Source organism: uncultured Thiohalocapsa sp., from assembly GCF_913062725.1.
Lineage (GTDB): Bacteria > Pseudomonadota > Gammaproteobacteria > Chromatiales > Chromatiaceae > Thiohalocapsa.
Genome location: NZ_CAJXWY010000028.1, coordinates 1 through 49,602 on the forward strand (window position 1 = coordinate 1; position 49,602 = coordinate 49,602).

38 protein-coding genes are annotated in these 49,602 nt (G+C 66.1%); 17 read left to right on the forward strand and 21 right to left on the reverse strand.

Annotated features, from left to right (window positions below):
- The 3 genes from QZ588_RS09365 to rsmA all read right to left on the reverse strand — a co-directional run.
- Window positions 1-200, reverse strand: a 200-nt coding sequence (locus QZ588_RS09365; RefSeq protein ID WP_295542049.1) for an FkbM family methyltransferase, incomplete at its 3' end; no start/stop codon positions are given.
- 453 nt (window positions 201-653) lie between these two features.
- Complete coding sequence (gene lon / locus QZ588_RS09370; protein WP_295542051.1) at window positions 654-3,077, reverse strand: endopeptidase La; 2,424 nt, start codon at window positions 3,075-3,077, stop codon at window positions 654-656.
- A gap of 129 nt (window positions 3,078-3,206) precedes the next feature.
- Window positions 3,207-4,082 (reverse strand): 16S rRNA (adenine(1518)-N(6)/adenine(1519)-N(6))-dimethyltransferase RsmA, encoded by an 876-nt coding sequence (rsmA, locus tag QZ588_RS09375; RefSeq protein WP_295542053.1) that lies wholly within the window; start codon window positions 4,080-4,082, stop codon window positions 3,207-3,209.
- Between the two features lie 352 nt (window positions 4,083-4,434).
- Between rsmA and QZ588_RS09380 the strand changes: the two genes are divergently transcribed.
- A complete protein-coding gene (locus QZ588_RS09380) occupies window positions 4,435-5,769 on the forward strand; it encodes an AarF/ABC1/UbiB kinase family protein (RefSeq protein ID WP_295542055.1) in 1,335 nt (444 codons plus the stop codon).
- A 290-nt stretch (window positions 5,770-6,059) separates the two neighbouring features.
- Here the strand turns inward: QZ588_RS09380 and QZ588_RS09385 are convergent, their stop codons facing one another.
- Entirely contained in the window at window positions 6,060-6,536 is a 477-nt protein-coding gene (locus QZ588_RS09385; RefSeq protein ID WP_295542057.1) for an EVE domain-containing protein, read from the reverse strand.
- A 244-nt stretch (window positions 6,537-6,780) separates the two neighbouring features.
- On the opposite strand from QZ588_RS09385, the gene QZ588_RS09390 reads away from it, so the two are divergent.
- Both QZ588_RS09390 and QZ588_RS09395 read left to right on the forward strand, forming a co-directional pair.
- On the forward strand, window positions 6,781-7,398 hold the full coding sequence (locus QZ588_RS09390) for a hypothetical protein (RefSeq protein ID WP_295542059.1): 618 nt from the start codon (window positions 6,781-6,783) through the stop codon (window positions 7,396-7,398).
- 120 nt (window positions 7,399-7,518) lie between these two features.
- Window positions 7,519-7,875 (forward strand): hypothetical protein, encoded by a 357-nt coding sequence (locus QZ588_RS09395; protein ID WP_295542061.1) that lies wholly within the window; start codon window positions 7,519-7,521, stop codon window positions 7,873-7,875.
- Window positions 7,876-7,909: 34 nt separating this feature from the next.
- Here QZ588_RS09395 and QZ588_RS09400 read toward each other — a convergent pair whose 3' ends face one another.
- The 5 genes from QZ588_RS09400 to QZ588_RS09420 form a co-directional block, all read right to left on the reverse strand.
- Window positions 7,910-10,354, reverse strand: coding sequence for a DUF4407 domain-containing protein (locus QZ588_RS09400; RefSeq protein ID WP_295542063.1), 2,445 nt, complete (start codon window positions 10,352-10,354; stop codon window positions 7,910-7,912).
- Between the two features lie 4 nt (window positions 10,355-10,358).
- The gene (locus tag QZ588_RS09405) at window positions 10,359-10,649 is read right to left on the reverse strand and encodes a hypothetical protein (RefSeq protein WP_295542065.1); all 291 of its coding nucleotides are present in this window, start codon (window positions 10,647-10,649) and stop codon (window positions 10,359-10,361) included.
- Between the two features lie 390 nt (window positions 10,650-11,039).
- Window positions 11,040-11,966 carry an isoaspartyl peptidase/L-asparaginase family protein gene (locus QZ588_RS09410; RefSeq protein WP_295542068.1) on the reverse strand — a complete coding sequence of 309 codons (927 nt, stop codon included), beginning with the start codon at window positions 11,964-11,966 and terminating at the stop codon, window positions 11,040-11,042.
- Window positions 11,967-12,107: 141 nt separating this feature from the next.
- Window positions 12,108-13,214, reverse strand: coding sequence for a peptide ligase PGM1-related protein (locus tag QZ588_RS09415; protein ID WP_295542070.1), 1,107 nt, complete (start codon window positions 13,212-13,214; stop codon window positions 12,108-12,110).
- 449 nt (window positions 13,215-13,663) lie between these two features.
- Window positions 13,664-14,695 (reverse strand): hypothetical protein, encoded by a 1,032-nt coding sequence (locus tag QZ588_RS09420; protein WP_366929551.1) that lies wholly within the window; start codon window positions 14,693-14,695, stop codon window positions 13,664-13,666.
- 676 nt (window positions 14,696-15,371) lie between these two features.
- Here QZ588_RS09420 and QZ588_RS09425 point away from each other — a divergent pair.
- Entirely contained in the window at window positions 15,372-16,010 is a 639-nt protein-coding gene (locus tag QZ588_RS09425) for a lytic transglycosylase domain-containing protein (RefSeq protein WP_295542073.1), read from the forward strand.
- 82 nt (window positions 16,011-16,092) lie between these two features.
- On the opposite strand, the gene QZ588_RS09430 is transcribed toward QZ588_RS09425, so the two are convergent.
- Entirely contained in the window at window positions 16,093-17,376 is a 1,284-nt protein-coding gene (locus QZ588_RS09430) for a nucleoside transporter C-terminal domain-containing protein (RefSeq protein ID WP_295542075.1), read from the reverse strand.
- Between the two features lie 390 nt (window positions 17,377-17,766).
- Between QZ588_RS09430 and QZ588_RS09435 the strand changes: the two genes are divergently transcribed.
- The 6 genes from QZ588_RS09435 to pgi all read left to right on the forward strand — a co-directional run bounded on the left by QZ588_RS09435 (window position 17,767) and on the right by pgi (window position 22,933).
- Window positions 17,767-18,342, forward strand: a complete 576-nt coding sequence (locus QZ588_RS09435; RefSeq protein ID WP_295542076.1) for a thioredoxin family protein — start codon at window positions 17,767-17,769, stop codon at window positions 18,340-18,342.
- Window positions 18,343-18,376: 34 nt separating this feature from the next.
- The gene (locus QZ588_RS09440; RefSeq protein ID WP_295542078.1) at window positions 18,377-18,679 is read left to right on the forward strand and encodes an acylphosphatase; all 303 of its coding nucleotides are present in this window, start codon (window positions 18,377-18,379) and stop codon (window positions 18,677-18,679) included.
- A gap of 31 nt (window positions 18,680-18,710) precedes the next feature.
- Complete coding sequence (gene sfsA, locus QZ588_RS09445) at window positions 18,711-19,412, forward strand: DNA/RNA nuclease SfsA (protein WP_295542113.1); 702 nt, start codon at window positions 18,711-18,713, stop codon at window positions 19,410-19,412.
- 91 nt (window positions 19,413-19,503) lie between these two features.
- Window positions 19,504-20,445: a hydrogen peroxide-inducible genes activator gene (locus QZ588_RS09450; RefSeq protein ID WP_295542080.1), complete on the forward strand. Its 942-nt coding sequence runs from the start codon at window positions 19,504-19,506 to the stop codon at window positions 20,443-20,445.
- Between the two features lie 240 nt (window positions 20,446-20,685).
- Window positions 20,686-21,105, forward strand: a complete 420-nt coding sequence (locus tag QZ588_RS09455) for a rubrerythrin family protein (protein WP_295542081.1) — start codon at window positions 20,686-20,688, stop codon at window positions 21,103-21,105.
- A gap of 187 nt (window positions 21,106-21,292) precedes the next feature.
- The gene (gene pgi / locus QZ588_RS09460) at window positions 21,293-22,933 is read left to right on the forward strand and encodes a glucose-6-phosphate isomerase (protein ID WP_295542083.1); all 1,641 of its coding nucleotides are present in this window, start codon (window positions 21,293-21,295) and stop codon (window positions 22,931-22,933) included.
- 201 nt (window positions 22,934-23,134) lie between these two features.
- Here the strand turns inward: pgi and QZ588_RS09465 are convergent, their stop codons facing one another.
- Window positions 23,135-24,016 carry a TauD/TfdA family dioxygenase gene (locus QZ588_RS09465; protein WP_295542085.1) on the reverse strand — a complete coding sequence of 294 codons (882 nt, stop codon included), beginning with the start codon at window positions 24,014-24,016 and terminating at the stop codon, window positions 23,135-23,137.
- Window positions 24,017-24,244: 228 nt separating this feature from the next.
- On the opposite strand from QZ588_RS09465, the gene QZ588_RS09470 reads away from it, so the two are divergent.
- Window positions 24,245-24,724, forward strand: coding sequence for a universal stress protein (locus QZ588_RS09470; protein WP_295542086.1), 480 nt, complete (start codon window positions 24,245-24,247; stop codon window positions 24,722-24,724).
- Window positions 24,725-24,888: 164 nt separating this feature from the next.
- On the opposite strand, the gene QZ588_RS09475 is transcribed toward QZ588_RS09470, so the two are convergent.
- From QZ588_RS09475 to soxB, 4 genes are all read right to left on the reverse strand, one after another.
- Window positions 24,889-27,882, reverse strand: coding sequence for a M28 family peptidase (locus tag QZ588_RS09475; protein WP_295542087.1), 2,994 nt, complete (start codon window positions 27,880-27,882; stop codon window positions 24,889-24,891).
- A gap of 253 nt (window positions 27,883-28,135) precedes the next feature.
- Complete coding sequence (locus QZ588_RS09480; protein WP_295542088.1) at window positions 28,136-28,789, reverse strand: response regulator transcription factor; 654 nt, start codon at window positions 28,787-28,789, stop codon at window positions 28,136-28,138.
- A gap of 1,047 nt (window positions 28,790-29,836) precedes the next feature.
- On the reverse strand, window positions 29,837-30,283 hold the full coding sequence (locus QZ588_RS09485) for a protein YgfX (RefSeq protein ID WP_295542089.1): 447 nt from the start codon (window positions 30,281-30,283) through the stop codon (window positions 29,837-29,839).
- A gap of 160 nt (window positions 30,284-30,443) precedes the next feature.
- Entirely contained in the window at window positions 30,444-32,231 is a 1,788-nt protein-coding gene (gene soxB / locus QZ588_RS09490) for a thiosulfohydrolase SoxB (RefSeq protein ID WP_295542090.1), read from the reverse strand.
- A gap of 243 nt (window positions 32,232-32,474) precedes the next feature.
- Between soxB and QZ588_RS09495 the strand changes: the two genes are divergently transcribed.
- From QZ588_RS09495 to QZ588_RS09510, 4 genes are all read left to right on the forward strand, one after another.
- On the forward strand, window positions 32,475-34,703 hold the full coding sequence (locus tag QZ588_RS09495; RefSeq protein ID WP_295542091.1) for a PhnD/SsuA/transferrin family substrate-binding protein: 2,229 nt from the start codon (window positions 32,475-32,477) through the stop codon (window positions 34,701-34,703).
- On the forward strand, window positions 34,700-35,335 hold the full coding sequence (locus tag QZ588_RS09500) for a response regulator transcription factor (RefSeq protein WP_295542093.1): 636 nt from the start codon (window positions 34,700-34,702) through the stop codon (window positions 35,333-35,335). The genes QZ588_RS09495 and QZ588_RS09500 overlap by 4 nt, the downstream gene beginning before the upstream one ends.
- 201 nt (window positions 35,336-35,536) lie before the next feature.
- The gene (ppsA, locus tag QZ588_RS09505) at window positions 35,537-37,924 is read left to right on the forward strand and encodes a phosphoenolpyruvate synthase (RefSeq protein WP_295542094.1); all 2,388 of its coding nucleotides are present in this window, start codon (window positions 35,537-35,539) and stop codon (window positions 37,922-37,924) included.
- Between the two features lie 164 nt (window positions 37,925-38,088).
- Entirely contained in the window at window positions 38,089-39,078 is a 990-nt protein-coding gene (locus QZ588_RS09510) for an adenosine kinase (protein WP_295542096.1), read from the forward strand.
- A 54-nt stretch (window positions 39,079-39,132) separates the two neighbouring features.
- On the opposite strand, the gene QZ588_RS09515 is transcribed toward QZ588_RS09510, so the two are convergent.
- The gene (locus QZ588_RS09515) at window positions 39,133-39,534 is read right to left on the reverse strand and encodes a transposase (RefSeq protein WP_295542097.1); all 402 of its coding nucleotides are present in this window, start codon (window positions 39,532-39,534) and stop codon (window positions 39,133-39,135) included.
- Window positions 39,535-40,139: 605 nt separating this feature from the next.
- Here QZ588_RS09515 and QZ588_RS09520 point away from each other — a divergent pair.
- Complete coding sequence (locus tag QZ588_RS09520; RefSeq protein WP_295542099.1) at window positions 40,140-42,428, forward strand: hypothetical protein; 2,289 nt, start codon at window positions 40,140-40,142, stop codon at window positions 42,426-42,428.
- Between the two features lie 212 nt (window positions 42,429-42,640).
- On the opposite strand, the gene QZ588_RS09525 is transcribed toward QZ588_RS09520, so the two are convergent.
- From QZ588_RS09525 to QZ588_RS09535, 3 genes are all read right to left on the reverse strand, one after another.
- A complete protein-coding gene (locus tag QZ588_RS09525) occupies window positions 42,641-43,024 on the reverse strand; it encodes a 3'-5' exonuclease (RefSeq protein WP_295542101.1) in 384 nt (127 codons plus the stop codon).
- 181 nt (window positions 43,025-43,205) lie between these two features.
- On the reverse strand, window positions 43,206-46,205 hold the full coding sequence (locus QZ588_RS09530) for a DEAD/DEAH box helicase (RefSeq protein WP_295542104.1): 3,000 nt from the start codon (window positions 46,203-46,205) through the stop codon (window positions 43,206-43,208).
- Window positions 46,206-46,212: 7 nt separating this feature from the next.
- Window positions 46,213-47,037 (reverse strand): Hachiman antiphage defense system protein HamA, encoded by an 825-nt coding sequence (locus QZ588_RS09535; protein WP_295542106.1) that lies wholly within the window; start codon window positions 47,035-47,037, stop codon window positions 46,213-46,215.
- 196 nt (window positions 47,038-47,233) lie between these two features.
- Between QZ588_RS09535 and QZ588_RS09540 the strand changes: the two genes are divergently transcribed.
- Window positions 47,234-47,455, forward strand: a complete 222-nt coding sequence (locus QZ588_RS09540) for a WGR domain-containing protein (protein ID WP_295542114.1) — start codon at window positions 47,234-47,236, stop codon at window positions 47,453-47,455.
- Window positions 47,456-47,528: 73 nt separating this feature from the next.
- Here QZ588_RS09540 and QZ588_RS09545 read toward each other — a convergent pair whose 3' ends face one another.
- Entirely contained in the window at window positions 47,529-49,172 is a 1,644-nt protein-coding gene (locus QZ588_RS09545; protein WP_295542108.1) for a hypothetical protein, read from the reverse strand.
- Between the two features lie 103 nt (window positions 49,173-49,275).
- Window positions 49,276-49,533, reverse strand: a complete 258-nt coding sequence (locus QZ588_RS09550; protein ID WP_295542110.1) for a hypothetical protein — start codon at window positions 49,531-49,533, stop codon at window positions 49,276-49,278.
- Between the last annotated feature and the right edge of the window lie 69 nt (window positions 49,534-49,602).

The following is a 49,602-nucleotide window of genomic DNA, read 5'->3' on the forward strand; positions in this document are numbered from 1 at the left end:
CGGCGCAGTCGCTCCGCGCAGTCGGGCAGCGGCTCGACGTGAACGCCGCGCCAGCCGCGCTCATAGAAGGCTAAGCTGACCGAGCACTCGCTGGGGTCGTACGCGCCGATGTCGATATAAAAGCCTTGGTCGACGTGGCCGAGCGCACGCCACAGGACAACATCTTCGAAGTTTTGCGCGTGGGAGACGATGCCTTGCACGGCTGAGCGATGGTGGACTGTTTCGGCCGAGGGGTACCGTCGCCCCTCGGGTATGTGAAAAGCTCGCGTTACGACAACGACCTGCAGCCGAGCGTCTCAAGCTGTACCTTCGCTGTGGTTGGACGCGACATACCTAAACCTACCAGTCTGCATCGTCTCCCGTCGGTTTAGCAAGCTTCGGCTCGGACAACGGCAGCACGGCTCGATGGCGACGCAAAGATGAGACGTTCACTTGTGCTGAGGCCACTTCCGGTATCGCCTGCCCCAGCTTTGTTATGTCGCCCGGTTTCGCAACGTCATCACCGGCGAAGTCATGGTCAAGTAGCCACAACACGCCGCCTGGGGGCTCGGCATCGGGCCCCGCGAGCAAGGCCGCCGACGGGCGGCTTTTTCGTGCCGGGCCGCAGGACCGCCGCGGCGCGCCGCGGTTGGGGTGATCGTGGCCCTGACCCGTTACCTGTTCCCGAACAGCAGCGGCTCCACGTCCGCGAAGCGGCTCACGAAGTGGACCTTGAGTCCTTTCTTGACGTGCTCCGGTACTTCGTCGTATTCGCCCTCATTGTCCACCGGCAGGATGATCTCCTTGATGCCGGCGCGCCGCGCGGCGATGAGCTTCTCGCGCACGCCGCCGATGGGGAAGACCTCGCCGGTGAGGGTGAGCTCGCCGGTCATGGCGACCCGCCGCACCGGCTGTTTACGGGCGAGTGACAAGAGCGCAGAGGCCATGGTAATGCCAGCGGAGGGGCCGTCCTTGGGCGTGGCGCCGGCGGGCACATGCAGATGGATGAAGCCTTTCTCGAAAAAGTTGGAATCGGCGCCGAACTGGCTCGCGTGGCTGACGATATAGCCGTAGGCGATTTCGGCGGACTCCTTCATGACATCGCCCAGCTGCCCGGTCAGCTTGAAGCCACGGCTGTACTCATGCGTGCGCACCGCCTCGATGGAGAGCGTCGCACCGCCCATGGCAGTCCAGGCGAGACCCGTCACCACACCCGGGCCGCCGAGCTTGCGCTCGTCGCGGAAGACGGGGCTGCCGAGGTAGCCCTTGAGCTGCGCCTGCGTCACCTCGATCGGCGTCGCCCCGCCTTCGAGCAGCCGCACCGCCGACTTGCGCACGATCTTGCCGAGCTGCTTGTCCAACCGGCGTACACCGGCGTCGCGCGCATAGCCCTCGATGAGCGCGCGCAGGGTCTTGGTACCGATTTTGACCGTATGCTTTTCGAGGCCGGCACGCTCGAGCTGTCGCGGCAGCAGATACTTCTTGGCGATGGCCAGCTTCTCGTCGGCGATGTAGCCGGCGAGCTGGATCACCTCCATGCGATCGAGCAGCGGACCCGGGATGGTATCGGTCTGATTGGCGGTACAGACGAAGAGCACCTTGGAGAGATCGAAGCGCAGATCGAGATAGTGATCGAGGAAATCCCGGTTCTGCTCCGGGTCCAGCACCTCCAGCAATGCCGAGGCCGGGTCGCCGTGGTAGCTGGCGCCGATCTTGTCGATCTCATCCAGCATGATGACCGGATTCTCGGTGCCGGCGTCCTTGACGGCCTGGATGAACTTGCCAGGCATGGCGCCGATATAGGTACGGCGATGGCCCTTGATCTCGGCCTCGTCGCGGATGCCGCCGACGGAGAATCGATAGAAGCGTCGCCCCAGGGTATCGGCGATGGAGCGCCCGACGGAGGTTTTGCCGACCCCGGGTGGCCCCACCAGCAGGATGATGGAGCCCGCGATCTCGCCCTTGTGGATGCCCACGGCGAGGAACTCCAGGATGCGATCCTTGACGTCGGCGAGGCCATAGTGGTCGCGGTCCAGAATACGCCGGGCGCGCTTGAGATCCAGCTTGTCGGCGCTGTCCACACCCCAGGGTAACAGGGTGATCCAGTCCAGATAGTTACGGGTCACCGAATACTCGGGTGAGCCCGGCTCGAGGACGGATATCTTGTCCATTTCCTCGTCGACACGCTTTTGCGCCTCGTCAGTGAGCTTGAGCTTCTCCAGGCGTGCCTTGAATTTATCGATCTCGGCGGTGCGATCATCCTTGGCCAGGCCGAGCTCTTTCTGGATGGCCTTGAGCTGCTCTTTCAGGAAGAACTCGCGCTGCTGCTTCTGCATGCGCTCTTCGACGCTCTGGCGGATCTTCTGCTGCGCGCGGGCGAGCTCCAGCTCGTTGTTCAGCAGGACCAGGACCTTCTCCATGCGCTTCATCAGCGGCACCGCCTCGAGTACCTCCTGCAGTTGTTCCTTGCTGGAGGTGGTGAGGCTGGCCGCAAAGTCCGCCAGATGCGACGGATCATCCGGCCCGAAACGGTCGAGAAACATCTTCAGCTCCTCGACGTACAACGGGTTCAGCGGCAGTAGCTCCTTGATGGTATTGATGACTGCCATGGCATAGGCTTTCACCTCACCCTCCGGCTCGTGGCGCGGCTCTGGCAGGTAGTTCACGCGGGCGCTGAAGGGCGCCCTGCGATTGACGAAGCCCTCGATGCTGAAGCGCTGCAGGCACTCCACCAGCACCTGCAGCTTGCCCTCGTCTTCGGCGACACGGTGCACCCGACAGGCGGTGCCCACCCCATAGAACTCGCCGGTGTTGGTGTCCTCGGAAGACTCGGCGCGGGTGAGCACGACGCCGAGGATCTTGTGCTCGCTCTTGCCCACCTGCAGGAGCGTGCTGCGCCAGTGCTCTGCGTCCATCAGCAGCGGTACCGCCTGTCCCGGAAAGAATGGTCGCGAGGCCACCGGCAGCAGTGGAATCAGCCCCGGCAGCACCTCGGAGGCGCGGGCGAGCTGGCTGGCGTTGTCTTCGGCGTCCGGCGTGTCGTCGGCGGCATCGATGTGGTGGTCCCGGGGGTCGTCTGGAGCAGGGATGTCGTTCATGATCGAGGGGGGTCGCTGTTCCGGCTTGTGCCGTCGGGGTCACGGCGCTCGCCGGGTCATTCAATGGTCGTGACTGCCGGTCCCGCGTCGCCGCGAGTTCCACTAATCCGGCGAATTAGCCCGACAATCTCAGGGATTAATGTCAGGAATGCAACCGCTGTCGACATCGCGCGGGGCTTCGACGGCGGCATTGGCGAGTCGGGCGAAATCCACCACTGCAATCTGTTCTGCCCGGGCTCCGGGGTCCAGCCCGCAGCGCTTCAGCAGCGCTGGCTGCACGAGCCCACGCAGGCTGTTGCTGAGGCGCTTGCGGCGCTGCGCGAACGCGGCGGCGACGATGCGCGCGTGCAGCCCGGCGTCGACGATGACCACCGGTGGCGGGCGCAGCGGCGATAGCCGGACCACGGCGGACGCGACTTTCGGGGCGGGCACGAAGGCACCCGCGCCCACCGCCAGCACCCGCTGCACCGCGCAGCGGCTTTGTACCATCACCGAGAGCCGGCCGTACACTTTGGAGCCGGGGGCGGCGACCATGCGATCGACCACCTCCTTCTGCAGCATCAGGTGCATGTCGGCGATGCAGTCCATTTGCGCGAGAAAGCGAAACAACAGGGGTGTGGAGATGTTGTAGGGCAGATTACCGACGAGGCGCAGGCGCGCACCCGCCGCCGCCGCATTGGCTGGCAGCAAACCGCATAGGTCGAAGGTGAGGGCGTCCGCCTGGTGCACGTGCAACCGGCCGAGACCCGCCAGGCGCTCGGCGAGGGGTCCCACCAGGTCGCGGTCCAGCTCGATGACGTCCAGCGCGCCGGCGGCTTGTAGCAGACCGGCTGTCAGCGCACCGCGGCCGGGGCCGATCTCCACCAGATGCTGCCCCGGCTTGGCCGCCACCGCGGTGAGGATGCGGTGGATGATGCCCGGATCGTGCAAAAAGTTTTGTCCGAAGCGCTTGCGCGCGCGCTGTCGCGCGTGCGGCTGCTGGGTGGCCTGGGGTGGATCGATCATGGCATGGGCTCGAAACAAGGGCTGCGGACTCCATCCGGCATGCGGGGCTCCGAAGGCGATGCGCCATACGCGGGCGCCGACGGGGTTGCTTTAAGGGTAGCGCGTCGCACCCGCAGGCGTTGTGCGGCGCACCACATGGCCCGGCCACAGGCGGCCGGCGCCCGACATCATCCCGTGCCGGTCGCCAGGGCATGGTGCTGGCACGCTCGTTGGGGTCGCGGCGGCCTGGCCGACGCGCATCATCAATGCCCGCCGGCGGCTGTGCAGGTAGGGTTGCCGTCCAGCCTTGACGCCTGCATCTGTAGGCAAAGCCTTTTCAACCGGGGTCGCGTACCTCGACAGGAGCCGAATCATGTCCGCAGCCATCGATCCACCGAGCCGTGCCGGTCGCAACGTGCCAAGTCGGCGCCTGAGCCGTCTCTGGCACATCGGCCGGGCCACCACGGACCTCGCCGCCGGCGTCGGCGTGCGCGGCATGATGGAGTTGGCGCGCTCGCGCCGCAGCGGCGAGGTCGCACGCATTCAGCTCAGCCCCGAGGCCACCAAGCGCTTCACCGATCGCCTCGCGCGCATGCGCGGTGCCGTGATGAAGATGGGCCAGCTCATGTCCATGGACGGCACGGACATGTTCACGCCGGAGGCGGCGGCGATCATGGCGGAGCTGCGCGATCGCGCCGAGCCCATGCCGCTGAGCCAGCTCAACAGGGTTTTGGAGACCGAATGGGGTCGCGACTGGCGCCGGAACTTCCGGCGCTTCGAGTTCCAGCCCGTCGCCGCCGCCAGTATCGGCCAGGTGCATCGGGTCGAGACCAAAGACGGCCGCCGGCTTGCGCTGAAGATCCAGTTCCCGGGCGTGCGCGAGAGCATCGACAGCGACATCGACAACCTCGGCTTCTTCGCGCGCAACCTCGGCATGGTGCCCAAGGGCATGGACATCGGGCCGCTGCTGGAGGAGGCGCGGGTGCAATTGCACCAGGAAGCCGACTACGCCGCCGAGGCCGCCGCGATGATGCGCTACCGCGCGCTGGTGGGGGACGATGCCGATTTCTTCGTGCCCGCGGTGCACAGCGATCTCAGCACCGACCGCATCCTGGCCATGGACTTCGCCGCCGGCGTCTCCATCGACCATCTGGCCGACAGCGGCTACAGCCGCGCCGAGCGCGACCGCGCCGCGAGCCTGTTGGTGCGCCTGATGATTCGCGAACTGCTCGACTTCGGTCTCGCGCAGACCGACCCGAATTTCGGCAACTACCTCTACGATCCTCAGACCAAGCGCATCGTGCTGCTGGACTTTGGCGCCGCGCTGCCGGTGCCCGGCGGGATCGCCGAGCAGTACCTCGCCCTCGCCCATGGGGCGCTCGCGGACGATGTCGACGCCCTGCGCGCCGCATCCATCGGACTCGGCTACATGGCCGCGGACGCGGATGCCGCCACGGCCGAAGCGCTGGTGGCCATGATTCGCCTGTCCGCCGAGGTGCTGCAGCCCGGGGTTTACGACTTCGGCAGCTCCGATCTGTTCGAGCGCCTCTATGTCAAGGGCCGGGACATGTATATGGACGAGGTCTTCAATCATCTCCCCGAGCCCATCACCATGTTTCTGCAGCGTAAGTTCGCCGGCATGTTCATGCTGTGCCGGCGCCTGCGCGCCCGCGTCGACCTGCGTGCAATGCTCGACCCATATCTGTGAATGCGAATCACCGACGCATGGGCAGCCCGCGCGACGGCGCCCGCACGCGGGCTCAGGCCTGAGCCGCGAGCATTGGCTCCGTGCACCGGTGCGGGACAGTCGGGGTCGATCCAGGTTCGTCGCATCCGGATGCCCGTTGGTTCCGGATTGGCTGGCGGCTGGGCGGGGTCTCGACAGCGGGGGCTGTCGTGAAAACGACAGCGACGTCGACGCGGCGTTTCCCGCCAGCCGTCAATCAACCAAGCGGATTCTCAGACGACAGTGGATGCACGAAAGATCCCCTCCGGGCCCTACTCCAAATCGAGGATCAACGCCCACTGGGCTTCAGTCACCGGCATGATGGATAACCGGTTGCCGCGACGCACCAGCGGCAAGTCCGCGAGCGGGCCATCCGGGTCCCGCTGCCCAAGCGCCTTGAGCTCCGTGAGCGTGATGGTGCGCCGCAGGTGCCTTACGTACTTGAGATCCACCATGAACCAGCGCGGATCGCTGGGATCGCTCTTGGGATCGTAATACTTGGCGTCGGGGTCGAAGGCGGTATGATCCGGGTAGCCCTCGCGCACGACTTCTGCGATGCCGACGATGCCGGGCGCCTTGGTATTGGAGTGATAGAAGAACACCGTGTCGCCGACGCGCATGGCGTCGCGCATCATGTTGCGGGCCTGATAGTTGCGCACGCCGTCCCAGGGCTCGGTTTGGCTTGGTCGGGCGGCGAGGTCGTCGATGCCGAAGGCATCGGGCTCGGATTTCATCAGCCAGTGAGCCATGGCGGGCTTGTCTCCGTTGGTTGCGGGCGGCCGCAGACGCGCCGCTGTAGCGATCATGCGCTCCGGGCGCCGATGATATACGACCGGCGGCGGCGGTCGGTAACGGCAGAGCCCGGCGGCATTCTTCCCTATACTCGACTTGCTGTGGCGCAGCGGTACCGGGCCCGATCGGTGACAACCCTCAGGGCAAGACAGTCTCGGTGCGCCATGGCTCAGTTTCGATGACACGACAGGAGAAGCAGTCATGACTAACCAACGCGCCATCGCCGCCGCCCTTGCGGCTCTGTTAGGTGTCGGCCTCGGTGCCGGTAGTGCGCAGGCGGTAGACTTCGGCGAGATGATGAATCCATCCAAGTGGTTCGGTACCAGCAAAGATGATCCGCCGGCGCAGCCCATGCCGCCGCAGCTCTACCCCAAGGTGCCGCCGACACCACCGACCCCAGCCCAGCCGGCGGCGGCGCAACAAGCGCCACCACCGCCGGCTCCCGCGCAACAGCAGGCGCCGATGCAGCCCCAGCCCCAGGCGGCGCAACGCCAGGGCCAGGCGCCAGCGCCTCAGGGCTATGCGCCCGCACCCGGCTATGCGCCCGCACCCGGCTATGCGCCTGCACCCGGCTATGCGCCTGCACCCGGCTATGCGCCCGGTTACGGTTATGGCAATCCCCAGGTTTATGGCGGCGGCTATCCGCCGCCGGCTTACGGGCCCATGCCCGGTTACGGGCCCTACGATGGTCCCCAAGGTGGCTATCCACCGGCGTACGGACCGGGCTACGGTGCCCCGGCCGAGGCGGGTAATGGCGGCTTCAACCCCATGAACATGATGCGCGCCCCCATGCGCATGATGGGCGGTGACCAGGACTAGCGCCGCCGGCGTCGGCGCCATTGCCTGCGGTAACCCGCATTTGTGCCCGGCGCCGATGCGACCCATTGTCGCCATAGACCGTTGGACTGACACAAGACCGCTGCCCGAGATTCACCCGCCATGGAGCAACGCCCCAGTATCAAGACCGCCCTGCCGAAGCACCGCTACGACATCAGCGATTACAGCGCGACCGTGCTCGGCGACATCGACACCGACGACCCCCACCCTTACCGCTGGATTCTGGCCCTTGTGCCCATGGGCCGCCAGGAGCCGACGCTCTACATCTGTGCCCAGCGCGCAGCGCCGGAGCGCTCGGCGACGGGCGAGTACGATTTGCGGGTGGTATCCGAGGCACTGACCGACGTCGTCGATACCGCCGACCGCTGGGGTGATCTGGACGTTTTCACGGACCAGGCGCTGGATCTGGCCTGCCAGGTGCTCGGCCTCAAGCAGGAGATGGTGATCAAGCTGATGTGAGCGCCCGCGAGCGGCCCGACCAACGTCCTCTGGCTCAGGCCCCCCGCGCAAGCAATAGCTGATCCAGGGTGCCGCGATAGCGCTCCACGCTGGCGCCGAGTCCGGCGAGCTCCTGTTCCATGGCGGCGATGCCCGCCGAAAGATTGGCGGCGGCCGCGCTCGCACCATCGCGCTCGGCGCAGGCGGCCCGTTGTCGCCGCTGCAGACGCCCCAATGCGCGGCCGACCCGCTTGCGCTCCCGGATAGCGCGACGCCGCCGGCGTGCGGGCGCATCGCCGGCGAATGGCAGACTGGCGGCGGTCTCCGGCGCGCCGTGCGTATCCACGAGCATACGCAGCGCGTCGTCGTGCACCTTGAGCGCCTGCTCGCGCACACCGAGCTGCTGCAGTTCTGCGTTCAGCGCCGCGGCGCGGTCAGCGTGCTCACTGCGCCGGGTGCGCAGGTCGGCGAGCCCTGCGCGCAGCCGCGCCTCTGCCTCGCGTTCCTGATCCAACAAGCTGCGGGCCTCGCGCACGCGGCTTTCGTGGGCCGCGGTCTCATGCTCGGTGCGTTGCATGTCACCGCGCATTGTCAGCTCGCGCTCCTTGAGCCGGCGCCGATCGTCCAATGCCATCTGCTTGCGCCTCGACTGCTCGCGTGTCCGTTGCTCCTCGCGCGCGCATTCGCGTCGGCGCAGATCAAGCGCCGCCTCGGCGGCGGCGCGCTCCTGCGCCCAGGCGGCGCGCTTGTGGCTCAGCTCTTCATCCAGGCGCTTGTGCTCGGTCTCGGCGCGGCGCTCCATGTCGGCGAGGGCGGTCTCATGCGCCTTGCGGGCCTCGGCGCGCTTGTGCGCCAGTTGCTCCAACTCGACATCGGTCTCAGCGCACAAGCGCCGCTCGGTTTCGCGGGCCTCGAGCGCGAGCGTCTGCTCCCGGGCGGCCAGCTCCGCCTCCTGGCGCCGGCGTTCCAGGTGTAGCCGGGCGTCGATGTCGTCCCGCCGGCGCGCGAGCAGCTCCGACTCATAATGGTCGTCCGCCAGCAGACGCTTGAGCCGCGCCTGCGCGGCGTGCACGGACTGGAAGCGCGCCGTATAGCCCTCCGGGTCTCGCGCCCAGCGCTCCCAGAGGCGTGCAAAATCCATGGGCGAGAGGCGCCGCGCCGGATCGTCGTGGTCGTCGAAGCCGGGGATATGGTCGAGGCCGCCACGGAGGTACTTGCGGTAGTGCAGCTGCACGTTTTCGTTGTAGTAGGCGTGCACCGCCAGCGGCTCGAACAGCTTCAGCGCCAGCAGGGCGAAGAATAGAATGCCCAGCGCCGCCTGGGCGAAGCCCTCGACAGACTCGAAATGCGGCACGCCCGCCTCGGCGGGGCTGCTTTTCAGATCCGCGAGGGCCTTCGAGCGGGCCGCGAAGGTGAGCTTGGGCGGCATCGCCGGCGGCTGCTCCGACGCCACTTCGGCGCTGATGCGCTCCACCAGCGCCGCCTGCTCCCGGCGCACCGTCTGCAGGGCATCTGTACGCTTGCCGAGGCGTTGTTCCAGCTCGGCGATGGTCGTCAGCACGCCGGCGAGGCGCTCGTCGCGCCGGGCTTGGATCTCCGCGAGCTGCGCTTCCAGCAGGGTGGCACGCTGGTCCCATTTGCGGGCTTCGGGGCCATAGCCCTCGGGGCGGCCGTCGCGGCCGAGCACCTCGTCGCCGACTCGCTCACGAGCGGCGGCGAGGTCGCGGGTCAATACCTCGATCTGCGGCGCGAACTCCGCTTCGATCCGCTCGCGGCGCTCGCGCTCCGCCGCCAGCGACGCCTCCAGGCGGGCGATGTCCTGCTCCAGCGTCCGCACTCGCCCGAGCAGGCCCTCATCGCGCTGCTCGGCGCGGGCGCGCACCTGCTCGCGCAGGGTCGCGTCGCGGGCCTCGTAGTACCGCTCCACCCGGGCCTGGTGCCAGGCGGCGATGTCATCGGCGCGGATCAGCTTCTCGATGAAGGGCGCCGTCACGTACAGGGAGATGGCGACGATGGCGATGCGCACGGCGATACCGGCATACCAGCGTGCCACCGGGCCAACGCCGCCGCGCTCGTCCAAGGTGTGCCGGCGCCGCCGGGCAAACGACGGGCGCTCTGACATGATGAGCGATGCGTCCACGATCCAGACGATGGCGAACAGCAGCACGAACATGAACGCCGCCACCGGCAGCCGCAGCCAGGCGGCGGCGGAGGGGACCAGCGAGGCGCCGACGGCGCCCCAGACGAAGCCCTCGATGCTGGCCATGAGCAGGATGACGACCCAGGCGGAGCCGAGCCAGGCCCGCGCCGCCGGGGTCAGCAGGCTGCGACCATAGGGGCGCAGCGTGAAGATATCCAAGTGCGAGGGCCGGCGCGCAAAGCCGGTGTCGTCGGCGACGCTGGTGTCCGTGCCGCGTGGTGCGCTGCGCTCTGCACCGCGACGTGCCAGCGCGTTTCGCAGCGCGGCGAGCGGCCGGGGGCCTTGGGCGTTGGCGTCCATTGCGCTAGGCCACGTAACGCAGGTCGCGGGTGTGGACCAGCCTGTGGATCTCGACGTCGTCGGCCTGGGTTTCCCGTATCCAGTCCGGGCCGCTGAGCCCAAGGTTCAGGGGACCGCGGTCCGGGTGGTGGGCCCTCGCTTGGGCGCGGACCGGGGCAAGACGGATCGTCGGGCCGTCGATATTCGGACAGGAATGACGCCTGTGTGGCGTGATGTGCCAGCCCGCCGGGGCGGCGTGCCGGATGCTGGCCTGCGCCAGCCTGCCCTGGGGCATATTGCGCTGCAATGGGGGCATGGGCATGCGGATGCGGCGGTGATTGCCGGCTCGCGTTGCTGCTGCTCGACAGTATCACCGATCCGTCGCCACTAAGTCCGCTGCAAGACCGACAGACGTTGGCTTTGGCACAACAGACGGTGCCATGAAACTTGCCGAAAGGCGACAGGCGAACGAGGCTCACGCTCGGCAGGGTTTTGATGGCCAACGCCTCAACGGGGTACGTCTGCAATCGGCGACGGCCGGCATGGTGGCTGGCTTGGGTGCTGGCAGGCGCTGCGCCGCGGCGGCGTCATTTGCACCGACGGTGCCGGGCAAACGGCGCTCAGATGCGTGTAGAGCGGCGCTGGCACGAGGCCAAGCGGCGGTCGCGCGGCGCGCGATTCCTGGGTCTGCGGCGTTGCCCTGAGATCAGAATCGGCAGACGGTCTCGCCGCCATGCTCGATCCAGCCATGGATCATCTTGGGCGTGGTCATGCCACTGGCGCAGTGACCGGCGCCGTCGATGCAAATGACGCCGCCGCGGCCTTTGACCTTGCGGGTGAGATAGCCGATGCCGTAGTCCACGGCGCCGGCGGCGTCGACGCCGCTGAATTCGATGGCGTCGGCGATGGTCTTTGCGAATACCGTGCGCATGAATTCTTCGCCATAACCGGTGGCGGAGACGGCGCAGGTGGCGTTGTCGGCATAGACCCCGGCACCGATGATGGGAGAATCACCCACACGGCCCATCCGCTTGTTGACGATGCCACCGGTGGAGGTTGCCGCCGCGAGATTGCCCTCGCGGTCGCGGGCGACGGCGCCGATGGTGCCGTATTTTTGCGCATCACCGTCCTCATCGTGGTCCAGCATGATGCGATGGCGTAACCGTGCCTGCTCCAATTGCTTGATGCGATCGGGGGTGAAGAAGTAGTGATCCGGCGTCAGCGGCATGCCACAGCGTTCGGCGAAGTGCAGTGCACCTTCGGCGATGAGCAGCACGTGCTCGCTGCCGTCCATGACCAGCCGGGCGAGCTGCACGGGGTTGGCGATGTTGCCGATGGCGGCGACGGCGCCGGCGGCGAGATCGCGGCCGTCCATGATGCCGGCGTCCATCTCCACTTTGCCGTTTTCGTTCAGGACCGAGCCACAGCCGGCGTTGAACAACGGATCATCCTCCAGTTGGGAGGCGCAGGACTCCACCGCCTCGACGGCGCTCGCACCCTGTTGCAGCATGCTGCGGCCGTGCTCCAGCACGACACGGATACTCTCCAGATAGCGCACCGCAATGCGCTCGTCCTTGACGTTATCCAGCGCGCCGGCGCCGCCGTGGACCATGAGAGAGAAGCTGTTTTGCATGCCCTGCTTGACCTCGACGCCCGCGGGGGCGCCTGTTGGGGGTTGCCGTGGTGCGGTGCTGATGAGGGTAGGGCGCCGGTGGCGCCCATGCGCTCGAGCCGAGGATGGGGGCGGTTATGGCGAAGCCGAAGCTGCCCCGTGTCAGAGCCGTGACAGCAGCGCCTCCTCCAGGCGCGCCTGCGTGCTCTCGTCGCCTGCGATGAGCACCAGCAGCTTGCCGACCAGAATGGGCCCCCAGTTGACGAGGACGATACCGGTACCCGTGGCAGGATCGTATTCGATGCCGCTCAGATCCAGTGCGCCGAGGCTGCGGTGGCGCGTGTGGTAGGCCTTTGCGAGCCAGGTATCGATGCCGAGCTTATGGGCGATGGCAGTCGGATAGCTGGCGCCGTTGTAGCGCGGGTTGCATTCGATGGCGAGATAATCCGGCCCCTCGGCACCGTCGACGACGGCCACATCGAAGGCAAACACGCCCCGCATACCTTCGTCATGCAGCCACTGCGCCATGGGCTGGACACTATCCCAGGGGGTATGGCGGGCCGGATGGCGATTGCCCTGGTGGACGCAACCCTTGAGCACCTGCTCGGTCGCCGCGAATCGCTCGACCCCCCGCGCATCGCTGCGGAACTGCAAATTCAGGAAGATATCCGTGACCACTTCCTGCTGGATCTGCACCGGTGTATCGGGCGCGAATTCATCCATGGCCGCTCGCAGCGCCGTAGCGTCGCCGCAGCGATGGATGCCAACACCCGACACGGAGACTGCGGCTTTCAGGTAGCAGGGATAGGGTGCGGCGGCGATGTCCGCCTCGGTGATGGCATCGATCCTGGCGAAGGGACGGGTGAGCGGCACGGGCACCGCGAGCCGCTCGGCGATGTCCATGAAGATATTCTTGGAGTTGATGGCCGCGACGGCATCCAGCCACGGCCGGTTGGGCCGCACGGCGTGCTCGTCTGGTCCGAAGAAAAAGACGGAGACGTCATGGTCCGGGTAGTCCGCCAGCCGCGCGTGGCTCAGGTCCCAGAGCACGTCCGTGGTGTGGCTGAGGCCGATGCGACGATAGTGATCACTGATGGTGTCCCACTGCCCGGCGAGCTCGGGGTGCAATTGCAGCACATCGCCGGGCTCACTCAGGCCCAGGGCGCGTCCTGAATACAAGTCGTTGCCAACCACGCCGTCGGCCGTGCAGCCCATGATGTCGTGATTGAGGATCCGTCGCGGCTGATCCGCGCCGACGTTTGACGCCAAGGCTGCCCCCCATTGCGCTGATGCTGCGCACGTATCGCTTGCTGTGATTGCCTTTGGGCTGAAGGCAAGAAAGATGCCGTTGACGCAGCCACGCCGGGGCTCTCGTGTATGTCCGGCGCTTTCGGGTTTTCGGTTGCCGCGCCTTTCAGTGGTGGCTGGCGCGGGACATCGTGGCCACATCCCCGTCGGTTTCATGACGACGGTCCTGCCGTCGAGACCCGCCAGCCGCCGCCGCATCCACGCCAGGGTTGCCCCCGACAGTGATCTGTGCCAGGCAAAGCCAGCGCGGTGCGGTCCATGGCGGTGCGCTGGGGCGGGTCTTTGCACCCCGATGGGTCATTCCGATGCGGCGATGATCGAAGCCGACGTGCGCGCCGGGATGTGTCCGCGGGTGTTTCGGCGTCGCCCCGAGCCTGCGGTGTCCGCCGCTGATGATCGGCGTCTTCGTCTCAGCGGTACGGCGCTTCACTGCCCGCGGCGGCGGGACCGGGGGCGGACGACTCTGCTGCGTTGGGCGGGGTATCGAGAAAGCTGCGCCGGAAGCGGTCGCATTGATCGATGAGATCCCGGGTGCTCTTCGGCATGGGAACCCGCGCGCGCACGATGTGACTGACGAGCGCCGTGCCAACCTTGAGGATACGGCTACCTTCCTGGGCCTCGTGGATCGCACGGAGCGTCGGCGCCGGGGGCAGGTGCGGCTGCACCCGGCAGAGCCTGTCGCTGGCCACCACGAAGGCGGGCCAAACCGTGAAGATCACCGGGTCGGTGCGCAGGATCTCGGTCTTGCGCTTGGCGGCGTCGCCGAGATCGTCGAGCAGCGGGCGCAGCGCCGGTAACTGGGTACTCCCCTCGAAGGTGGCGGCGATGGTGGCGGTGATGCGGTCGATGTCGCGCATCGTCTGCGCGATCTTCACGTAACGGCTTTGATAGAAGCTGGCGATGGGCTGGCTGAAAGCCTTGAAGGGCTCGCCCCAGAGCTCGTCGATGCCCTCGTCGCCGCCGCGGTGGCGCACCAGCCGGCCGAGCTCCAGGGCCTCGAGCAGGTAGTCGCCGCACTCCTGCATCAGGGCGCCGTCGGGCTCCACCTGGACGCCGTCGGCCTGCAGTTCCACGAGTTTCGTGAAAATGCCGGTGGCGCGGTTGAACAGGGCGCCGGCGAGCATGGCGCCGTTGACCCGCTTGCGCTCCGGGTCGGTCTCGCGCTCGTAGGCGGCGCGAGCCTCCGCGAGGCGCATTCCGGGGATATTGATGCCGTGCTCTAAGTGATTGAAAAGCCTGCGCGTCAGCGCCTCGATCAGCGCTTTCTTGGCCTGAAGGCTTTCCGGTGGGGGCTCGTAGTACTTGATCCAGTACCCGTCCATGTAGATGCAAGTGCGCCCGCGCACCTCGGCGATGGTGCCGTTCCTGGGGCTGTCGTCAGCCCTGTCGTCGGTGTGCGCAATCGCGCCCTCGACGGCGCCGTTATCAAGCTCCAACTGCATGGTGAGATGGGTTGCTCCAACGCGACGGCGGTGGGGTTCGGTGGGGTTGATCCGCGCATTCACCGACGGGGTGAACCCTGAGATGCGAATCCGGTCAAGCCGGCGATATTTTCGATCTTGTCAGCGCGCGATTGCAACCGCGCAAACAACCGATAGTTTGTGCTGCAAGCCTCTGAAAGGCTATCGATCGTCGGTGCCAAAGGTCTAAAATGACCAAACGCCAGACCACCGTTGGTCCCGTGGCACCACCCGCGCGCCGCGAGCCGTCTGCCTCGTCGGCGGTCGTGATGGGCGGCTCGTGCCCGGCGGCCGGCGTGCTCGAAACGCAACTTACCAAGAGTCAATCGTGCAACCAACGACGCCTCGAGCCCAGCAACCGTCAGCCAGCAGCAAGGCCCCGGGATGCGATGACGGTTTCATTGCAGACGCCGACGCGGCTGCCTGGCGGAGAGGCACGCAGCGCCATAGGCGGAGCAGCGGCCACGCCGCGGTCGGTACGCCTTGGCCAGGTTGTTGGCGCGCCATCGGCCGCGTCGCCCTCGTGCTCGGTGTTGTCGCCGGCACCGCCCTCGCGGCGCCCGCTGACGGTTCGCCGGGCGCCGGGTCCGCTGATAGCGTCGGCGGGCCGCGGGCGTTGCCACAACCGCCACAACGTCCGCGGCCGAGCCGAGCAGCCGTGGACACGCTCATCGACCACTATGCCCGGCGCCACGGCCTCGAGCTTGATCTGGTGCACGCCGTGGTGCGGGCGGAGTCCGCCTACGACGCCCACGCCGTCTCGCCAGCGGGTGCAGTCGGCCTGATGCAGATCATGCCGGAGACCGCGGCGGACTATGGTGTGCGCTCGGCGGCAGCCCTGTTCGACGCCGATACCAACGTGCGCATTGGCACTCGCCACCTCAAACGTCTCGTGTCGCGCTATGGCATCGGCAAGGCCGTGATGGCCTATAACGCCGGTGAAGGCGCGCTGGCGCGCCACGGCGGCTTCGTCACCTTCGCCGAGACCCAGCGCTACACCCATCGCGTACTCACCAGCTACCTGAGCCGTAACGGCGTCGACGCGTATTCCAGCGAGGCGCGGCGGATCACTGGCATCACCCTCAGTCCGGCCATGGCCAACGCCGGTGCCGGTAAGCACCGGGGACTGAGCCGGCGTGAGCAGGCCAGACGCATGCGCGGCGTCGACTTCTCGTCACTGTCGCTCAGGGTGCGTCCCTCGCTCAGTGAGCGCGCGCTCGATCCAGCCGCACTCGAGGCGGGCCCGGAAAGTCAGCCCATGTTCGTGCTGGAGCGCCCGTCCGGTAACGCGCAGTGATCCCCGGCGCGCCAGGGGTGCGTCGAGGATCGACGTCATGGATGGCCTGACTGCCCTGCGACGCTGTGATCAGCGCCCAGCATTACTCCACGAGCACAAGACCCACCCATGCGGCCGTCATCAGCGTGGCCAGGGTGCCAGCGAGAATGGCACGCAGCCCAAGCGCCGCCACCTCGCTGCGCCGCTCGGGCACGAGGGTCGTGAGCCCACCCAGCATAATGCCGAGGCTGGCGAAGTTGGCGAAGCCGCAGAGGGCGTAGGTCATGATGAGTCTGCTGCGCTCGCTCAAGGCGTGCTCGGGCAGTGCCGCCAGCGCCATGTAGGCAAGCAGCTCGTTGAGCACCGTCTTGATGCCCATCAGCCGAGCGGCCTCGGCGGCCTCCTGCCAGGGAATGCCGATCAGCCAGACCACCGGTGCGAACAGCCAGCCGAGCAGGCGCTCCAGGGTCAGGGATGCACCCGCCACCGCTGGCAACAAGTCGAGCACCGCGTTGGCCAGGCTCACCAGCGCTACCATGACGATGAGCATGGCGATGATATTCAGAAGCAATGGCAGCGCATCCAAGGCGCCACGGGTGATGGCATCCATCGACCCGGCATAGCGCTGCGCCACCGGCGGGGTGTCGTCATCGTCCGCGGGCGTCGGTGGCTCGCTGCGGGCGGCCGGCACCAGGATGCCCGCGATGACCAGCGCCCCCGGTGCGTTGACCAGCGACGCCGTCAGGATATGGCCGAGCGCGTTGGGCACGGCATCACCGATGAGGGTTGCGTAGAGCACCATCACGGTGCCGGCGATGGTGGCCATGCCGGTTGTCATGAGCGCGAAAAGTGCGCTGCGGTGCATGCCGGCGAGGTAGGGCTTGATCAGCAGCGGTGCCTCCACCATGCCGACGAAGACATTGGCCGCGGCGCCGACGCCGAGGGGCCCGTCGACGCCGAGACTGCGCCTGAGCAGCCAGGCGAAGCCGCGCACGATGGCTGGCAGCACGCGCCAGTGAAACAGCAGCGCCGAGAGTGCGCCGATGACCAGCACCAGCGGCAACGCACGGAATGCGAGCACGAAATTGTTTTGTGCAAAGGCCACCTCAAACGGGGCGGCGGCACCGCCGAGATAGCCAAAGACGAAGCTGGTGCCGGCTTCGGTGGCCTCGCTGAGCGCGAGCACCAAACCGTTGAAGGCCACAAAAATCTGCTGCGCCGCCGGCAGCTTCAGCAGCAGGAATGCCAGGGCGAACTGCAGCGTCAGCCCCCCCAGCACCAACCGCGCGCGCACCGCGGCACGGTTCTCGCTCAAAACCCAGGCGCAGGCCAGCAGGCCAATGATGCCGAGGGCGCCACGTGCGCTCTGCGGCAGCAAGTCCGTCATGTTCGGCTCCATGTGCGGTTTGGTGGAGCAGGCGCGGCTCGCCGCGTCGCTTGCGGCGGAGCGCGCCCCGGCCGCCGCCCTGTGGGCGCCTGCGGTGGCCACCGCCGTGGCGATGGCGCCCCGGGTATCAGGGCAGCACGCAGCGAGCTGCCGGCGTTGCGGGGCGTGGTGGGCGCAGCATGGTTGACGCGGTTATACTCGACGGTCACCCATTCGAAGCCCGTCGCTCAGGGCGGCTGGCGGCGGGTATCCACAGCTGTGCTGCTGGCGTGCAGCCCAACGTCAGGTCTGCACGGCGTCTTGCGCCTGCCGTCCCGCCAACGCCCCAAGCGTATCCGCGACGGGTCCGTTCTGTGGAGCCTAACCGATGGTCCAGCCTGGAGCCCAGCCATGACTCAGACGCAGATGCCTCATTCGCGCCGGAGCCGGTCCAACCCGTTGGCGGTTCTGTTCGCTCTGCTCGTGCTCAGCGTCGGTGCGGCGCACAGCGATGCAGCCGTCAGCCGCGACCCTGGCGAGTATTTTTTTGATCAGACCTTCGGCGACTTCACCGAAGAGCTTGCGCTCGCGCGCGAGGAGGGGAAGACGGGCATCCTGCTGATGTTCGAGATGGACGAATGTCCGTTCTGTCACCGCATGAAGACCACGGTGTTGAATCAGCCGCGCGTGCAGGATTACTTCAAGGCACATTTCCTGATCTTTCCGGTGGATGTCGAGGGCGATATCGAGGTGACCAACTTCAGCGGAGAGACCAAGGCCCAGAAGGACTTCGCATTACAGGACCATCGCGTGCGCGCCACACCGGTGTTCGCCTTCTTCGACCTCGATGGTAACCTGGTGGCGCGCTACACCGGTGCCACAGGCAATGCAGAAGAGTTCCTGCTCCTCGGGCGCTACGTCGTGGAGGAGGCTTACCAAAACACCACCTTCACCAAGTATAAGCGCGCACACGCAGGGGACCGGTAGGCGTTGCGCTCGCCAGCACCCAGAGGCGACGGGTATGACTGCCAAGACCACATCGCAACATCACGATCACGCCATCTGCCTGCGCTGCATCGTCGCAGGACACGTGCAGGGGGTCTTTTTCCGCGCCTCGACACGCGAAGAGGCGCTGCGGCTCGGGGTGACCGGCCACGCGCACAACCTGCCCGATGGCCGCGTGGAAGTGTTGGCGTGCGGTGAGCCGGACGCCGTCAACGCCCTGCGGGAGTGGCTGCGCCGTGGTCCGCCCCAGGCGCAGGTGACCGGCCTGGCCTGCGAAAGCGTGGCCTATCAGGCCTTGAGCGGTTTCACCGCCGGCTGAGACCGGAGCGCCGGCGCTGAAACTGCCCCCGCTGCACGCCGGTCGCATGTGGGCCCGACCGAATCGGTTCGTCGCCGAGGTCGAGCTCGGCGACGGCGGGCGGGTCAGTGCACACGTAGCAAACACGGGGACGATGCTGTCCTGTTGGTGTCCGGGCGCTGCGGTGCAACTGTCGCAGGCCGACAATCCCCGCCGCAAGCTGCGCTGGACGCTCGAGCGCGTGGACATGGGCAACGGCTGGGTGGGCGTCAACACGCAGCGTCCGAACCAGGTCATGGCGGAGGCGATCGCCGCCGGCCGCATTCCCGAGCTTGCGGGCTATCGGCAGCTGCGCCGCGAAGTGTCTTTCGCCGCTGACGGTGGCGACAGCGGGCGCATCGACATCGCGCTGGAGGCGGGCAGCCGGCCACCCGCCCTGGTCGAGGTGAAGAACGTGACCCTGCTCGATGGCACCTATCTGCGCTTTCCGGACGCAAAGACCGAGCGCGGACGCAAGCACCTTGCCTTGCTGACGGCGGCCGTGGTCAGCGGCCGCCGCGGTGTCATGCTGTTCGCCCTGAACCGCGCCGAGGGCGAGCGTTTCGCCCCCGCCTGGCACATTGACCCGGCCTACGGCGAGGCGCTGCTGGCCGCCGCCGCCGTTGGGGTCGAGATACTCGCAGTGCGCATGGTACACGATACGGATGGTATCGATGCCGGAGGTTCTGTGATGCTGGATCTCACGCCCCCCTGATTCAACCGCTAAGTCCCAGGCACCGATGGCCACGTTTCGCAGTCCCGCTGCGGCGTCGGCATCGGCGAAGCAACCGGCGAGATCCTGATCGATGACGCTGAACGAACTGCGCTATGTCGTTGCCGTGGCCCGCGAGCGGCATTTCGGACGCGCCGCCGATGCGTGCTTCGTCAGCCAGCCGACCCTGAGTGTGGCGGTCAAAAAGCTCGAAGAAGAGCTCGGTGTCATGCTTTTCGAGCGCGGGACCGGCGAGGTCAGCATCACCGAGACCGGCGCCGCCGTCGTCGCGCGCGCACAGCGGGTCCTGGAGGAGGCCGAAGGCGTGCTGGCGGTGGCCCGCAGCGGGCGCGACCCGTTGGTGGGCCCGCTGCGCGTCGGCGCCATCTACACCGTCGGGCCCTATTTGCTGCCGCGCCTGGTGCCGGCGCTGCGGGAGTCGGCGCCGCAGATGCCGTTATTGATCGAGGAGAATTTCACCGCTGCGCTCGCTGACCGACTGAAGCAGGCACAGCTCGACGTGATTGTCATCTCGCTGCCCTTCGATGAGCCCGGCATCCGCACCCTGGCCTTGTATGACGAAGCCTTCGTGGTGCTGCTGCCCGGCGATCATCCCTGGGTGGCGCGAGCGGCGATCGAGCCTGCGGCACTGGCCGCAGAGCGAGTGCTGCTGCTGGGGCCGGGCCACTGTTTTCGCGACCAAGTCCTGCAGCTTTGCCCCGAGTGCGGCAATGGCGGCATGGAGGGCCCCGAAGGCTTCGGTCGTGGTCTTGAGGGCGGATCGCTGGAGACCATTCGCTGCATGGTCGCAAGCAACGTGGGCATCACGGTGCTGCCCATGAGTGCGGCGCGCGAAGATCGGCTCGGCGGTCGGATCGTCTGTGCACGGCCCTTCGCAGGCGTTGCACCCTCGCGCCGTGTGGCGCTCGCTTGGCGCAAGTCCTTTCCGCGCCGCGGTGCGATCGAGGCGGTGGCGGCGGCTGTGCGCGCTGCGAATTTGGGCGATGGCATCGCCATGGAACCGACTGAGGGGTAGCGCAATCGAAACCCGTAGGCAGATAAAATTTCACTATCGGCCCCATTGAAACAAACAATTGCTACCCCCCACTGCGGGGGGTAGTGTGCGGCGGCAACTTGCAGCAGCGTCGGTGGTTCAACACGCCGGCGTCGCAAACACCAACGCGGGCAGCCGCCAACGCCGCCGTTGTCAGGCCAGTCGATCGACGGCGCCCGCATCCCTGAGCATCGCTCAGCACGCAACCCAGAGGATCCGTATATGGAGCTCAAAGGCAGCAAGACCGAGCAAAACCTGAAAGACGCCTTCGCCGGCGAGTCCCAGGCCAACCGCCGCTATCTGTACTTCGCCTCCAAGGCCGACGTGGAGGGCTACAACGACGTCGCGGCCGTTTTCCGCTCCACGGCCGAGGGCGAGACCGGTCATGCCCACGGTCACCTGGAGTACCTGGAGCAGGTGGGCGACCCGGCCACCGGCCTGCCCATCGGCGGCACCGACGCCAACTTGCAGTCTGCCATCGCCGGCGAGACCCACGAGTACACCGATATGTACCCGGGCATGGCCAAGTCCGCCCGCGACGAGGGCTTCGACGAGATTGCCGATTGGTTCGAAACCCTGGCCAAGGCCGAGCGCTCGCACGCCAACCGCTTCCAGAAGGCGCTGGACAACCTGGACGCCTGATCCCGCCGGCGGCGAGTCGCCGATTGGAGTCGCTCCGGGCGGATATGCTATACCCGCCACGGGTGGCCTTTGGCACGAGTCAAAAGGGCGCGTTGCGCCCTTTTTTGTGCTCGGCCGCAGCGGGCGAACAAAGGCTTCCCGGACAAAAGGCTTCCGCGACTATCCCGGCAGGAACGAGGTTGTAAACATGGCGCTCATCGACTCCTCCACGGCCTGGCAGGCCCTCGGCGCGCACTGGCAGCGCATGGCGAACATCCACATGCGCGATCTCTTCGCCGCCGATCCCACTCGCGGCGAGCGCCTGTGTGCGGAGGCCGTCGGCGTGCACCTGGATTTCGCCAAGCACATCGTCACCGACGAAACCCTGGGCTTGCTCTATGACCTCGCCCGGGCGGCGGAACTGGAGGCTTGGCGCGCACGCATGTTCGACGGTCGGCATATCAATAGCACCGAGGATCGCGCCGTGCTGCACGTGGCGCTGCGCAACCGCTCGAACCGGTCGATCGCCGTCGACGGCAGGGATGTGATGCCCGATGTCAATAATGTTTTGGCGCGCCTGCGAGCCTTCAGCGATCGCGTGCGTGGCGGCGACTGGCAGGGCTTCACCGGACGGCCCATCCGCGACGTGGTGAACATCGGGATCGGCGGCTCCAACCTGGGCCCCAAGATGGTTTGCACTGCGCTGACGCCGTATCAGTCTGAGGCCCCCAGGCCACATTTCGTCTCCAATGTCGACGGCACCCATTTGACGGAAACCCTGAAGGGGCTGGATCCGGCGACGACGCTCTTCATCGTCGCGTCCAAGACCTTCACCACCCAAGAGACCATGACCAACGCCCGCAGCGCCCGGCGCTGGCTGGTGGACGGCCTCGGCTCCGAGGCGGCGGTGCGCAACCACTTCGTCGCCGTTTCCACCAACGCCGAGAAGGTGGCGGAGTTCGGCATCGATACCGAGCACATGTTCGAGTTCTGGGATTGGGTGGGCGGTCGCTATTCGCTGTGGTCCGCCATCGGACTGCCCATCGCGCTGGCCGTGGGATTCGAGCACTTCGAAGCGCTGCTCGCCGGTGCCCATGACATGGATGAGCACTTTCGCACGGCGCCGTTGGAGACAAATCTGCCCGTCATCCTGGGGCTGCTGGGGGTCTGGTACATCAACTTCGCAGGTGCCCGGACCCATGCCATCCTGCCATACGACCAGTATCTGGAGCACTTCCCCGCCTACTTTCAGCAAGGCGACATGGAGAGCAACGGCAAGCACGTCACCCGGGATGGCCAGCGTGTGAGCTACGCCACCGGCCCGGTGGTTTGGGGCCAGCCCGGCACCGACGGCCAGCATGCCTTCTACCAGCTCATTCACCAGGGCACCGAGCTGATTCCCACGGACTTCATCGCCCCCCTCAAGACCCATAACCCCGTCGGCGACCATCACGCCAAGCTGCTCGCCAACTGTTTTGCGCAGACCGAGGCGCTGATGCGCGGTCGGACGCTCGAGGAGGCCCGCAACGCCATGCTGGCGGCGGGCCTGGACCCTCGCGAGGCCGCGCGGCTCGCCCCCCAGCGCCAGTTCGACGGCAATCGGCCCAGCAGCACCTTACTGGTGGAACAGATCACCCCTCACACACTCGGCGCGCTCATCGCACTCTACGAGCACAAGATCTTCACCCAGGGCGTCATCTGGGGCATCAACTCCTTCGATCAGTGGGGCGTGGAGCTGGGCAAGCAGCTGGCGGGTGTCATCCTCGGCGAGATCGAGGCGGGACGGGTTACGGCTGATCACGATACGTCTACGAGCGCTCTCCTGCGCTATTACCTCGAGCGGCGCTGACGGTCTCCGGGACGGGGCTGGCCGGCCGTCCGGCGTGGCCGCCTCTCGGCGGGCAGGGCGGACGGCGAACGCCGGCAGGTGATCCTGCGAGGGCTGGGGCATGACCACCGCCCCGGCTATTGCGCGAGCCCGCGCCGGGCGGTGGATGCCCGCCGCCGGAGGCGCTCGCAGCCTTGATTGATGGCGCTGGGGCAGGCGCGCTCAGTGCCCGGCGATGCGTTCGTAATACCGCCCGCGGTAGAGCAACCGGGGCTCTCCCGAGTCCTGGAACCGCGTGCGCGTGTGCAGCACGTTGTTGCAGATGACGCCCCAGCCGGATTCCAGGCGCAGTCGCATCACCGGCGTGTCCGCGGCGGTGAGCACCTCCCGCAGCGCGGTCACCGCGGCGGTGGTGGCGGCGTCGTCTCGCCATTGGATATTGCGCTTGCGGTCGGTATAGCGCATGGCGAGGCCGCCCTGTTCGGTGTGCATGAACACGGGCCCGGCGCAGGCGGGCCGCAGGACTGTGCCATCGACGCTGTTCGCCGGAATAGTCATGGCGCGGGCGTGCATCAGTGCGCGGATATGCGCCGGATCACGGTCGCGCAGACGCATGTAGACCACCTCGGGATCCAGCAGGGCATTCTCGCCGCCCGCCGCCGCCGGGCGGACGCAGTGCAGGATGAAGGCGCGGATCTGGCGCTGTGGCGCGTTGTAGTACCCATCCGTATGCCAGGCGATGGGCTTGTCCGTGTAAGGAATGAACCCCCGGTGCAGCGCATCGGACTGGATGGTCACCGCGGTGATGGCGTCCTCGTCGGCGCCGGGGTTGTGATCCAGGCTGTGTAGGCCAAAGCGTGCGCCGAGGCGGCGCAGGATGGCCTTATCGGGATCATCGCCCACCTTGCTGCGATAGACGGCCATGTTCCAGCGCCGGCAGCGCTCACGGATGGCCGCGGCTTCCGTATCGGTGAGCCGGCGCGGGTCGCCGACCTCCACCAGCAAGTCCGCCGGCGCCGCGGGCAGATCCGCCAGCTTGGCATCCCGCCACCGGCGGTAGGCGTCATCGTTGGACAGCGAAAAGGGCGTCACGTCGGAGGGCATGAGAAGCGTCGGTCACCTTGGTTGTGGCGTGCGGATCTTCTACGGGTCGGCGACAGCGCGGCATGGACGAGCGCGAGTGCTCAAGGGCAAGCTTGTGGTCTATCCTGCGGCAGGGGACCCTGCGCGAAGGATGTGCGTTCAGGATGCCCGCCTGACGCAGCAATGGGCTTGGACGATGGGTCTCGTATACTGTCAGATGTCACACCCCAATCAACGCAGGAGGGCGTCATGTCTGAGCATCCCTATCAGCATATCCTGTTGGCAGTGGACTTTGCGCCTGAGTCCGAGGTCGTCGTCCAGCGCGCAGTTGCCATGCGCGAGCGCTTCAATGCGAGGCTCACGCTGCTGAACGTGGTGGAGTACATCGCCCCGGAGACCGAGCTCGCCGGCGGTGCCTTCATGGCCGAGCCCGTGCTGCCGTCGGACCTGGATCTGGAGCATGAGCTGGTTGACGTGGCCCGCAAGGAACTCGACGGCCTCGGCGAGCGGATCGGTGTGCCGCAAGCAGACCGCATCGTCGAGTTCGGCCCCACCGGCCGCAGTATCGAGCATGTGGCCAGGGACTTGGGCGTGGATTTGATCATCGTCGGTGCCCGCGATCATACCTGGCTCGGCAACCTGTTCGGCTCCATCACCCGCTCACTACTCCGTCATGAGGTTTGCGATCTGCTGGCCGTGCGCATCGGCGCGCAGGCAGACGAGACGTGAGCCAGCGCCCGGTGGGCCCGCGGCTCGCCGCCGGCGCCGGGTCCGCGGTTGCGGGCGTCGCTGCGGCGGGCGCGCTGCTGCATGACGACGTGCCGTGGCAGCGCTCGTGACTTGGCCCCGGACCCCCCGGCCCGGTCTCCAGCCCCGAGCACCCCAGCCTCGCCTCACTGCCGGGCCACGGGTGTGACGGTGAGCGCCGCCGCCTGCCCCTCGCGGCTGACTTCCACCAAAACCGGCTCACCCACCTTGAGTGCGTTCAGGGCGTAGGTGAAATCATAGATGTTCTCGATGCTGCGCCCGGCGACGGCGGTGATCACGTCGCCGGCGCGCAGGCCGGCGGCTGCCGCCGGTCCGCCCTTGGCGACGCCGTCCAACATCACGCCGGCCACACTGGCGTCGGCGTACGCCGGAATGGTGCCGAAATAGGCCCTGAGATTGGCCCGGCTGGCGCCGGTGCCCGGCTTCTCCTGGGCGACGTAGGTGGGTGCCTCGGCCGTCTTGGCGAGGGCGGTGGACATGAGCCCCGCCAGCCGGGCGACGCGCGTCAGCCCCTCGTAGTTGAGCTTCTCCGCGGTGTCATCCGGCGTGTTGTAATCCGCATGGGCGCCGGTGAAGAAGCTCAGCACCGGCACCCCGGCGAGGTAGAACGAAGTGGTGTCCGTGGGCAGATAGGCGTCGGCTTGCAGGCGCAGCGGCAGGCCGACGGGTATGTTCCGCCGCTCCAACTCGCCGCGCCAGCCATCGCCCGAGCCCACGCCCTGCACATAGAGGTGCTCGCCCAGGCGGCCCACCATGTCCAGGTTCAAATAGGCGCTTACCGTCGCGTCCACCTTGCCGTTGTCTTCGCCCGAGGCCGCCGCCAGGGCCTCGACGAAGGCAGCCGAGCCCAGGCGGCCCAGCTCTTCGCCGGTCCAGGCCGCGAACACGATGTCTTGGGCCAGCGCCAGCTCGCCGGCACGCCGACGCTCGGCCAGGTCTTCGGCGATCTCCAGGAGCGCGGCGACACCAGAGGCGTTGTCGTCGGCGCCCGGGTGGATGCGCCCCTCGAGCTCGTCCCGAGATGACAGCCCTTGGCCGTCGCCGATGTGATCCACGTGGGCGCCGACGATGAGCACCTGCTCGCTCGGCGTGTCGCCGGCTTGCAGGCGGCCCAGGACGTTGCGGTCCTGGCCGCTCGTCGCGCGCAGCCTGATGTCGGCCGCCAACCGCACGCCGTCCAGCGCGACGGCGGTCTGGGCGCCGGCGTCCGCCTCGCGTTGCAGCGCCTGCAAGTCGACGCCGGCCGCCGCCGCGAGTCGCGCCGCAGCGGCTGCCGACAATGAGATCACCGGCAGACTGCCGCCGCCGGCGCCTGCCTCCTGCGCCAGCGAGAGCAGCTGATCTTTCACCGGAGTATCCGGGCCGGGCGCCAGCAGCAGCCCGCGCGCACCCTGCTCGCGGGCCATGAGGGCCTTGTAGCGCGGGGCGGCATAGTCCACCAGCGCCTGTCTGCGGGCGGCGTCGAGATCGGCGGGCAGGTCGCGCAGGGCCAAGACCCATTGGCCGGCGACATCGAGATCGCCATAGCTGTTGAAGTCCTGGCTGCCGTCGTCCCCCGGCGCGATGAGGCCGTAGCCGGCGAACACCACGGCCGACGGCTCGACGACGCCGGTGCCGGAGAAGGACAGGGGCCGCCAGTCTTGATCGAGCGCCAGGGTTTCCTCGGTGCCGTCGGCGGCGCGCAGCGTCAGCCGGGTCCCGTCCTCCAGGGTGACGCCCGCCGTGAAGTCGTAGGGCTGAAACCAGCTGCCGCCGGGTGCTCCGGCGATGGCGGCGGCGGGCGCGAGCCCGCTGGCGGCCATGGCGCGGGCGACATAGTCGGTGGCCAGCCGGCTGCCCGGGGTGCCCGTGCGGCGGCCGGCCATGGCCGTGTCGGTGAGCGCATGCACATGGGCGCGCAGATCGGCGGCGCTGATGGCGGCGCTGGTCTGGGGCACGGCCGGTGCATCGTCGGGGGTGGTGGTGGCCGCCCCCGGGTCGGTGGCGGCGCCGGCGGGGGGGAGTCCCAGCAGCTCGCGGGCGGCGGCGTCATCCCAGTCGGCGATATGGATCTGGGCCTGCTTGGTGGCGGTGCGGCTGCTGGCCCAGGCGAGCTGCTCGCCGTCCGGCGTGAACACCGGCAGGCCGTCGAAGCCGGGCGTATTGGTGACCCGCACGGGGTCGTGCTCGCCCTCGGCGTCGACGATGAAGAGCTCGAAATTGGCGTAGCCGTGGGCGTTGTTGGTGAAGACGATGTAATCGCCGCTGGGGTGGAAGTAGGGTGCCCAGGACATGACCCCGAGGTCCGTGACGGCGCGCTGATCGCTGCCGTCGGCGTTCATGGTCCAGATCTCGGCGGTCTTGCCGTCCGGCTCGAAGCGGCGCCAGACGATGCGGCTGCCATCGGCGCTGTAGAAGGGGCCGCCGTCATAACCCTCCTTGGTCGTGAGCCGGCGCACATTGCCGCCGTCGGCGTCCATGACGTAGAGCTCCATGAAGCGCGACGGGTCCTCTTCCACCGCGGCGCGGGTGGCGGCGTCGGCATCGTCGGCGTAGGCATGCCGGTTGGATGCGAACAGGATGTGCTCGCCGTCCGGGGACCAGGAGCCCTCGGCGTCGTAGCCCATCGCCTGCGTCAGTCGCCGCGGCGTGCCGCCGTCGAGGCCGGTTTCGTAGATCTCGTAGGTGGGATCGTAGCTCCAGCTGTAGCGGCTGCCCTGGCCGGCGGCGCGCTTGTCCAGCTCTTCCTGCTGCTTGGCCTCGGCCGCGGGGTCCTGATGCGTCGAGGAGAACAGCACCCGCTGGCCGTCCGGATGGATCCAGGCACAGGTGGTGCGGCCGGTGCCCGTGGAGATGCGTGTGGTGTCGCCGGTGGTCAGGTCCAGCAAGTAGATCTGATAGAAGGGGTTGCCGGGCTCGCGCTCGCTCTGGAAGACCATGTAGCGCCCGTCGGCGCTGAAATAGCCTTCGCCGGAGCGGCGGCCCTCGAAGATGAGCTGCCGCGTGTTGCTGAGCAGCCGCGCCTCGTCGCCGTCGTCGGCACCAGCGGCAACGGCGTTGCGCTGGAGTGCGGTGTCGGCTGCGGCCATGGTGGTGAGCGCCGCCAGCAATGTGGCTGCGCCGGTATGGGATCTCGGCATCTGTCTGGATTCCTACGCTTGGTGGTGCTCGACTGATCGTGCTCAAGCGGTCTTTCGGGCCGCTGATGCAACCTTCCGAGGTCAGTCCAGCCCGACGGCGCGCTTGGGCGCCATTCGGGCTCATGCCTCCAGGCATGACTCCAAGTGTGGTCGCGCTGCGGTGTCGACAAATGCCATTGCGCCCGGACGCCATTGGCCCGGCGCCTACGGCGTCGACGGAGGCTCAGCTGCTCAGCACGGGCCGGCGCCCAGCTCAGGCCTGCTCGATATGCCACTGCACGGCATGGCGCACCAGCTCGCCGCCGGTGGCGAGCTGCAGCTTACGCTTGATCTTCTCGCGGTGGGTTTCGATGGTCTTGACGCTGAGGTGCAGTCGCTCGGCGATCTTGGAGGTGGAGAGCCCTTGTCCAATGAGGCCGAAGACCTCAAGCTCGCGGTCGCTCAGGTCTTCGATGCTGGAGCCACCGGTGTCTTTGCGCTTGGCGAAACCGTCGATCACCCGCTCCACCATTTTGTCACTCAGGTAGATACGCCCGGCGAGCACCTGCCGCGCAGCCTCCAGGATCTGCTCGGTGATCTGATGCTTGTTCACATAACCGCGGGCGCCGGCGTTGATGGCGCGCTCGGCGAACAGGGATTCGTCGTGCATGGAGCAGACCAGCATCTTGAGCTCTGGTATGTGTACCTTGAGGCGTTTGATGAGCTCGATACCATTGCCGTCTTCGAGCGAAATATCGATGAGCGCCAGGTCTGGGCTTTCGGTCCGCGCCACTGCGATGGCGTCGCGTACATTGCCCACCTCGGCGCAGACGGACAGATCCGGCTCGTCATCGAAGAGGCTGCACAGCCCGGCACGGACTAGTGGATGATCGTCTACAATAAGAATACGACTCGGTTGGATGGCCATGGCTAACGCTGCTCCCAAGTGTTTTTTACGTTCAAGTTATTGACGCGCGGCACCGCCGTGCGGATGACAGTGTGTGCGATGCGCAATCTTCTGTGCAAGGATGAAGCCGGGTCATCGCCGTGCGCCCTGTGGTACGCGTGGTGTTCGTCTGACTCGATACCCTGGCTTACACCATATGGATACGGTGTCTGCCAAGGCTGCGCGTGTCGTGCTGTCAGCGCTCGACCATCGCCGCTGCGAGTCTCGTCTCGGCATGTGTCACCGCAGGTCGAGGCGGATCATTCTGCCGATGGCCGAGAGGCTGAATGCCGAGACGAAGCTCAGGCGTCGTCTCGAGCGTCGAGCGTGAGGTTACATAGCCCTAACGTGCACCGGGTGACAAGACGAAGGGTGGCCTGTCAGTGCGATTGGCTGACGAGCGGCGCTCTGGCGGACGTAAACGGTAGATAAACGAAAGTCCCTTAATTGACACCTGAAGTAACCCCTGAGGCCTCGTCTAGTGGTGTGCCTGATCTTTGCGCAATCGTCCAAGTGTCATGCTTGGCAAAACTCCCTGCCGGTGCCGGCGTCAGCCCGAGCGGGCGGCGCGCGAGATGGGTTGATGCGGATACCCGCGTTGCGCTCGGGGCGGTCGAGGATTCCGACCTGGGCGTCTTTTGGCGGAACGCACAGGAAGACGACGCCGAGCGTCCGCTGCAGGGCAGGGCCACGGCATCTGACGCTTCGGATCGAGGCGTCTCCGCTCAGCGGGCGCCGCGTGGGATGTGGGCGAGCCGCCTGATGCCGTCGATTATACCCGGCGGATGTCAATGTCCGGCGCAGGCGTCTGCGGGCTGGATTGCGGCTGGCGGGGGTCTCGACAGCAGGGATGCTGTCGTGAAGCCTACAGGGACGTATTCACGGCGTCCCCCGCCAGCCGCAACCCAGCCCGCAGAAAGCGAAAACCGAGATGCGATGGGTATACAGCCACATCGGTGGACGGTGGCGCCGGGCTCAGCTAGCCGGATGACTGGTGTGCCACGCGGGCGCAGCCTACCCATGCGCCTGTCAGCCACCCGCCAACCCCAGCCGTAGCCGCATCCGCAGCCGCCGCAACTGATCGGCGGGCACCACATCGGCGCCGAGCAGGAGGGTGGGCCGCCGGAAACGCCCGATCCGCAGGTGCAGGATGACGAGGTCGACGCCGACGAAGGTGGAGGGCGCCAGCCTTGCATCGCGGGTGCGCCCGTCGGCAAAGGTCGCCCGCCAGCCGTGCTCGCTCCACTCCACGGCGACGACGGACCAGGGCGCCCGGCGCAGGACCTGCGCCCAGGTGACGTAAGCGAGGCTCAGTATCATCAGCAGGCCCAGCAGCAGGCGCAGCCAAGGCGACGGCGCCGGCAGCGGCACCAGCACCGCGAGCGCCGCGGCGTGGCTCAGTACGACGAAGCCGAGCAGTCGCCAGGATGTTCGCGGCGCAATGCGAAGCGGTGGCAGGTGCTGTTGACGAGGCATGGGCTTGGGACGCCGTGCGAACAAAGGCGCGGCGCTTGACGCCGAAGCGCTGTGTCTACCCGCGAATCGGGGCGCGAATCGGGGCTCGGCTCGACCTGGACATGGGCCCGAAGACCCGGCCGCGCGCGGCGCGCACTGCGCCCCGGCGGCCGCTCTGGGGTCAGCTCAGGATCTCGCCGGCATAGTCGGCGATGCCGGGATTGCCCTTCACGTTCTTGAGCTTGGGCGTGTTGAGCTTGTCGAGCTTGACGGTCTTCACATCCCGCAGGTAGGTGGCGACGGTCTCCCAGATGGGCTCGCCCGGGGCCTGGCTGCCGACGGTGGCCCAGCCCGAGACGATGTAAGTCTTGTCCGCTTCGATCTTGGTGCCGTCATCCAGCTGCATCTCGGTGATGCGCCCGCCCATGCCGCCGGCGGGGTCGCAGACGTAGTCGAGCCCGCCGACGCGCACCATGTCGCCGCCCTGCTGGATGTAGGGGTCGGGGTTGAACAGGTTGTCGCAGACATCCTCCAGGATGGCCTTGATCTCGCTGCCCTTCATCTCCCGCCGGTAGGTCTCCGGATAGGTGATGCAGGTCTGGTCCATGACGTTGTCCATGGTGATGGGCTGCCCCGGCAGCACCGAGGTACCCCAGCGGAAGCCCGGCGAGAGGCTGATCTGGGCATCGTTGACCTTGCGCAGGGCATCGCAGATGACTTGGTCGAAGGTGCCGTTGAAGTTGCCGCGGCGGTAGAGGACCTCTTCGGCGGTGGCCAGCTCCTCGGTGAGCTTGTCGAGATAGGGCGCGCGGGTCTCCTCGATATACTTGGCCATGTCGGCGTCCGCCGGCAACAGGTTGGAGAACACGGGCAGCAGCCGATAGCGATAGTCGCGGAGCTTGCCGTCCTTCACATCCAGATCCATCACACCGAGGAACTTGCCGTTGGAGCCGGCGTTGGTCACCAGCGTCTTGCCGCTGGCGTTCTCGACGATGGTGGGCGCCGGCATGCCGTCGTGGGTATGGCCGCCGAAGATGACGTCGATGCCGGTGACCTGCCCCGCCATCTTCAGATCCACGTCCATGCCATTGTGGGACAGCACCACCACCAGATCCGGCTCCTCCTCGGCCCGCACCTTGTCGACGAACTCCTGCATGCGCGCATCCTGGATGCCGAAGGTCCAGTCCGGGATGAAGCGCTGCGGGTTGGCGATGGGGGTATAGGGGAAGGCCTGGCCGATGACCGCGACGCGGGCGCCGCCCACCTCCTTGATGGTGTAGGGATTGAAGGCCAGGCCGGCGTCTTCCTGGAAGCCGCCGAAGTCGGCGAACTTGTAGTCGAACAGCGCCTCCTCGCGTACCTTGACGTTCTGCGCCACGAAATCGCCGTTGAAGGCGCCGATGTTCTTGATGACCTCCTCGTCCAGGTAGGTGAACTCCCAGTGGCCGGTCATCACGTCCACACCCAGGCGGTTGCAGGCGCCCACCATGTCCATGCCGCGGGTCCAGTAGGCGGTGCCGGAGCCCTGCCAGGTGTCGCCGCCGTCCAGCAGCAGGCTGTTGCCGTCACCGCGATCGGCGCGGATACGCTCCACCAGCGTCTTCAGATGCGCGAAGCCGCCAACGGCACCATACCGCTCTGCGGCCTCCGGGAAGCGCAGGTACGAGAATGCGTGTGCCTCGATGCCGCCCGGCGCGATGCCGAAGTGCTCGAGCAGCGTCTTGCCCACCAGGTGCGGCGCCTTTCCAAAGGCGGGCCCGACGCCGATGTTGACATTCGGCTCGCGAAAGTAGATGGGATTCAGCTGTGCATGACAGTCCGTCATGTGCAGCAGCGTGACATTGCCGAACTTGGGCACTTCATAGAGGTCGCTCGGCTGTTTGGCCTGGGCGAGCACGGAACGGGGCAGCATGCCGGCGGCGCCGGCGAGCCCCATCAGGCGCACGAATTCGCGTCGGGAAATGGACATTCGGTTATGATCTCCTCTGGTTTTTACTGAGGGCGGCTGGGGCATCCCCTGAGGGCGTCAACCCGCACAGCGTTCGGCGCGCGACACGCGCGCAGTCGCCGACACACCCGCCGTCGCATAGGTCTGGCTGGAATCGAAAGCCGCAATAGTATGCATGGGCAGGTGTCGGCATTGCCAACAACGGGCTTTCGATGCAGCGTTGCCACCGCCAGAACCGCCGACAAACCCTTGACTGCCCGCCAGATGCCGGCTCCGATCCTGCTTGTCATTCTGCTGCTCGCCGCCGCGCCGCCGGACCTTGCGGCCGCCGAGACACCGGCGGCGACCAACGGGCGTGTGCTGATCGGTGTGCTGAGCCACCGTGGTGATGCCCACTCCGGCAGCACCTGGCAGCCGACAGCCGACTATCTGACGGCACAGGTGCCGGGCTTTCGCTTCGACGTCGTCCCGCTCGACTTCGCCGCCGTCGGGTCGGCGGTCGCCACGGGCAGCGTAGACTTCGTCCTGGTCAATCCCGCCATCTATGTGGCCTTGGAGCAGGACCAGGGCATCTCGCGCATCGCCACCCTGCGCACGGGCTCCGGCGAGCATGCCCGCAATCTGTTTGGCGGTGTCATCTTCACCCGCGCCGACCGAGACGACCTCGAGCGTCTCGCGGATCTGGCCGGCACGCACTTCATGGCCGTCGATCCAACCTCTCTGGGGGGGTTCGAAATGGCACAGGCGGAACTGCTGCGCCACGGCATCGACCTAACCGAAGACCTGCGGTCTCTGGTCTTCGGCGGCATCCACGACGCCGTGGTGCTGGCGGTGCGCGACGGCACGGTGGACGCCGGCACCGTGCGCACCGAGGTGCTGGAGCAGATGGCCGCGGCCGGCGTCGTCGCGCTGGACGAGCTGAAGGTGCTCGGCGCCCGCGACACCCCGGGCTTCACGCCATTGCACAGTACCCCGCTCTACCCGGAATGGCCCTTCAGCAAGCTCGCTGACACACCCATGGACCTGGCGCAGGCGGTGGCCATCGCCCTGCTGCGGATGCCGGCGGACGACGCCGCAGCGCGCGCCGGGGGCTACGCGGGCTGGACGGTACCCCTGGACTACCAGCCGGTGCACGAGATGCTGCGCGAGCTCAAGCGCGCCCCCTACGACGAAGAGGCGCCTTTCACCCTCGCCGATGCGGTGGCCAGGTACTGGCTCGCCGTGGTCATCGGCACCCTGGCACTGGTGACCATGGCCTTGCTCACCAGCCGGGTGCTGCGGCTCAACCAGCGCCTGAGCCGCGCCAATACGCGCCTCGAGCGACGCCACCAGCTGATTCTCGACTCCGTCGCCGAGGGCATCTACGGCGTCGATCTCAACGCCCGCACCACCTTCGTCAACAAGGCCATGGAGCGTATGACGGGCTGGCGCGCCGACGAGCTCATCGGCAACGAGACCCATGAGATCCTGCACCACACCCGTGCCGACGGCGAGCCGCACCCGCGAGAGGAATGCCCCGTTTGTGCCACCTTCGGCGACGATGAGTTTCGATTCGTAGACGACGATATCGTCTGGCGTCGCGACGGCGGCAGCTTCCCGGTGGAGTACAGTGCCACCCCCATCCGTGACGAGCAGGGCCAGACCCTGGGCACCGTGGTCGTCTGCCGCGACATCACCGAGCGTCGCGAGGCCGCCGAGCGCTTTCGGCGCCAGGAGGCCGAGCAGGCGCACGTGACGCGGCTGTCGACCCTCGGCGAGATGGCGTCGGGCATCGCCCACGAGCTGAACCAGCCACTGACCGCCATCACCACCAATGCCCGGGCCTGTGTGCGCATGATCGGCGCCGGGCGCGCCGACACCGAGACCTGCAAAGAGGTCATGAACAAGATCGCCGAACAGGCGGAGCGCGCCGGCGAGGTGATCCGTCACATCCGTCGCTTCGTGCGCAAAGAGGCGCCGGAAATGGCACCCGTCGCCGTGGCAGACATGTTCGAGACCGTGCTGGTGCTGATGCGCCAGGATGCCCGTCGCGCCGGCGTGGCGCTGCATCGCCAGATCGGCTTCGGCGCCGATACCGTCATGGCACAGCGCACGCAGATCGAGCAGGTGCTGCTGAACCTGGTGCGCAATGCCGTCGAGGCCATGGTCGATCAGCCCCGGGAGCGGCGTGTGCTGCTACTCGCCCGCCGCAACGGCGAAGCCGTGGAGATCCGGGTGGTGGACACGGGTCCAGGGCTGGGCAAAGGCTCGCCGGAGCATCTGTTCGAGCCCTTCGTCACCACCAAGCCGCAGGGACTCGGCGTTGGCCTCTCCATCAGCCACGGCATCATCGAGGCCCACGGCGGGCGCCTGCGGGTAGACTCGACGCCGGGCATCGGTGCGACGTTCTTTTTCAGTCTGCTGTATGTCGACAAGCACCGAGGGGTGACTCCCAGCACCGTGTCATTACAATCCGACGGTCACGAGACCGACCATGCCGGAGAGCACGCATGAGCAAAGATCCGACGGTGTTCATCGTCGACGACGACGACGAAGTCCGCGAGGCCATCGGGCTGTTGATGGACTCCGTGGGCCTCGCCGCCGAGACATTCGACTCCGCCTGGGCATTTTTGAACTGCTTCGACCCGCAGCGCCCGGGCTGCCTGGTGCTCGATGTGCGCATGCGCCACATGAGCGGGCTTGAGCTGCAGGAACGCCTCTCGGAAGAGCCCCTGCACCCGCCCATCATCATCATCACGGGCCACGGCGACGTGCCCATGGCCGTGCGGGCGGTGAAAAACGGCGCCGTGGACTTCATCGAGAAGCCTTTCAACGATCAGGCCATGCTGGACGCGGTGCACCGCGCGCTGGAGGTGGACGCCCAGCAGCGCGGCCGCGCGCTCGAGGTGGCGCAGATCCAGGATCGCGTGGAGCGGCTCACCAAGCGCGAGCGCGAGGTGCTGGATCAGATCCTGGCCGGCAAGCGCAACAAGGTCATCGCCGCCGATCTCGGCATCAGCCAATCCACCGTCGAGGCCCACCGCGCGAAGGTCATGGAGAAGCTCGAAGCCCGCTCGCTGTCCGAGCTGATGCGCATGATGCTGATGCTCTATCCGGACCGGGCCAATGGCGCCCAGGAAGGCTGACGCCGACGGTACGCCCGACGCCGGTGCTCCACGAGCCATCCCGGCGCACGATGCCCCTGCCCCCTCAATCCTGACCATTGACACCGGTCCTCTCGCCGGCGCCGGCGTTCGGCTATATTGCGAGAGCACTGCAAATGGGTTGCGGGATCGTCACGACCGCCGCCCGGTCCCGCACAAAACACAGCATCGAGGCCTGCTGCCATGACCGAGACAGTCCGTTGGCTTTCCGACCTGGGAATGAACGATGTCGACATCGTCGGCGGCAAGAATGCCTCTCTGGGAGAGATGATCCAACACCTGACGGCCGTGGATGTGCGGGTGCCGGGTGGCTTCGCGACCACCGCCGAGGCCTACCGGGAATTCCTGTCCGCCAGCGGGCTCGCCGAGCGCATCGCCGCCGAATTGGACAAGCTGGATGTGGACGACATCGCCGCCCTGAGCGAGGCGGGCCCGAAGATCCGCGGCTGGATCATCGAGCAGCCCTTCCCCCGGAGTCTGGATGCGGATATCGAGGCTGCCTACCACCAGCTCGTGGGCCAGGCGGGCGGCGATACCGCCTCCTGGGCCATACGCTCGTCAGCCACGGCGGAGGATCTCCCGGATGCCTCCTTCGCCGGCCAGCAGGAAACCTTCCTGAATGTCCAAGGGCTGGATAACGTCAAGCGGGCCATCCGCGAGGTGTTCGCCTCGTTGTACAACGACCGGGCCATCGCCTACCGGGTGCACAAGGGCTTTGCCCACGCCAATGTGGCCCTGTCCGCCGGCGTGCAGCGAATGGTCCGCAGCGATCTCGCCGCCTCCGGCGTCATGTTCACCCTGGACACGGAGTCCGGCTACCGGGATGCGGTGTTCATCACCGCAAGCTACGGGCTCGGCGAGATGGTGGTCCAGGGCGCCGTGAACCCCGACGAGTTCTATGTCCACAAGCCCACCCTGAAGGCCGGCCGCCCCGCCATCCTGCGCCGCAGTGTCGGCGACAAGGCCATCCGCATGGTCTATGCGGAGCCCGGTGCAGACGAGCCGGTGCTCACCGAAGACGTGCCCGAGGGCGAGCGTCAGTGCTTCAGTCTCACCGACGAGGAGGTGCAGGACCTCGCCCGCCAGGCCATGCTCATCGAGGACCACTACGGTCGGCCCATGGATATCGAATGGGCCAAGGATGGTACCGATGGCTTGCTCTACATCGTCCAGGCCCGCCCGGAGACCGTGCAGAGCCGCCCCGGGCAGGTGATCGAGCGTTATGTCCTGAAGGAGAAAGGTGAGGTCCTCACCACCGGTCGCAGCATCGGCAACCGCATCGGCGCCGGCAAGGCGCGCGTGGTGGCGTCCATCCGCGACATGGGGCATGTGCAGCCCGGGGACGTGCTGGTGACTGACATGACCGATCCGGACTGGGAGCCCATCATGAAGCGCGCGGCGGCCATCGTCACCAACCGCGGCGGGCGCACTTGTCATGCGGCCATCATCGCCCGGGAACTGGGCGTTCCCGCCGTCGTCGGCTGCAATGACGCCACCGACAAAATCCCGGATGGTGCGGCGGTGACGGTCTCCTGCGCCGAAGGCGACACCGGCTACGTCTTCCAGGGCGCCCTCGATTTCGAGCACAAGACCGCCGAGCTCGAGAAGATGCCGGAGGTGCCGGTGAAGGTGATGATGAACGTCGGCAACCCCGAGCGCGCCTTTGCCTTCGCGGCCACGCCCAACGCCGGCATTGGCCTGGCACGGCTGGAGTTCATCATCAACAACACCATCGGCATCCATCCTAAGGCCCTGCTCGAGCTCGATGACCTGCCCGACGATCTCCAGGCCCAGATTCGACCACGCATCGCCGCCTACCTCGGCACCGAGGGAAGCCCCCGAGATTTTTACGTCATGCGCCTCGCCGAGGGTATCAGCACCCTTGCGGCGGCGTTCGCGCCGAGCCCGGTCATCGTGCGCATGTCGGACTTCAAGTCCAACGAGTACGCCAATCTCATCGCCGGTCCGCGCTACGAGCCGAACGAGGAGAACCCCATGATCGGCTTCCGCGGCGCCGGACGCTACGTGGCGGACGGTTTCCGCGAGTGCTTCGCCATGGAGTGCGAGGCGCTGACGTACGTGCGCGACACCATGGGCTTGACCAACCTGCAGATCATGATCCCCTTCGTACGCACGCTCAGGCAGGCGCAGGCGGTCACCGAGGCGCTGGCCGAGCAGGGCCTCGAGCGCGGCAAAAACGGCCTCAAGCTCATCATGATGTGCGAGATCCCGTCCAACGCCGTGCTGGCCGAGCAGTTTCTCGAGTACTTCGACGGTTTCTCCATCGGCTCCAACGACATGACCCAGCTCACCCTGGGCATCGACCGCGACTCATCACTCGTGGCGGCGGACTTCGATGAGCGCGACCCGGCCGTCAAGGCCATGCTCTCCATGGCCATCCAGGCCTGCCGCGCCCAGGGCAAGTACGTGGGCATCTGCGGCCAGGGGCCGTCGGACCACGCCGACTTCGCGGACTGGCTGGTCAAGGAAGGCATCGAGAGCGTCTCCCTCAACCCGGATACCGTCATCGACACCTGGTTGTATCTGGCGGAGCACGTTGGGAAGGGCTGACCGGGCTCGTGAACGGCTGCGGCTGCTGTGCAGGTATACCCGGCGGGGCACACCGTGCACACATCCCCGTGGAGCGGATTCCGGCGCTCCGACCAATGCCGGGCGAAGTGCTTGCCAGAATCTGAGACAATATTCGGCGTTTGTCAAAACGCACGAGGTATTGCATGAGTAAGTACGACGTCTACGCCCTGGGTAACGCACTGGTGGACATGGAGTACGAGGTCCAGCCCGAGGACCTCGCGCACCTGCATATCGACAAGGGCGTTATGACGCTCGTGGATGAAGCGCATCAACTGCGCATCATGGAGCATCTGCGCGAGCATCATCATCAGCGCGGCTCCGGCGGCTCTGCGGCCAACTCCGTGATCGCCCTGTGCCAGTTCGGCGGCACCGGCTGGTATTCCTGCAAGGTCGCCAACGACGAGCTCGGCCACTTCTACCTCAAAGATCTCTGCGACGGCGGCGTCGGCACCCGCGACACCAGCTTTCTGGAAGCGGGCGACACCGGCCGCTGCGTGGTCCTGGTCACGCCGGATTCTGACCGCACCATGTGCACTTATCTCGGCATCAGCGGCAACCTGTCGCTGCACGAGCTGGACCAGGATGCGCTGCTCGCCTCCAAGTGGTTCTATACCGAGGGTTATTTGGTGACCTCCGACACCGCCCGCGTCGCCGCCATCGAGGCCCGCAAGTTCGCCGAGCGCAACGGTGTGAAGACCGCCATCTCCCTGTCCGATCCGAACATGGTCAAGTTCTTCAAGGACGGCCTGAAAGCGATGATCGGCGAGCGCGTGGACATGGTCTTCGCCAACGAGGAAGAGGCCATGGGCATGGCCGAAACCGACAATCTCGCCGATGCCGTCGCCTACATGAAGACCATCGCCCGCGAGTTCGCCATCACCCGCGGTCCCCAGGGCGCGCTGATCTGGGACGGGGAGCGGGCCATCGACATCGATCCCGTGCCGGTGAAGCCCGTGGACACCGTCGGCGCCGGTGATATGTTCGCCGGAGCTTTCCTCTACGGCCTCACCCAGGGTTGGGACCATCAGCGCGCCGGCGATTTGGCCGCCGCGGCATCCGCAAAGCTGGTTACCAGTCTGGGTCCGAGGATTGCCAAGGAAACATCTCAGACCATCCTCAAGCAACACCTGTAAGCCCTCGGGCCCAGGGCATGTGCCGCCGCGGGAGCCTCCCCCGAAAGCGGTGGCTCACCTCGAAGAACGGTAACCGGTAACTGAACGGCGTCCTTCCAGGCTCACCTGCTGGCCGAGCACAATGCTGGCCTGGGGGGTCTCGCCGCGGATCGCCTGTTCGCAGGCATACAGCGCGCCGATGCGGGTCAGGGCTTCGGCCACGGCCTCCGGCTCGATGTCCTTGGCACGCTCGAAGGTACGGCGCGTATGCGCCCAGCATTGGGCATGGACGATGCCGGTGTGCGCGGCATAGCGCGCACAGGCGCTGTAGCCGTCGCTGATCAGCACGGCGCCTTCGGCCGGATCGTCGCCCAAGCCCTCGCGTACATGGCGGGCCGCACGCGAGGATCGGTAGAGAAAGACCAGGTCGCCGCCCCCGCCGTCGTCGGTAACGTGCGTCCGCTGATCGCCCGCCACGGTGCGACCTGTCAGCCGGGCTCGCTGGTCAACTGGCTCAACGCGCAGATCCGGTCTTGCCAGATCCGCGACTGGGACGGCTCGGACGACTGCCGCCCGACCGGGGACGAGTGGCGCATGTGCACGCCGTTCTTCGATCACGGCTATACGACCATACGATGCGCCGACGCTCCACGAACAGTGTCGCGAGGAGCGCGACGGGGATGGGTATCTGGTCGAGACGTGCTCCTACACTTGGACACAGGCCGGCGCGCCGGCGCCTGTTCGCACGCTCGCGCCGCGAGCGTCGCCCTGCCTGAAGAGTCCGCCTGCGAAGGCCCCCAACTCGCGGAGCAAGGTCGACACTACAGCAGCTTGTCGGGACTACACCTATCCCACATCAATGACTTGGCAGAGTCACGGTGGCGGAAATAGGGCCAAATTGACCTCCCGGGAGGGTGAATAGCGGAAGTCCGCCTAAGGGCATGGAAACCCTTTGGCCGAGATGGCCCCGTTGTTGCTCCTAGTTGTTCCTAGTTGTTCCTAGATGCTTGACAGCAGCGCTGTGCCCGCCTATCCTGGAACAACCTGGTACAACGCCAGACAGAAAGCCAGCGGAGGCACAGATGGTCAAGCAGCGATATTCGGCTTCAAAAACACGCTCGCAGGGGAGGAACACCTGGGCGATCACCTTCCGACACCCCGTCGTGAAAAAGGACCCGCGCAGTAGCAGCGGAATCAAGGTACGTCGCGGTCTTGGAACCGCAGACGAAGCAGACGCCGAGAAGCTCGTCGAACAGATGAACGAGATTCTCGGCGACGAGTCGTACTGGAGCCTAAGCCAGAGGGGACGGGCGGAACGGCAATTTGCCAAGGTGGTGGTCGATGCCTTCTTCGATCCCATGGTCGCGGACGCGAACCTTGATCCATGGAAGGCAAGGGACGAGGTGATACCGCTCCCATCCGCTGACGAGGGCGCCTGCAAGGTTTTGTTTCTTGGGACAACAGGGGCGGGGAAGACGAGTCTGCTGCGGCAACTGATCGGCTCGCATCCCGAGAAGGACCGCTTCCCGTCCACGTCCACCGGAAAGACCACGATCTCCGACATCGAGGTCATTACTGCCCCAGAAGGCTTTCAGGCGGTCGTGACCTTCTTTCCGGAAGGAACCGTGCGGACTTACACGCAAGAGTCGCTCGACGAGGCATGCCGGTCAGTCTGGCGCAAGGAATCTGACGAGATGGTCGTCAAGGCCCTTCTAAACCACAAGGAGCAACGCTTTCGGCTGAGCTACCTCCTGGGATCCTGGTCCGAACAGGAAACAACGGAGGAAGAAGACGACTGGGGGTTCGAAGACACGGAAAGCGAGACCGCTCGAACGGAAGACGACGCCGTCGAGGAAGGCGTGTTCCCGACCGCAGAAGAGCGCCGCGAGATGCAAGAACGGCTCTCTGAATACGCAGGGCGCATCAGAGAGATTGCGGACGCAGCCATCGAGAAAGTGTCGGACGAATGGGGGGAGGACGTTCAGCGCCTAAAGGGTGAGGAGTTGGATCTCGTACTGGATTATTTCGAGGAAATCCTTGAGAAGATGCCGGGGTATGACTCCCTCATTGAGGACATCATCGAGCAGGTCCTGAAACGATTCGAGTACCTGACGGCGGGAAAGCTGAAGCGCAAGGGAAAATGGCCCGAGAGATGGACGTTCGAATCGGCGGATCGGGATCAGTTCCTGAGCCAAATCCGCTGGTTCTCCAGTAACTACGCACCGGCATTCGGCAGATTGCTGACGCCTCTGGTCCAGGGCATCCGCGTCCGCGGGCCTTTCTTCGCCGAACCGCTCGGCGATACGAATGGCTTAGTGCTCATGGACGGCGAGGGTTTAGGGCACGTGGCAGAAACGGTAGCCGACGTCTCCACGCACTTCACTAGCCGCTACCAGATGGTCGATGTCATTCTGCTTGTAGACAACGCGCAGCAACCCATGCAGGCAGCCTCGCTTTCCGTGGTGCGGTCTGTTGCGACCAGCGGCCACCAAGACAAGCTCGCGATCGCCTTCACCCACTTCGATCAAGTAACAGGAATCAACTTTTCGACCTTCGCTGACCGGCGCGATCATGTGCTGGCCTCAGTGAAGAACGCGCTCAACAACATGCGCACGACCGTAGGTGACTCTGTGGTCAACACGATGGAAGGACACCTTTATGACCGGTGCTTCATGCTGGGCGCTCTGGACAAACCCGCGAAGAGAATCCCGAAAGGTGTAATCTCTCAGCTCAACGCCTTAGTGGATTTCTTTCGGAGCGCCATTGAGCCTTATGAGCCACCGGCAGCGGCCCCCGTTTACGACCCCGCAAGCCTTTCCTTCGCAGTCCAGGCGGCGACTCAGGAGTTTCAAACTCTATGGAGCGCCCGCCTGGGCTACCAGTACCAAGAGAGCGTTTCCAAGGAACACTGGACCCGTATCAAGGCCCTAACCCGGCGCGTCGCGAGGATGGGCGGCGTGGAGTACGACTACCTGCGACCGGTGGCCGAACTGATTGCCCGGCTCAGCGAGGGCATTTCGAGGTTTCTCGACAATCCAGTACAGTGGGACCCGCATGGGCAGAACGATGAAGAAGAGTCCGAGGCGATTGACATCGTGCGCAAAGAGGTCTTCCAATCGCTTCACTCGTTGGCGATGGAACGCATCATCCAGGAGCACTTGGTTGACTGGTCACGTGCGTTCGAGCATTCGGGACGTGGGTCTTCCTACGAGCGTGCTCGTGATGTGCGAAACATCTACCAAACGGCTGCTCCAGTTCCGGGGATCGAGCTTACGCCACAATCGTCCGCCTTCTTGAGCAATGTTCGAGAACTGGTGTTCGACGCGATCGAGAACGCTGGCGGCAAGATCGTCACAGTACGGAGTGCCTGATGCTCCGTCTTCCACACAGACGCCAAGGCCCCCTTGCGGGGCCTTTTTGAGTACCATCTTGCGCCCGCGCTTGGGGGGCATAAAAGATTTTCCGTTCTACGGCGCCCGGCCAGGTACCGCCAAACTGCCCGCGTGACCTGGCAATCGTTGATCGCGCGATGACTGGCGCCGTCCCAGTCGAAACCGAAATGGGCCGCGGCGACGTGCAGCTTCTACCAGCGGTAGCTGCCGTGCCAGTCGCTCCACTCGCCGAAGACCTCGGCGAACTCCCGCATCGCACAACGAACCTCAGCGGCAACCTCTAGCTCGAAGCGCAGGAAGCTGGCGTCGAACGGCGCGTTGTAGATCACCACCAAGGCGTCACTGATGGCCTTGATGATCCGCAGCCGAAGCGCTTCGTGCGTTGGCGCATCCTGGACGTTCGCCGGTGCGATGCCGTGGACCCGCTGAGCACCTGGCCAGCTCCGGTGCCGCACAGGCCGAACGAGCGTGTCGAGCAGGACCTGGCCGCCCTCCTCCAGGATGCCGATCTCGACGATCGCGTCGGTTCGGGGATCGAGCCCCGTGGTCTCCAGGTCCAGGAAGACGATTCTCACCGGTGATGGATTCTTGCTTGTGCAGATTTTTGACGTTTTGGGCCGGAATCGCCCTCACCAACTCTAAGTGCTTTTTTTTCACAGCCGCGGACTCGTCTAGCCTGGCAGCACGGTTGTCCTCAACGATAGAACTCCAGATCTCGGCCAAGGACACCTCTGCGCTGTCGATCTGGCGGCGTCGCTAGGCTTTCTCTGACGGTCCCTTGCGCAGATCCGCCAGCGTGTTGTCCATGACTAAATCGCCGAGATATACGCGCCAACCCGCGCCGTCTGTATCGAGTACCCGCTGGGCCTCCGCGAACAGCTGGTCCTTCGCCTCCGCAGACAGTGCGACCAGCTCGGGCCGAATCCCCAGTGCAACCGCTGCCCTGCGGTGTCGAAACCCTCCATGCATCAGCGTACAAGCATGCACCGTCGGCACCCCGAACCTTAGCAGCTCGGGAAACTGCCGAACGGCCTGCGCAAGGGACCCTCCCGTCGACTCGATGACCTTGGCAAGAACCGCGACACCCTGCTCGATCACCGTCTGCAAGGCATAGGTCCACACGCGTGAATGCACGCCGAGCAAGTCGTCGACAGAAAGGCCTGCCTGTATCGCGAGCCCCTCGAACGTATATCCAGCGAGCCACTGGGCGATGGTCGCCTCGAACGCCTCGAACGACACGCCCGGTTCAGTGGAGCCGGCCTGCGCCCGATAGGCTTGGCGAATCGCGGCCTGGACGTCGGCGTAAGTCCACGCCCATCCTATCAACGCCCGGACTAAAGCAGGGTCTCTCGGGTCGACAATTCCGTCCCAACGTGGGAGTCGAGGCGCCAGGCTGTTTTCCACCGACTCCACCAGACGGGCACGCGCTCCCGTCTCGCGAATCCAGGGAATCCGTCCCCTCGCCTGAAATTCGGCAACTCGCCTTGCTCTGAGTTCGAAAAGTCGGTTCATCAGCCGTCGATCTTCCGTATCTGCCCTTCGAGCAGCAAAGGTTTCGCTGACGAGTTGTTCGGCAATTTCGAGGAGTCGCGCCTCCCCGATCTCCTCAGCGGCCAAGTCAACCAACGTGGCATCGACGCCATCGATAAGGGCGTACAGATCCGGCACCCCCTCCAAAAGTTCGTTGGTCAAGGCGACCTCCTGACCCTGGAGCGCACTCGTGATTCTGCGGATGAGTGTATACAGCGCCCCGATCACGTTCTCGCCGGCCGCCTGGAGAGCGACCGGCTCGACCAGCGGCCACTGCTGCGGGTTGGCGCATATCACGAGACCCTTCGTCGACGCTCCCGCTCGCCCGGCCCGCCCGACGAGATTCTTTATATCCCTAGTCAATAGGTTTTCCTGGGCGCCGTCCGCGCGCATGCGTCTGACCGAATAGAGCACCAAGGTCCTGATCGGAAGGTTCACGCCTTCGGCGAGCGTGTTCGTGCAGATCGCGAGTCGCACCTTTCCTCGACGCAGCAACCCCTCGATGACCTCGCGGCTCTCTTGGGGCACATCGCCATGGTGCAGCACGGCGCCGGCGCGAAGCGCACGCGTACCAATCCAGGCAGCCCCGTACTCCAGTTCGAAGTACTGGGCCGCCGCAGCAACGGCTGGACCCTCGGCGAACGCTGACGGCGCCGGCAGTGGGACCGGCGCTTCTAGCTGGTTCATCAACTCTTCGGCCAGTCCAACCGCTCCCTGATTTCCACGCTTGTTCGCCGCGAACACTACGGCAGCGCCCATCGGCAACGCCTTGCGCGCGGTAGCAACCGCCTGCGCTTTCTTCGATGTGAAGGAGTAAGTCTTTTGCTGCGTGCTGGCCGGATTGATGTACTGAAAATCCCGTCGGGCCAGAAACTTGTCCACGCCAACCCGAATTGAAGGATCGTGGGGATGAAGCTCCAGCTGCACCACGGTCCCGGCCCCGGTCCCGCTGGGTCGCAGCACGGCGAAGTCGGCGAAGGCCGGACGATAAGAACTCCGCACGACGGTACCGTCGCTGCCACCCAGCCAGGCGTTGATCTCCTCGACGTTTGGAACGATCGCAGAAACGAAGACGAAGCGTGGCGCACCGCTCTCCCGCGCTTTGAGTCGTGCGAGAAGCAGCTCTAGGGCTACGCCCCGACCCGCAGAATCGAGCAAGTGCCCCTCGTCGCAGATGACGAGCGACACGCGCTGATAGAAGGAGGTTTCCGCAGTCAAGAGACCGGACAAAGCTTCCGGCGTTGCGACCAGCGCTCTGGCCTGATCGAGGTCCTGGATCTCGTCGGCGGACGGTACGGTTCCACCATAGGCACAACGCGACGGCAACCCCATGGCGTTTAGGCGCGGCACGAGGGTTTCCCGCAGCTCCGAGGCCAGGGACCGAAAAGGCACCAGCAGAACTGCGGCTGTCGAGGGTTTGGCCATGAGGTGGTAGTAAAGCAGAGTCTCCGACAGCGCGGTCTTGCCTGCACCGGTCGGCATTTGCAGCGTGAAGGTTTCCTCGCTCGTCAGGAGCCCCCGACCGATAGCCTCGATCTGCGACGGGAAGAAGTCCCAGCTTGGAGGCCTGCGATCGAGTAGCGACGTGACCAGGGGCGACCAGAACGGTGAGTATCCGCCAGGCAAGACGGCTCTGACATTCGCTGCGGCGAACCGCCTGCCCAACCGCTCCAACAGTCGGGCAGGGATCCACGCTTCTGGCCCCACGTCCAGCATCGACGCAGCCCTCGCGGCCACCGCGGCGACAGTGCTCGACACCCCCTCGGAATCTCCGATTCGGACGGCCGTAAGCAGCGCTCTCCCGACATCTGACGACATCGCATTCGGCCTAGCCAGCAGATCGTGGCAGGCAAGGAACGCTTCGTCCGATCCCGCTGGCGCACTCTCTCGAAGCACCAGGTAGGCAGAGGCCGGAAACCCGCCGAAATAGAAAGCTGCGGCGGCGAACAGCGCCGCTTCGGCACGCGAGACGCCAGCGCCTGGTTGATCGGACTCGACGGGACCGCTGGCGAACTGCGCGAACGCGTTTCCTAGCCGCGCCCACTCGTCGGGATTCTCGTAATCGCCTCGGATTCGATCGAACAGTTCGCCAGTGAGTGATAAGTAGAGGTCATCGATCCTCGAACTCACATACTCGAAACTGGGTGGCGTCTCGGCAAGACGGAAATGCTCGACCTGCCGCAGCGCATCGGCATCGCGAACCCACCGTGACAGTGCCTCTCGCATGGAAGCCTCAGGTTTCTTCCGCCACGACGGGGACCGCCTGCCTCGCCGCCTCGAATACCGACTCGTAGGTAGCCTTCAACTCAGGCACAGAAATGACAACGACCGTATAGTCGTCAGGAATCTCGGTCGGCGCGTCCCCAAGCTGTTGGTCGATGATATTCGAGCTGATCACCGCGATTGCCCGAAAGCGCCGCAAGGCCGCAGGGTGATCCGTAGCCCGGATAAATCGTTCAAGCATAGCGATATCCACCCCATCGATGTCTTGCAGTAACGCCTTTTCGCGCAGCCAAACCAGCGTCTTCGCTAACCGCGAGATCCTGTCCTTTTCGGAGTCCTTAATGGCCTCCTTGATTGGCTTGAACGTGCCATTCGTCGCCTTAGTCTTAACCTCGGAGCAGAGCAGAGCGTCATCTCCGCTTGGCGTTGGCCAGTGCGGAAGCACAAACTGGACAACATCCGAATGCGGAGCAGGCTTCGTGCGATCCTGCTTCAACCGCCATTTACGCGGCCCGAAGACCGCTTGGGGCAGCTCTCGTGAGGCCTGGTAGAAAAAGACGAGAATCTCTCCAAAATCCCCGGACATAGTGGACCCAGGATCGGGCAGCGCGGCTGCGATAATGTCCTTTGGCTCCGCACCTAGATCTCCGGCGCGCACGAGGATCAGCTCGTCGGACAAGTAACATCGCCTTACCGCGACTCCCAGCGCCCCAGACCAGGCAGCCACATGCTCCGCGTCAACCTTGACGAGCACATACGGTTCCTCCACAACATGCGGGAACCACGCGAGCGCGGTCTCCAATTCGAATCCTAGATCGTCCACGTAGTCTGCCATCCAGTTCTGCGCTTTGTTCAACCGTAGCCAACCGACTCCCATAGCCGCGTACCACACGCAGATCACGTGAGCCTGTCCAGCTTCCGGACCACCAGGACATCACCGGAACCTGAGGCGGAGTCACGGACTCACCAGCTGAGCCCGTGAGATGTCTATCCTGCACCGCATGACCCCTTCCGCAACACAACGCTCCTAGATCAACCCCGAGAAGGCCCGCTACTACCAGGTCTTCCTCGACCAGGATCTGTTCGGTGACTGGACCCTGGTCAAGATCTGGGGCGGCATCGGCTCGAACCGGGGCCGGATGCACAGCACCGGTGTCGAATCCTACGAGGCCGGCATCGAGCTGGTCGACGAGATCGCCCGGCGCCGATCGCAAAGAGGCTATACCTGCGCTTCTCCAACGGGCCGTTCTTGACCCCAGGGCCTCCCTGAGCGCGCCGATTTCATCGATCCGTTCGCGCACTCGACCCGCTCCGATCTGCTGTAGATCATGAGACCGGCCGCACCGTCGCCGGCAGCGCCTCCGGATCGCGCACGTTCACCGGGGTCGGCGCCATCCACTTGACCTTGTAGCCGCGCCGACCCTCTCCGACCCGGAAGGTATGCCAGTGCGCCCGGCGGATATGGGCGCGCGGTCTGGCCCGCTCACCGTGTTCAACGCCTGGCTCACCCGAGAATTCGGCGCGGCGCAATGCCGCCCCCAACCGCAAGCCCACGTCCCAGGCCGTCAGCCGGTCTGGCGGGAACAGGCGCGGACCGCGTTTGGTGCGCTTGGGCGTCGGGACTGACGGACGACGGATGCCATCGCCAATCTCGGCGTTTTCCGCGCACAGGTAGAGCACCAAGGCCACCAGGGGCTGCGTCTCGCCAAGCAGTCGCGATGGGTCTGACGGTGGCATCGCCAGATCCTGGAGGCCCATGGCCTCGAGCCGGCGCCGGCTGCTCGCAGCCAACCGATCCAGCGCATCGGCCAGGGAGCCCTCGCCCAGAATCAAGGGCACAGGGATGAGCCCCCGCACGGGATCGAGTGCGAGATCCGGGGTCTCCGCCGTGTCGAGCACCAGACGAAGCTCGTTGGCGCCGTCCCCCTCTTCCCATTCGACGTGCGCCCAGAAACCGTGCAGCGCCCGCCCCTCCCAAGTCCGGCCCGGAGTCTCGATGTAGACGCACCACTCCGGAAGGCGGTACAGCAGATCGGTCGGCAGCTCGCCATCCAGAGGCGTGGCCGCGACGGCCTCCGCGACCGCGGGATCGAAGCGATAGACGCCCTGCGTGACCCGCCAAGCCGCGAGAGCCGCAACGATGCCGACATGATGGATGCGGTCCAGCGGGACACGCCGATCGCCGCCACCGCTGAGAATCGCGTAGGCGCCCTGCATCGGCAGAAAACACCAATCCGGCCATTCTGGGAAATCATCGGCCCGCATCGCGCGCAACCGGTCCACCGCAGGCCACAGATGCGGATAGGCCCGTCCGATGGTCGCGAGGATCTCGCGCGGACGGGCACTGGGCGCCGACGGCGCCACACTCATGAGCCGCCCTCCCCTGTGAGCTCGCCCAGCTCGATGCCAAGCCGGGATCGGACCATCGCCGCGAACCGAGCCCACTCCTCCTGTTCGAGACCGCCGGCCATGCCCAGGCGGCTCAGATTCGCCCGCAGGTCCGCCGCGACACCCAGGTGCATGCTTCGCGGCAACCTGCACGGACTCTAGACCGCTCTCGGCAAAGGCCTCCTCGTAGCGCTCGATGATCTCGAAGAGCCTGATGGACCGCGGCTCCTCGTCCAGCGCTCCGCTCGCGCTCAGGGCCTCCTCGGCGGCAAGATCCCGACTCGCGAGCTTGCTCGCCAGCAGGCTCCAGAAGCTCCGCTCGTCGTACTCGTCGATGAACCCCATGTGAGGCGCTCGCTCCTCGTAGTCCCCGGTCTCGAAGTACTCGTCCTCGTCCGGGACGTACTCGAAGGCGTCCTCCATGCCCATCTCCTTGAAATGGGACAGCACCTTCTTCCGCAGGTCATCGTAAGGCTTCGTCTCGGCGCGGGGCTCTTCTTCGTGGGAACGGATCACCCAATCGGCGGTGAGGAGCATCTCGACCAGCATCTGATACTCCTTCTTGGTGAAATGGATCTTCATAACCTGCTACTTGCGCCGGCCGTCCGTACACACCCAGCTCGCCTGCCGCAACATCGCATCTCGGGCCAGATAATCGTAGGTGCCAGAGAGAACGGAACGAACATCAAGTAAGCCCCAGAGCCTTGAACGCCGCCTGCCGCATATCCCCGAAGAACACCGGGTCGACCTGCTCGAGGACATCCGGGTTGACCTCCAGGAACTGGCGCTTGTTCTCAATCGGGATCAGCGCGCGCTTGCCGCCGTTGTCCATGGCGACCTGGAGGGGCTCGGTCAAGGAACGCACCGGCTTGATGTTGCCCTGGATGCTCATGTCGCCGAGCACCAGAAGAGCGGGCTGGGGAGGCGCCTTGCGCGTAATCATTTAGCCCCCCGCCTCAGAAGGCTGGGATTGCCGGTGCGGTTTAGGTCGCTGGCGCTGGCAGGGGAGGTG

Bases quoted from the DNA above. Each gene is read 5' to 3' on its own strand.
- lon (WP_295542051.1), bottom strand. From the start codon at position 3,077: ATGAACGACATCCCTGCTCCAGACGACCCCCGGGACCACCACATCGAT.
- rsmA (WP_295542053.1), bottom strand. From the start codon at position 4,082: ATGATCGATCCACCCCAGGCCACCCAGCAGCCGCACGCGCGACAGCGC.
- QZ588_RS09380 (WP_295542055.1), top strand. From the start codon at position 4,435: ATGTCCGCAGCCATCGATCCACCGAGCCGTGCCGGTCGCAACGTGCCA.
- QZ588_RS09385 (WP_295542057.1), bottom strand. From the start codon at position 6,536: ATGGCTCACTGGCTGATGAAATCCGAGCCCGATGCCTTCGGCATCGAC.
- QZ588_RS09390 (WP_295542059.1), top strand. From the start codon at position 6,781: ATGACTAACCAACGCGCCATCGCCGCCGCCCTTGCGGCTCTGTTAGGT.
- QZ588_RS09395 (WP_295542061.1), top strand. From the start codon at position 7,519: ATGGAGCAACGCCCCAGTATCAAGACCGCCCTGCCGAAGCACCGCTAC.
- QZ588_RS09400 (WP_295542063.1), bottom strand. From the start codon at position 10,354: ATGGACGCCAACGCCCAAGGCCCCCGGCCGCTCGCCGCGCTGCGAAAC.
- QZ588_RS09405 (WP_295542065.1), bottom strand. From the start codon at position 10,649: ATGCCCCCATTGCAGCGCAATATGCCCCAGGGCAGGCTGGCGCAGGCC.
- QZ588_RS09410 (WP_295542068.1), bottom strand. From the start codon at position 11,966: ATGCAAAACAGCTTCTCTCTCATGGTCCACGGCGGCGCCGGCGCGCTG.
- QZ588_RS09420 (WP_366929551.1), bottom strand. From the start codon at position 14,695: ATGCAGTTGGAGCTTGATAACGGCGCCGTCGAGGGCGCGATTGCGCAC.
- QZ588_RS09430 (WP_295542075.1), bottom strand. From the start codon at position 17,376: ATGACGGACTTGCTGCCGCAGAGCGCACGTGGCGCCCTCGGCATCATT.
- QZ588_RS09435 (WP_295542076.1), top strand. From the start codon at position 17,767: ATGACTCAGACGCAGATGCCTCATTCGCGCCGGAGCCGGTCCAACCCG.
- QZ588_RS09440 (WP_295542078.1), top strand. From the start codon at position 18,377: ATGACTGCCAAGACCACATCGCAACATCACGATCACGCCATCTGCCTG.
- QZ588_RS09450 (WP_295542080.1), top strand. From the start codon at position 19,504: ATGACGCTGAACGAACTGCGCTATGTCGTTGCCGTGGCCCGCGAGCGG.
- QZ588_RS09455 (WP_295542081.1), top strand. From the start codon at position 20,686: ATGGAGCTCAAAGGCAGCAAGACCGAGCAAAACCTGAAAGACGCCTTC.
- pgi (WP_295542083.1), top strand. From the start codon at position 21,293: ATGGCGCTCATCGACTCCTCCACGGCCTGGCAGGCCCTCGGCGCGCAC.
- QZ588_RS09465 (WP_295542085.1), bottom strand. From the start codon at position 24,016: ATGCCCTCCGACGTGACGCCCTTTTCGCTGTCCAACGATGACGCCTAC.
- QZ588_RS09470 (WP_295542086.1), top strand. From the start codon at position 24,245: ATGTCTGAGCATCCCTATCAGCATATCCTGTTGGCAGTGGACTTTGCG.
- QZ588_RS09475 (WP_295542087.1), bottom strand. From the start codon at position 27,882: ATGCCGAGATCCCATACCGGCGCAGCCACATTGCTGGCGGCGCTCACC.
- QZ588_RS09480 (WP_295542088.1), bottom strand. From the start codon at position 28,789: ATGGCCATCCAACCGAGTCGTATTCTTATTGTAGACGATCATCCACTA.
- QZ588_RS09485 (WP_295542089.1), bottom strand. From the start codon at position 30,283: ATGCCTCGTCAACAGCACCTGCCACCGCTTCGCATTGCGCCGCGAACA.
- soxB (WP_295542090.1), bottom strand. From the start codon at position 32,231: ATGTCCATTTCCCGACGCGAATTCGTGCGCCTGATGGGGCTCGCCGGC.
- QZ588_RS09495 (WP_295542091.1), top strand. From the start codon at position 32,475: ATGCCGGCTCCGATCCTGCTTGTCATTCTGCTGCTCGCCGCCGCGCCG.
- QZ588_RS09500 (WP_295542093.1), top strand. From the start codon at position 34,700: ATGAGCAAAGATCCGACGGTGTTCATCGTCGACGACGACGACGAAGTC.
- ppsA (WP_295542094.1), top strand. From the start codon at position 35,537: ATGACCGAGACAGTCCGTTGGCTTTCCGACCTGGGAATGAACGATGTC.
- QZ588_RS09510 (WP_295542096.1), top strand. From the start codon at position 38,089: ATGAGTAAGTACGACGTCTACGCCCTGGGTAACGCACTGGTGGACATG.
- QZ588_RS09520 (WP_295542099.1), top strand. From the start codon at position 40,140: ATGGTCAAGCAGCGATATTCGGCTTCAAAAACACGCTCGCAGGGGAGG.
- QZ588_RS09530 (WP_295542104.1), bottom strand. From the start codon at position 46,205: ATGCGAGAGGCACTGTCACGGTGGGTTCGCGATGCCGATGCGCTGCGG.
- QZ588_RS09535 (WP_295542106.1), bottom strand. From the start codon at position 47,037: ATGGCAGACTACGTGGACGATCTAGGATTCGAATTGGAGACCGCGCTC.
- QZ588_RS09545 (WP_295542108.1), bottom strand. From the start codon at position 49,172: ATGAAGATCCATTTCACCAAGAAGGAGTATCAGATGCTGGTCGAGATG.
- QZ588_RS09550 (WP_295542110.1), bottom strand. From the start codon at position 49,533: ATGATTACGCGCAAGGCGCCTCCCCAGCCCGCTCTTCTGGTGCTCGGC.